This window comes from Microbacterium sp. B19(2022), assembly GCF_012030385.1.
GTDB lineage: Bacteria > Actinomycetota > Actinomycetes > Actinomycetales > Microbacteriaceae > Microbacterium > Microbacterium oxydans_B.
The window spans coordinates 170,122-226,250 of the sequence record NZ_JAAUVO010000004.1; the positions used below are offsets into that span (position 1 = coordinate 170,122).

Here is a 56,129-nt window from a genome sequence, read left to right on the forward strand (position 1 = left end):
TGGGCGAGCACGACCGCGGTGATCGTCGTCGCGTATCTGATACTGCTGGCGATGGGCGCGCTGCTCTGGCTCGCCGGAACGCAGTTCGCCCGGCTCATCGCAGACCTGGTGTCGCAGGGCGGTCTGGAGAACACCGCCGCCGAGTTGGTGGGATGGCTGAAGACGCTCGGCTTGGATGAGGAGGCCTCGGACGCCGCGGCCTCGATCCTCGATCCGGAGACGCTGCTCGGCGTTGCGCGCAGCATCGGAGGCACCGTCCTCAGCGTCGCGACGGCCCTGTTCTTCGTCTGCGCCTACATCATCTTCATGGCGATCGATGCGGCACGCTACGGTCGTGCACCGGCTCTGTTCGGCGCGACCAAGGGCGCCGTGCTCGCGCGGATCTCGCATCTCAACTCCGGCGTCCGGCGCTATTACATCGTCAATGCCACGTTCGGCGCGATCGTCGCGGTCATCGACGGCCTGGCTCTGTGGTGGATGGGCATCCCGGCTCCGGTGGTCTGGGCGATCCTCGCTTTCGTCACGAACTTCATCCCGAACGTCGGCTTCGTCGTCGGGCTCGTCCCCCCGGCGATCCTCGCCTTCGTGGTCGGCGGCTGGCCGCTTCTGCTCGGCGTCATCGTGGTCTACAGCGTCGTCAACGTGGTGCTCCAGGTGCTCGTGCAGCCGAAGTTCGTCAGCGACGCCGTCGACCTCAGCCTCACGCTGAGTTTCTTCTCGGTCATCTTCTGGACGTTCATCATCGGGCCGCTCGGCGCGATCCTCTCCATCCCCCTCACGCTGCTCGTGCGTGCGCTCGTCCTCGAGGGCGATCCCGAGGCGACGTGGGTGCGCTGGCTGTCGGGAGACCGCACAGCCGTACCTCCGGAACCTGAGCCCGAGCAGCTTCCCGTCGTGCGCACGCGACGCCGGCGCCGTGGGGGCCGCCGTGCCTGACAGGAGGGCAGCCGTGATCGCCGTAAATCACCCGGAGGAGGTTGCGCCCGAGACGTGGGCGCAGCGACCCACGCGGTGGGATCGTGAACGCGAACGCGCTCGTTCGGGGCGCTCCCGAAGGGAGACGATGTGCAACGTCCGCTCGCGGGTCTGACCAGGCGCAACTTCGTCACGGAGCTGACCGCCGGTGTCACGCTGCTCGCCATCGCCATCCCCCTGAACATCGGATATGCGCAGATCGCAGGACTCCCGCCGACCGCGGGACTCTATGCCCTGATCGTGCCGACGATCGTGTACGCCCTCGTCGTCTCCTCCCGGCAGCTGGTCGCCTCCCCCGACGCGGCGGCCGCCGCGCTGGTCGCCTCCTCGATCGGTGGACTCGCCGCTGCGGGTAGCGCCGACTACGCGACGCTCGCCCTCGCGCAGGCGATCATCTGCGGCGGCATGTTCGTGCTCCTCGCCGTTTTCAAGCTCGGATTCCTGGCGAACTTCCTGTCGAAGCCGATCCTGGTCGGATTCGTCGGCGGCCTCGCGCTGGACATCATGGTCAGCCAGGTCGCCAAGATGCTCGGCGTCAAGATCGACTCCGGCAAGGAGTTCACGGGCAAGGTCGCCGACCTCATCGGAGGCTTCACGACCCTCAACGGTTGGGCCGTCTTGATCTCGGTCTGCTCGGTGGCTGTCCTGCTGCTCGGGCGCAGGTACCTGCACGCCGTCCCCTGGGCGCTGATCGTCCTCGTGGCGACGACGCTCGTGGTCGTCCTCACGGGTCTCGATCAACGCGGTGTCGACGTGCTCGGCGAGGTGCCCGCAGGCCCGCCTGTGCTCACCTGGCCGACGATCGACTGGTCGCTCTGGCTCGCGCTCGTGCCGTCCGCGATCGCGCTGACGCTGGTCACCACCGCGGAAGGACTCCTCGTCTCTCGCTCGTACTCCGAGAAGCACGGCTACCCGTTCCATGCCAACCGGGACCTGTTCGCGTTCGGCATCGCCAACGTCGCCGCGGGGGCTCAGGGCAGCTTCGCCGTCGGATCATCGACCTCACGCACGGCGGCCATGGACCAGTCCGGATCACGCACGCAGTTCCCCGCACTGATCCTCGCCGTCGGAACGCTCCTGCTCCTCCTCTTCGGCACCGCTCTGTTGGCGGACATCCCGTCGCCCGCCATCGGCGCCATCGTCGGGGTCGCGATCATCCCACTCCTCGGGATCCGTGACTTCATCGATCTGTGGCGCAAGGACCGGTTCGAATTCCTGATCGGCGCGACCTGCTTCCTCGTCACCCTGTTCATCGGATCGATCCCGGGCATCCTGGTCGCATTCGTGCTCGCTCTCATCAACATCGCGCGACGCGCCTCGAATCCCGCCATCGACGTTCTCGAATCCAGCGGCGATCCGGGCGAGTCTCTGCTCGAGGACGCCCCCGCCGGCACCGTGACCGCTCCGGGGGTGATCGTCGTCCGCCTGGCCGCCCCGCTCTTCTTCGCGAACGGAGCAGTCTTCTCCACCGCGGTGAAGGACGCGATCCGTTCGGCGGGCGAAGGGGCCGTCCAGCACCTCGTCGTCGACATGGAGGCCGTGACCGATGTCGACGTCACGGGCGCCGAATCGTTCGCATCGCTCAAGGAGTGGCTCGCCGCACGCTCGGTCTCGCTCGCGTTCAGCCGGGTCCGTCCCAATACGCTGCACCGGCTCACCGGCCTCGGTCTCCTCGTGTCGGAGCAGGTCTACGCGACCAACCGTGCAGCAATCAGCGATCTCACCCGAACCACGCCGGGATCGCCGCAATCAGAGAGAGAAGGCCAGTGATGGGCACCGTCATCGGAGACATGCTTCCGCTTGCACTCGGCGTCGCGATCAGCCCGATACCGATCATCGCCGCGATACTCATGCTGCTCTCGCCGAGGGCACGCGTCACGAGCGTCGGTTTCCTCCTGGGCTGGCTCGTCGGCATCGTGGTCGCGGTCACCGTGTTCACGCTGCTGTCGTCGATCCTCCCCGAGGACGACCCCGACATCTCTCACCCGATCCGCGGTGTGGTGCAGCTCGTACTCGGCCTGCTTCTCTTCCTCCTCGCATTCGGACAATGGCGCAAGCGGCCGAAGGCCGGCGAAGAGGCCGCGCTGCCGAAGTGGATGAAGGCCATCGACACGATCACCTTCCCGGTCGCCCTGGGGCTCGGCTTCCTGCTGTCGGCGGTGAACCCGAAGAACCTGATCATGGCGGCCGGCGCCGGCACCGATATCGGCGCGGCGGCGCTTCCGGCCGGATCCGTCGTGCTCGTGATCGTCATCTACACGCTCATCGCCGCATCGACCGTCCTGGTCCCCGTGGTCGGCTATCTCTTCGCCGCCGATCGCCTCCGCGGACCGCTCGACGCCCTGCGCGGCTGGCTCGCCAAGGAGAACACCGTCATCATGGCCGTGCTGCTGCTCGTGATCGGAGTATCGATGATCGGCAAAGGCATCGGGAGCTTCTAGAACCGTCACCGCACGGGACGGGAAGACGGAAGAGAGGCACGGAGATGGGCGAACTGATCCTGGATCTCATTCCGGTCGCGCTCGGCGTCGTGCTGAGCCCGCTCGCGATCATGGCTCTCGTCGCGGTGCTGCTGTCGCAGAACGCCAGGGCCAACGGGATCGCGTATCTGCTCGGGTGGTTCCTCGGCCTCGCCGGACTCATGGCGCTCTTCCTGTGGCTGTTCCCGGTGCTCCAGGTTCATCAACGCGGCGAACCGCCCCTGTGGGTGCCGCTCGTCCGCCTTCTCGTCGGTCTCTTCCTCGTCGCCTCCGCCGTCTGGGTGTACCGGAAGGGCCGGGTGCACATCCAGCGGATGGCGGCGGCGTCGACGCCCCGCGACGTCGTGGCCGCGTCACCCCAACTCCCCGGCTGGCTGCATTCGGTGGAGTCGTTCCGCCCCGGGCGCACGCTCCTCCTCGGCATCGGGCTCTTCGTCCTGAACCCGGTCGACGCGTCCTGCGCCATCCTCGCCGCGCTCGACATCACCCTGTCCGACGTGGATCCGGCCGCGGGACTCTGGGTCGCAGCCGCCTTCGTCGTGGTGGGCACCCTCCCGATCGCTCTTCCCGTCGTGTACGTCGTCGTGCGCGGCCGCGACGCGCAGCCGCTGCTCGACCGCGTCCGCACGTGGATCGCCGGCAACACACACGTGCTCAACGCGGCTCTACTCCTCGTGATCGGCGCTCTCCAGCTGCAGAAGGCGCTCGCGGCGCTGATCTGAGTGACGGGGAGCGTCTCCCGACGGGTCCCTCGCTGCGAGGTGACGGGGATCACCCGGATGAGCGTCGCGTTCCACCGGTGACAACAACCATCACGCCGCAGTACTGTGCGGATACGGCATCGTTCCGACAGGCGAAGGGAACCAGCAAATGGCTCGCGACTTCCAGGGCAAGATCGAACTCGACGTGCGCGACTCCGTCGCGGATTGGGACGCCTATCGGGCGTCGACGCCACCGACAGGTGCACCGAACGTCCTGGTCGTGCTCTACGACGACACCGGCATGGCGGCGTGGTCGCCGTATGGTGGGCGGATCAACATGCCCACCATGGATCGGCTCGCGCAGAACGGCCTCACCTACTCGCAGTGGCACACGACCGCGCTCTGCTCGCCGACGCGATCGACGTTCCTGACCGGACGCAACCACCACCTCAACGGCTTCGCCACGATCTCGGAGTCGTCGACGGGTTTCCCGGGTTACAACTCCCACATCCCCGAGTCGAACGTCACCATGGCGCACGTGCTCCGCGACGCGGGGTGGTCAACTTTCTGGGTCGGCAAGAACCACAACGTGCCGATCGACGAGTGGACCGCCGGCGCCTCGAAGAAGCACTGGCCGCTGGCACAGGGCTACGACCGGTTCTACGGCTTCATCGGCGGCGAGACCAACAACTGGTATCCGTCGCTGGCCGAGGACAACCACTACATCGATCAGCCGTACCTCCCCGAGCAGGGCTACCACCTGTCGAAGGATCTGGCCGATCAGGCGCTCACGATGATCCGCGACGTCAAGCAGACCGAGCCGGACAAGCCCTGGTACCTCTGGTTCTGCCCCGGGGCCAACCACGCTCCCCATCACGCCCCGCAGGAGTACATCGACAAGTACAAGGGTCAGTTCGACGACGGCTACGAGGCCTACCGCGACTGGGTTCTCGCCAGGATGGTCGAGAAGGGCATCGTTCCGGCCGACACCGACCTGACCGCGCTGAACCCCATGGCCGACGGCACTTTCAACCCGACCGATGAGGTGCGCCCCTGGGACTCGCTGAATGCCGAGGAGAAGGCGATGTTCTCCCGGATGGCGGAGGTCTACGCGGGCTTCAGCGAGTACACGGATTCGCAGGTCGGCCGCATCGTCGACTACCTCGAAGAATCGGGTCAGCTCGACAACACGCTCATCCTGTACTGCGCCGACAACGGCGCGTCCGGCGAGGGCAGCCCGAACGGCTCGGTCAACGAGGGCAAGATCTTCGGTGGCTACCCCGACGACGAGGCGGAGAACCTTCGCCTCGTCGACAAGCTCGGCTCGCCCGACACCTACAACCACTACCCGACCGGGTGGGCCGCGGCGTTCTCCACGCCCTACAAGATGTTCAAGCGCTACACCTATCAGGGCGGCGTCTGCGATCCGCTCGTGATCCACTGGCCCGCCGGTATGAAGGCCCGCGGTGAGGTGCGCCATCAGTACCACCACTCGACGGACATCGTCCCGACGATCCTCGAGGCTTGCGGAGTGGAGTTCCCCGACGTCTACAACGGTGTCGAGCAAACGCCCCTGTCCGGCGTGTCGATGGCGTACTCGTTCGATGCCGAGCCGGAGGGTCCGACGCAGAAGCAGACGCAGTACTACGAGATGCTCGGCCAGCGCGGTATCTGGCACGAGGGCTGGAAGGCCGTCGCAGTCCACGGTCCGATGAGCGGCATCAGCAACTTCGACAAGGACGAGTGGGAGCTCTACCACACGGACGTCGACCGGGCCGAGGCGAAGAACCTCGCCAAGGAACATCCCGACAAGCTCGAAGAGCTCAAGGCGCTCTGGATGGACGAGGCGAAGACCAACAACGTGTTGCCGCTGAATGACCTGCAGATCATCGGCAACCCGAAGGACTTCGAGACGTTCATCGGGATGGAGTTCCACCAGCCGGCTCCGCCCTCGGGTCGGTTCGTCTACTACCCGAACACCAGCGAGGTCCCCGAGAGGTCTGCGGCGAACACGCACGGCGTCTCGTACAAGATCGCCGCCGAGGTCGAGTTCACGCCCGATGCGGAGGGGGTCATCTTCGCGCACGGCTCCCGCTTCGGCGGGCACGCTCTCGTCGTGAAGGACGGCCAGGTGCACTACGTGTACAACTTCCTCGGTATCCCTCCGGAGGATCGGGTCTCCGCGCCCGTGCCGACGTCGGGGAAGCACATCATCGGGGTCGAATTCACGAAGGAGGGCATGGGCGAGCACCGCGAAGGCGTCGGCCCGGTGAAGCTGTACATCGATGACCAGGTGGTCGGCGAGAAGCAGATCCGCACGGTCCTCGGACACTTCTCCCTGTGCGGCGAAGGGCTCACGATCGGCCGCGACAGCGCGGACCCGGTGTCGTCGCTGTACGGCTACGGGTTCGACTTCGCCGGCGGCGAGATCACGAAGGTCGTGTTCGACATCGCCGACGACGCCTACCTCGACCTCGAGGCACATCTGGCAGCGGCCATGGCACGCGACTGACGCGGTTCCCGCCCTGACGGCGGCCGCGTGCGCTACTCGATCCCGAGGGCGTGCGCGGCCGCCGTCACGCTGTCCCGATCCGAGACGCCGAGCTTGCGGTAGATGTTGCGCACGTGGGTCTTGACGGTGTTCGGGGAGATGAACTCCTCTTGCGCGATCTGACGCAGCGTCGCGTTGCGGCTCAGCGCCAGCAGCACGATGCGTTCTCGATGCGTGAGCTCCGCGTCCATGAGCAGCCCCGCCGTGACGAGCCGCTCCCGGACAGTGTCGGCGAAGCGTGTCCGGGTACCGGCGGTCGCGCGCGCGCCCAGTAGACGCAGCACGGCGGGATCGGCCGCGGCGATACGGCGGACGTGCTCCTCCGGCTCGGCCAGCGAGAGCGCCAGGGAGAGCGAGGCCTGGGCCCGCTCGGAGTCACCGGTGTGCACATCGAGCGCGGCAGCGACCAGCCAGGCGTCCACCATCGAGGCCGGCAGCGCGCACGTCATCGAACCGTCGAGGACGGGGGCGAGCGTCTCGCGTGCGACCGCGTGCCGATGGTCGTGCAGAGCCGCGATCGCGCGGAGGACCACCAGTTCACCACTCGTGCCGAACGCGCGCTCGGTCTCGGCGATGAACTGGTCCCGCAGATTCGGCTCGCCCAGGCGGTCGAACGCGTGCACGGCGAAGGCGCCCAGCATCGCATACCAGTGCGGAGGGAGCGGCATGTCATCCCGAGGGAGGAGGGTTTCGAGGAGCGTGCCGGCCGCCTCATGCGGATCGGGGGCGGCTTCGGCGCTCAGCAGCGCCATCAGCCCTTGCAGACCTCGCGAGATCGCCGGCTCGGAGCCCGAATGGATGATCGCCTCCGCCGCGCGGAAGGTCTGCTCTGCGTCGACCGCCTGCAGACGTTCGTACGGGACCCAGTACCGCCACACCCGGGTCACCTCGTAGAAGGGATCGTCCGGCATTCCGAGTTCGCGCCATCGGGCGTCCAGTCGCGCGCCCGAGGCGAGAACGTCGCGCATCCTGCCTCGGAAGAGGGCGCTGGTGTTGAGGACGGCGGATGCCTGGAGCTCCGCCGTGATCGCGTCGACCGCTCGCGCCTGATCGGCAGCGGAGCGCGCATAGCGCTCGGCGCGGTCCAGGTGACCGACATACAACTCCCCCATCGCCGCCTGCAGGAACGCATACGTGTCGAGCTGGGTCTCTCCCGTGACGGTGTCGAACGCACGCCCGAGCCGCGCGAGGGCTTCCGTGATCCCTCCGCGGCGCACGGCCGTGTGCAGATCGAGTCCCGTCAGCCACTGACGGGTCGCCGGCGACGTGTCCTGGTCGCGTACCGTCGCGAGGACGGCTGCCGCCGCCGAGGCATCGCCGCGGGCGAGTTCCGCGGCGGCGACCAGCATCTGCACCGCGGCGTCCGACCGCAGCGGAGCGGGCATCGTCCCGATCGCCTCGATCACGGCGCAGGCGTGCCCCGTCAGGATCAGTTGCATCCCGCACCGGCGCAGAACCACGGAGATACACGCCGGATCCGAGCTCTGCGTGGCGTGTCGCAGCGCCGGAAGATGCTCCTGCTGCTCGGCGAACCATTCGGCGGTGTCCTTCTCGAGGTGGTCGATGACGGCCCGCCCCCGATCCCGCAGGCGTGCGGCGAGGAACTCCCGCAGCAGCGGGTGATAGTGGTACCAGACGGGATCGCTACCGTGCCGGCCCATCAGCACACTGAGCTGGATGAGCCTCTCCACGAGGGCGGCGGCGGGAGCACCGGGAGACAGCCGGTACGCGAGATCAAGCGAGAACGCCTCCGGGACGGACGTGACGAGGAGGAACTCGCGAAGCTCCTCATCCAGGTCGGCGAAGACTTCCTCGAGGAAGTAGTCGACCAGCGCAGGCGCATCCCCGCGGAGAGGTCTGTCGGTGATGTCGGCGTGCTGCAGCCCGGCGAGCACCATGAGGCGGAGTCCCGCGGCCCAGCCCTCGGTCCGCTGGAGAATCGTCGTGATCTCCCCCTGCGAGACCGTGATCCCGTTGGCCCGGAAGAAGGACCGCACCTCGGCGGGGGTGAACGCCAGATCGGCGTTGTCGAGCTCGAGCGCGATTCCGGCGATACGACGCCGCGCCACGCGGATCAGCCGCGTGCCGCGCCCGGAGAGGACGACGTGCGCGTTGCCGGGGACAGCCTGGACGAACGCCGACAGCATGTCGGCCAGTTCCGGTGTCCCGATCAGGTGGACGTCGTCGAAGACGACCACGATCCGTCGCGGCGTTGCCCGCAGAACCCGCGCGAGCGAGCGCGCCGAGTCGTCCGACGCCGCTCGCGGAACCGTGGCCAGGCTCTCGCGAAGCCTCCCATCCGGGATCCGTTCGAGCGCTGCGCGAAGGAGAGAGAGCTCACGGTCGCCGCGCTGGAAGGAGACCCACACCACCTCGGTGTCCGGTTCCGCGTCGATCATCTCCGCCCAGCTGGCGAGGAGCCTGGTCTTGCCGGCTCCGGCCGGGGCGGTGACGAGCGTCAAGGTCCAGGGCTCGTCCATCGCGGCCGTGAGCCGGTCGAGCAGTCGTGGACGCGCGACGTCATCCTCGCCCGCCTCGGGGACGAACGTCCTCGGTGCATCGTCGTCGCCGATGCTCTCCGTCATGGGAACCCCCCGGTCCATCGTTCGACGCCAGGCCAGCAGATATCCGCAGTATGACACCGCGCAGATAAGGGCTCAAGCGCTTCCGAGAGGACGAATGTCTAGACCGAGGTCGACCTCCGTCGAAGAGCGAGCAACGACAGGAGAGACGGCACGGCTGCCCCGAAGAAGAGCGCCAGCCCGACGCCGAGAAGCGTCTCCAGTGCCCGCTCGAGGAAGCGTGCTCCGGGCTGCTCCGTGGAGTTCACCAGGATGAAGGTCAGGGCGATGAACGTCGTGAAGCCCGGGGCCACATACCAGCGGCTCCCCTGGGTAGCACACAGGGCACCGACCACGACGCCGGCCACGACGCCGATGAGGAGATCTCCCGGCGCGAGGACTGCGAAAGCGGCGGCGGCGAAAGCACCGACGAGCACCGAGATCGCCCGGCCGATGCTGCGCGATATGAGCTGCCCGCGCACGGGACGCATCACGAGCAGCACCGCCGCCGTCGCCCAGCCGACGTGCTGCAGATCGAGGAGGAAGCCCACAGCGGCGGCGATCGCAGCTGCGGCACCGAGAAGGAGCCCGTAGACCAGCATCGCCCGACCTCGCGGCACAGGGGCTGCGGGCGGCGGCGGGCCATCTCGCTCCGGCCAGAGCAGGGAGACGAGCCACGCGTACAGCGATCCCGCCACCATGCTTCCCGCGAGCCCGACGGCTGCCGATGACCAGGGGAAGCTCAGACCGATGCCGATCATCGGCAGGACGAGGATCAGCACGAGCTGCGCCAGGCGCCCATGCACCGCATTGATGCACGCGAGCACGGCCGCGCCGAAAACCGCGACGACGGCGACGGCGGGCACGGTGGCGAGCAGCGACCCCACGAGCAGCCCGATCGCACTGAGACCTCCGACGAGGAGGATGACCGCGCGACCGCGTCGCCGAGGCGGAAGCCGGAACGCCGCCGCGGGAAGAACACCGACGGCGAGAGCGAGACCGAGCGTCGGGCTGAAGGGAGTGACGACCATGGCGGGCAGGGCGAAAGCGATACCGAGACCGAACCTCGCCCACTGCCAGGTCAGGCCGGCCTGGTCATCCACCCCGACCGCCTCCCGCCGCCTCTGGGCGATGGGCGGTGACGGCCGCCTCCATCCCCTCCCGCACGGTGTCGTGCACGCGACCGGCCGCGCGCAGCGCCGTGAACCACGGAGTGCGTCCGGCGACAGCGGCGGCCGGTTCAGGGAGCGCGGCCAGGTGAAGCTCCGTGTCGCGCTGCGCGAGCTCCCGGTCGAGGTTCTCGAGCGCCTCGAGCACGGTGATGGTCATGACCTCCTGCTGCCTCATCCCGAGCACGAGAGCCGCGACCTCCTCTTCCTCGCCGTCGACGATCTCGAGAAGCCTGCGCTCGTTGACCAGCGCATTCGCGGTGTACAGCCCGCGCTCCAGGTGGATGCCGAGCACGCCGGCGATCCTTCCCACCACGCGGATCTTCGGGACGTTCACTTCGCGCAGCACGAGGATCAGCGTCACCACGACGCCGACGGCGACGGCCGACAACAATCCCGCGGTGAGCCCGATGATCGCGACCGACAGCGCGATCCAGAAGTCGACTCGGCTGATCCGAGCCCATCGCACCAGCTCCGGGACGTTGATGAGTCCCGCGACCGCGACGAAGACCATGGCGGCCAGGGTGGCCTCGGGCATGAGACTGAGGACAGGGCCGAGGAACAGGGCGACCAGGATGGCGAGCACGACCGTGACGACCGTCGCCAGCTGGGATCGCGCCCCGGCACTCTGGTTCACCGCGCTCTGCGAGAAACCACCCGCCGCGGGCATGGTGCCGAAGAACGAGCCGACCGTGTTCGCCGCACCGGTCGCGAAGAGTTCCTGGTTGCTGTCGATCTGCGGTTCGTCCGCGGTGCGCAGGCTTCGGGCGACGGCTGCGGACTCGAGAAAGGCCATGACGGCGATCGCGAGGGCACCGGGAACGAGCGCGGTGACCTGCGCCAGGTCGGGCAATCCGGGAACGGGCAGTCCGCTCGGCACGGCGGCGATGAGACCCACTCCGAGTCGGTCGATCCCGCCGAGCCAGACCAGGAGGATGCCGCCGACCACGACGACGAGTGTCCCCGGGACCTTCGGCGCCCAGCGCTTCAGCACCACCAGCAGCACCACTGAGCCTGCCGACAGCGCGACCGTCGGCCAGTTGACGCTGCCGAACGCCTCTCCGACGGCGGCCAGCGATCGGAAGAACCCGTGCCCCGAGAAGTTGTAGGTCTCCCCCAGCAGCTTCGGCAGCTGGCCGACGGCCACCGTGGCGCCGACGCCGATCTTGAGTCCGAGCACCGTGGCGCCGCTGATGTTCTCGACGAGGGAGCCGAGTCGGCCGAGCCGGGCGAGAAGCAGTATCACCCCGACCAGCAGCGTGAGCATCATCAGGGAGCCGATCGCGTCCTCCGCACCGGCCGCCACCCCCGCGGAGACGAGCGTCGTCGCAGTCAGCGTCGCGATCGTCGAAGTCGTCGAGACGCTCATCGCCCGGCTGCCTCCGAGGGCCGCATAGACCACCATCGGCACGATGCACGTGTACAGACCCACCTGGACGGGAAGGTTCGCGATCGTCGCGTACGCCATCGCCTGCGGGATCACCACGGCACCGGCGGAGAGTCCGGCGACCACGTCTCGGACGACCCATCTGGTCTGGTAACCCGCGAGCGTGCTGAACAGCCAGGACGGTCTGGTCACTGCATCCTCCTGCCTCCGTGTGATCGTCTGGCCGAGCGTACTGCGGCGGAGACTCGCCATGAACCGCATCTCACCCTGCCCGGGTGGCCCTCCAAGCTATCGAACCGTTCACTTAAGTTGTGCACAATTCAATCGCGTGCAATACTCAGTACATGGCCATGACCGACGAGATGGTGTGCTTCTCGCTGTACTCCGCATCACGCGCGACCACGCAGGCGTACCGCACACTTCTGGCGCCCTGGGGGCTCACCTACCCGCAGTACCTCGTGCTCGCCGCGCTGTGGATCGAGGGCGAGCAGACCATCGGCTCGCTGGGTGCGGTGATGCGCCTCGACTCCGGCACACTCTCGCCCCTCGTACGCCGCCTGGAACAGGCAGGGCTCGTCACTCGGGTCCGCGGCGCGGCGGACGAGCGGGTCGTCACGGTACAGCTCACCGCGCGCGGTCAGGCGCTTCGCTCCGAGGTCGCCCCGATCCACAGCGCGGTCGCCGAAGCCGCCGGCCTGAGCGACGACGACCGTCGCCGCGAGCTCATCAGTGAATTGCACGACATCACCGAACGGCTCCAGCGCCTCACCGCAGGTCTCGCCGAGTCCGCACCCGCGGACGACACCCTCTGAACCCCGCCACCCGAAAAGGAAATCCCATGCGCGCACTCATCCACCCGACGTTCGGCGATCCCGAGCAGGTCCTCCGGATCGAAGACCGCCCCCTGCCCGAGCCCGGCGCCGGCCAGGTTCGTCTTCGGACGCTCCTCTCCCCCATCCACAACCACGATCTGTGGACCGTCCGCGGTACGTACGGCTTCAAGCCCGAGCTCCCGGCCGCGTCGGGCACCGAGGCGCTCGGCGTCGTCGATGCTCTCGGCTCGGGCGTCGAACACCTCGCCGTCGGTCAGCGCGTCGCGACGGGCGGCACGTTCGGCGCGTGGTCGGAGTACTTCCTCGCGAACGCCGCCGGCCTGATCCCCGTTCCCGATGCACTCTCGGACGAGGACGCGGCGCAGCTGGTCTCGATGCCGTTCAGCACGATCACCCTGCTGCGTTTCCTCGACGTGAAGCCGGGCGACTGGATCGTGCAGAACGCGGCGAACGGCGCGGTCGGCCGTATGCTCGCGCAGCTCGGTGCCGCACGCGGCATCAACGTCCTCGGACTCGTCCGCCGCACGGCGGGCATCGAAGAACTCCGGACCCAGGGCATCGAGGGCGTCGTCGCCACGGATCAGGACGACTGGCGGGAGCAGGCGGCACGTATCACCGGCGGCGCACCGATCGTCGCGGGAGTCGACTCCGTCGGCGGGTCGTCGTCGGGCGACGTGCTGTCGCTCCTCGCCGAGGGCGGCACCCTCGTGGCCTTCGGGGCCATGAACTCCTCCACGATGGAGATCGCCTCCTCCGACGTCATCTTCAAGCAGGCAACAGTGAAGGGCTTCTGGGGCAGCAAGGTCATGCCCAGCCTCGACCCCGCAACCCGGGGCGAACTGTTCGGCGAGCTGGTCCAGCGCGTCACCGATGGCACCCTGACCCTTCCGGTCGCCGGCATCTTCGACGCCGCCGACATCGGCGCAGCCGTGCAGGCGAGCAACACCGCCGGACGCATCGGAAAGGTGCTGCTGCGCTTCTGATCCACGCCTCGACATCGGGGTTCCGCACGTCGGAGCCCCGGTGCAGAGTATGGGCATGGAGATCACACTCGCCAGCCCCGCGGGGCTCGTCGTCAGTCCTGCTTTCAGCCACGTCGCCGTCGTCCCACCCGGCGCGACCACGATCTACGTCGGCGGCCAGAACGGCGTCGATTCCACGGGGGCGATCGTCTCCGCCGATGCCGCCGAGCAATCGCTGCGCGCCGTCGAGAATGCCCGCATCGCGCTGGAGTCCGCCGGCGCAGGTCTCGACGACGTGATCAGCTGGACGGTCCTGATCCATCAAGACGCCGACCTCCGCGCGGCCTACGGGGCGGTCGCCTCCAGGCTCGCGCGAGAAGGCGCACCGCCTCTGGTCACGGCGGCTCTCGTCGCCGGACTCGGTGTTCCGGGTGCGCTCATCGAGGTGAGCGCGGTGGCTGCCGTCATTCGGGGCTGATCCCTCGGGCCCGGCGCCACGTCCCGGCCGCCGACTCAGATCCTCCCTCGGACCGGCGTCCGCTCCGCCGCGTCTCCCTCGTCCGGCATCGTCATCTCCGCTCGCACGCCCAGGAGACGGACCTCCCGCTCAGTGTCGAGGGTCTCGGCGAGCGCGAGGGCGGTCGCCACGAATTCCTCCGGATCGGTCGTCGGTGCAGAGAGCTTGCGCCCGAGCGTCTTCGTCTCGAACGGCGCGTACCGCACCTTGAGATGCGCGCGGACGACGGGTCTTCCTTCGGCGGCGCAGTCATCGAAGGCCTGAATGGCGAGTTCCCGGACAGCGGTGGTGACCTGCTCGGTCGTCGTGAGGTTCTGCTGGTAGGTCGTCTCGCGGCTGTGGCTGCGTGCCACCCACGGGGTGTCGTCGACGACACTCGGCCCCCGGCCCGAGCCGAGCCCGTGATACCAGACCCCCATCCGCGGACCGAACTCCGCGACGAGCGCCTGCTCGTCGGCGTCCGCGAGTTCTCGTACCGTCGTGATCCCGTGCGCGGCCAGTCGCTTCTGCACCTTGGAGCCGACGCCCCACAGGTCACGGGTGGGCTTGTCGCCCATCACCTCGAACCAGTTATCCGCCGTCAGCCGGAAGATCCCCCGCGGCTTTCCGAACTCGGTCGCGATCTTGGCACGCACCTTGTTGTCCCCGATGCCGACGGAGCAGTGCAGCTCCGTCGCGGCCAGCACGGCCGCCTGTGCAGCGGTGGCGATCCGCTCCGGGTCCTCCGTCGTCACGCCGAGGAAGCACTCATCCCATCCGATGACCTCGAGCACCACGTCGGGCAGCGACCGGAGCGCGGCCATCACCTCGCCGGAGGCGACCGCGTACGCTTCCTGGTCCACGGGCAGGAAGACGGCGTCCTCCGGAGCCTTGCGTGCCGCGATCTTGAGAGGCATCCCCGAGCCGATGCCGTAGGCGCGCGCCTCGTAGGATGCGGTCGACACGACGGCGCGCTCCGTGGGGTCACCGCGTCCGCCCACGATCACCGGGAGCCCGGCGAGCTCCGGTCTGCGCAGCACCTCGACCGCGGCGATGAACTGATCCATGTCCACGTGCAGTACCCAGTCGGCCATGCAACGAGTGTGGCGGCTGGAAGCGCGCGTGTCACCCCGCTCCGGGCTCCGGTCGGTCGGCGATCAGCCGATCGCGACGCCGATCGCGGTGACGACCACGGCGAGCAGGGGAAGCGTCCCCTGCATCAGTGCGGCACGCGCCTTCGCGCGGTCCGAGAGGATGAGCACCAATGCGGCGGCGAGCATCATCGCAGTGCCGGCGAACACCAGGGTCAGTCCGACGGTGGCCGAACCGACGATCACGAGGCCGATACCGAGCAGGGTCGTGAGTGCGAGGAAGAGGTTGTAGAAGCCCTGGTTGAAGGCCAGCTGCTTCATCGTGACGGCATCCGCCTCGCTGGCGACGCCGAAGATCTTCCTCGTCTCCGGCTCGGTCCACCGCAGCGACTCGAGCGCGAAGATGAAGACGTGGAACGCAGCGGCGGCTGCGGCGAGGACGAGACCGACGATGAGCATGTGCTGATTCTGTCAGACCAGGAAGATCGGCAGCAGCCCGGGGTTGTGCGCGTGCACGAGCACCGCGAACACCACGGCGTCGAACAGCAGGTGCACGGTGACGACGTAGGCGAGCGAATGGGTGCGCAGGAAGATGTAGCCCTGCAGGAGCGCGAACGGGATCGTCAACAACGGGCCCCACTCGCGGTATCCCAGCTCCCAGAGGAACGAGACGAACACGATCGCCTGCAGCAGGTTCGCGACCAGGTTCGGAAAGTGACGACGCAGCAGCGCGAACACCGTGCAGATGAAGAACAGCTCGTCCCAGATGCCCACAGCGCCGACGCCGACGAACAGCCGTGCGATGAGCTCGGGCGTGTCGACGACCGGCCAGTTCTGGTAGACGCCGCTGGTGATGAAGTAGAAGGGCAGGATCAGCCATCCCAGGATCAGCACCGCCACCAGCCATCCCCACTGCAGACGACCCCATCGACGGTGCGTGCGCCACGGGAAGCTGATGGCGCGGTCGCGGTAGACGAACCGGGAGATGACGTAGGGCACAGCGACCGCACCACCCAGCGCGAGCGTGAAACGCAGCATCGCGAGGTTGTCGAGTTCTGCGGCGAGCGGGATGATGCTGACGATCAGCAGGCCGACGGCGATCAGGGAGAGGTCCCTGGTGAGCGAGGGCGGCCGATGCACGCCGATCACCCTCGCGGTCTCCCGCCGTGCGCCCATGCTCACGACCTGGTCCTCAGCCGGCCGCCCGCGTTCGAGCAGCCAGGCGATCACGATCCCCAGGGCGAGCAGCGCCCAGCCCAGCCACGGGATCTCCAGCACGAAGAACGCCGGGGCAGCGGCACAGACGAGTAACGCCGGCACGAAGGCGAGGCGCAGCGTCGTCTCGCGCCGCACCTCGGTCACGCGCGCGCCCTGCGCCGGTAGACCAGATCGCGGATGTCGCGCCCCTTCGCGATGCCCTTGCGCTCGAACGCGGTCATCACCCGGCCATCGAAGCGCTCAGCCCACTCCCCGTCGAACGCGCGCTCGAACAGCGGCTCGGCGTCGAGCACCTCGCGCATCTGCAGCGCGTAGTCCTCCCAGTCGGTCGCGAGACGCAGCAGGCCGCCGTCGTTCAGCGCCCTCGCGGCGGTGTCACCGAAACCCGGCCGCACCAGGCGCCGCTTGGTGTGCTTCTTCTTGTGCCACGGATCGGGGAAGAAGATCCAGACCTCGCGGGCCGCAGCCTCGGGAAGGTATGACGACAGCACCTCCGGCGCGTTCGCCTCGACGACCCGGACGTTGCGGGCGCCCTCCCTGTCCGCATCGAGCATCGTCCGCGCGAGGCCGGCGCGGAAGACTTCGACGGCGAGGAAGTCATCATCGGGGCGGGACGAGGCCGCCGCGACGATCGCGTGTCCCTGCCCGGAGCCGATCTCCACGTAGAGGTCGGCGGCACGGCCGTACTCGGTCGCGGGATCGAGGCGGGCCTCCGGGTGCACCGAGGTCCAGGCGACGTCGCGCGGGACGTCGAGCAGGTAGTGCGGGCCGAGCTCGGTGAAGGCGCGCTCCTGCGCCTCGGACATCCGGCCGCTGCGGCGTACGAACGACACCGGCTCGTCTCGGAAGGTACGGGGTTCGGGCATGATTCCAGGGTAGTCGTCGGCGCCCCGCGCTCCCTGCGTCCGCGGTGGCGGCGTTCAACCCGCCGGGGCCGTGACGAAGTCGATGAGCTCCTCCACACGGCCGAGCAGTGCGGGTTCCAGGTCCCGGTAGGTGGTCACCTTCGAGAGGATGTGCTGCCAGGCGCGAGCGATGTCGGCCTGTGTCTCATGGGGCCACCCGAAGGCCCGGCAGATCCCGACCTTCCACTCGATACCGCGCGGGATCTCCGGCCACTTCGCGATGCCGAGGGCACGCGGGGTGACGCACTGCCAGACGTCGATGAAGGGGTGCCCGACGATGCGGAGGTGTCGGCCGTGCGGGCCGCGCGCGATAGCCTGCGCGATCCTGGTCTCCTTGGAACCCGGCACGAGGTGGTCCACCAGCACGCCGTACCTGCGGGTGGCGCTGGGCGGCTCGGCAGTCAGCAGGTCGTCGAGCAGGTCGACTCCCTGCAGGAACTCGACGACCACACCCTCGACACGCAGATCGGCGCCCCAGACCTTCTCCACCAGCTCGGCATCGTGCCTGCCCTCGACGAGGATGCGGCTGGGCAGGGCGACGCGTGCGCGCTGATCCGCGACGACGAACGATCCGGATGCGGTGCGCCGCGGACCCTGGTCCTTCGCCGCCGGCACGACGAGGCGCACCGGTGCGCCGTCTATGAGGAACCCGCCGCCGAGCGGGAACAGCCGTCGACGGCCGACGCGGTCCTCCAGCTCGACGTTGCCGCCCTGCACGCGGGTGACCGCGCCGCAGAAGCCGTCATCGGCGACCTCGACGACGAGATCCGCCTCCGCCGCGACCTGCGGCACCTTCTTCGCGCCGCGGTCGCGCCAGCCTGTCGCCAGCACATCCGAACCGTACATGTCGTCCATGCCTTCCAGGGTATGTGCCTCCGCTGAGGGCGAACGGCGAACCCGCCGCTGGTGCTGTCGCGTGTCGGGCTCTGTGCATAGACTCATGGCATGGGGCTCGGCTGCCGGTCGGAGGGAACACGATGACGAAACGGTGGCTCACGCTGGCCGCACTCGCGCTGGCCGCCGTGGCAGGAGCGTTCACCGCGTCCGCCGCCTCCGCCACCGATCCGCTCACCCTCGATTCCGGATACGTCACCGACCAGGCCGACGTTCTCAGCGCCGATGAAGAGGCCACGGTCGAGACCAGGCTCGAGGAGCTGACCGCCAACTCGAACGCCGACCTGTTCGTGGTGCTCGTCGACGACTTCACCAATCCGAGCGACAACGTCAAATGGGCTGACACCGTCGCCGACAGCAACAACCTCGGCAGCGAGCAGTATCTCCTCGCGATCGCGGTGGACGGCCGCAGCTACTACATCTCGGCGGCGCCCGACGGGCCGGTGAGCTTCGACCAGCTCGACGCCATCGAAGACAAGATGGTCCCGCTCGCCGCCGACGGCGACTGGGTCGGGGCGATCACTCTCGCCGCCGACGAGATCCAGGGCGACGGGGGTGCCGGAGCGCTCCGTGTCACGCTGATCGTGGTGGCCGTCATCGCCGCCGCTCTGCTCATCTGGCTCATCGTCGCGCTCGTCCGACGCGCGCGGCGCAAGGCCGAGATCCGCCGACGCGGCGCGATGCCGGAGACACCCGACCCCGCTGATCCGTTCTCCACCCTCACCGACGAGCAGGTCGAGACGCAGGCCGGGCTCGCACTCGTGCAGGCCGATGACGCCATCACCTCCAGCAAGGAGGAGCTCGGCTTCGCGGTCGCACAGTTCGGCGAGGGCGCGACCGAGGAGTTCACCCGCGTCGTCGACGCGGCGAAGGCCAAGATCGCTGAGGCCTTCGACCTCAAGCAGAAGCTCGACGACGAGATCGAGGACACGATCCACGACCGTCGGGCCTGGCACATCCGCATCATCCGGATCGCCGAAGAGATCGACGATGTGCTCGACGACAACACCGAGGCCTTCGACGCCCTTCGCAAACTCGAGCAGAATGCGCCGCAGGAACTCGAGAGGGTCCGCGGCGAACGCGCGGCACTGACCCCGATCCTCGCCGCCGCCGCACCGGCTCTGTCCGCGCTGTCGGCGACGTACGACCCGGCGGCCCTGAGCACGGTCGCCGACAACCCCGCGCAGGCACAGGAGCGCGCCGACCTGGCCGACCGCTCGATCGAGGCGGCCGCCCAGGCGATCGCGGCCGGCCGATCCGGCGAAGCCGCCTTCGCGATCCGCACCGCCGAACAGTCGGTCGCACAGGCCGCCCAGCTCGCCCAGGCGGTCTCGACCTTGGGCGCCGAGCTGGCCGCCATCGAGACACAGTCGCAGGCGCTGGTCACGGAACTGCAGGCCGACCTCGCCGCGGCACAGCAGCTGCCCGACACGACCGGTGCGATCGCGGCGGCCTCCTCCGCGACCGCGCAGCAGCTCCAGCTGGCGCAGGCCGACCTCGCCAGCACGAAGCGCAATCCGCAGCGGGTGCTCGAGGCGCTCAGCGCCGCGAACGCCCAGATCGATGCGGCAATCGCCCAGGGCCGAGAAGGCGTCGAGCGCTCGCGCCGCGTGCAGCAGATGCTCGAGCCGACCCTCGCACAGGCGAATTCCGAGATCCGTGCGGCACGCGAGTTCATCGAGACCCGCCGCGGCACCGTCGGTTCGACCGCACGAACCCGGCTCGCCAACGCCGAGGCCAGTCTCACCCAGGCGTTGAACCTGCGCGCCACCGACCCCGAGGCGTCTCTGGCCGAGGCCAACCGCGCACTCGCCCTCGCCGGCCAGGCCACTTCTGCCGCGCAATCCGACGTCCAGGCGTACAACCCGCCCGGGTACGACAGCGGCTGGGGCAGCCCGTTCGGCGGATCCAACTCCTCGTCCGGCGGTTCCGGAATCGGCGGGGACATCCTCGGCGGCATCATCGGCGGCCTCCTCGCCGGCGGTGGCGGCGGGTCGTCCCGTCGAAGCAGCAGCAGCGGCTGGCGCTCCTCCGGGGGCGGCGGCTTCCGCAGCTCCGGTTTCGGCGGCGGGGGATCCCGCGGCGGTGGAGGCCGCAGCGGTCGATCCGGAGGTAGACGCTTCTGATCCGCCACACAGACATTTACGCCAAGCTCTCGAAGACGCCCTCTGAAAGGAACCACGCATGACCAAGCAGTCCATCTTCGGACGTATCTCGACCCTCGTCCGCGCGAACATCAACTCCCTCCTGGACTCCGCGGAAGACCCGCAGAAGATGATCGACCAGCTCGTTCGCGACTACACGAACAGCATCGCCGACGCCGAGTCCGCGATCGCCGAGACCATCGGCAACCTGCGACTCCTCGAGCGTGACCACGAGGAAGACGTCCAGGCTGCGACCGAGTGGGGCAACAAGGCCCTCGCCGCCAGCCGCAAGGCCGACGAGATGCGCAACAGCGGCGATGCCACGGACGCCGACAAGTTCGACAACCTCGCCAAGATCGCCCTGCAGCGCCAGATCAGTGCCGAGCGCGAGGCCACCGGCGCCGAGCCTCAGATCGCCGCCCAGACCGAGATCGTCGACAAGCTCAAGAGCGGCCTCAACGGCATGAAGGACAAGCTCGTCGAGCTCAAGAACAAGCGCAGCGAGCTTCTCGCGCGCGCCAAGGTCGCGGAGGCGCAGACCAAGGTGCAGGACGCTGTCGGCTCGATCAACGTGCTCGACCCCACCAGCGAGCTGGGCCGGTTCGAAGACAAGGTCCGCCGCCAGGAGGCCATCGCTCAGGGCAAGATCGAGCTCGCGGCGTCGAGCCTCGACGCACAGTTCGAGAGCCTGGAAGACCTCGGCGAACTGACCGAGGTCGAGGCTCGTCTCGCCGAGCTCAAGGCCGGCGGCAGCGCTCCCCGTCAGGCCATCGAAGGCAACTGACACCACCAGCGGATGTCCCGGGCCACGCGTCCGGGACATCCGCGCTCTTCTTCTCGGAGGCACCCATGGTGCGATTCCTCGTCATCCCGCAGTGGCAGGGCTCGCCCGCACCGCGCGCGATGCTCCTCGTCGACGGTGCTGCCGCCATCGCGGGAGACCTTCCCCGGGCTGCGACGACCGTGCTGGAAGTGCCGGTCGAGGCGGGGGAATCCCTCGGCACCGGGGTCCGCCGCCTGAGCGCGCTGCTGCGCACACGCGAACTCACCCACGGGCACATCGACGCGGACACTGTCGTGATCGGCGGCGACTGCAGCATCACCGTCGCCGCGATAGATGCGCTCCCGGGCGGTACCGACGATCTCGCCGTCGTGTGGTGCGACGCCCACGCCGACCTCCACACGCCCGAGACCTCTCCTTCCGGAGCCTTCTCCGGAATGGCGTTGCGCGCCCTGCTCGGCGAGGGCGAGGAGCAGCTCGTCCTCTCCCCCGCGATCCGCGCCGACCGGGTGGTCACCGTGGGCGTGCGCAATCTCGACGACGCAGAGGCCGCCCCTCTTGGGGCCCTGACGAACCTCTCCGTCGATGACCTCGAACGACCCGATGCGCTGCTCGACGCGGTCCGAGCGACCGGGGCGTCGCGAGTCTGGGTCCACATCGACGTGGATGTGCTCGATCCCTCCGACTTCGCCGGCGTCTCCTCCTCCGTGCCGTTCGGGCTCTCCCCCGCGGCTCTGAGCACCGCCATCCGCGCGCTGCGCACCGAGATCCCGCTGGCCGGCGCGACGATCGCCGGCTTCGCGCCCCGAACGCCGGCCGATGCGGTCGACGACCTCGGAGCGCTGCTCCGGTTGGTCGGAGCCGTGGCATGAGCACGGCGGCGGACTGGCGTCCTGCGGCCGAAGCCGCGCTCGCCCGGGGTCGACGCTTCGACCGCCGGATCCCCACGTTCCTGCTGCGATCGCCGATCAGTCGCCTCGGCTATGTCTGGGGCACGGCTGTCGGGTGGCTCTGGGGATCGCTCTGGAGCACCGGCCCCGTCGAGCGACGGGCCGGGCTGTGGATCTTCCGGGGCATGCCGAGCTGGACCTTCAACCGTGGTGGCGTATGCATCGGCGGGTGCTTCCTCACCGGTGACGCCCGTCCGAGCGATGCCGTCCTGCGCCACGAGGCCGTGCACAAGGCGCAGTGGCTCCGCTACGGCTTCCTGATGCCGGTGCTCTATCTGTTCGCCGGCCGGGATCCGGTGCGCAACCGCTTCGAGATCGAGGCGGGGCTGGAAGACGGCAACTACGTGCGCCGGTCGCGCTGACGCCCCGCTCGCGTGGTCAGCGGTCGGAGGGCAGCAGGCCGAAGCGCTCGGGGGTGTGGATGAGTGCGGGCGAGACCTGCAGCGCGCTCGTCAGGTGCTCGACGATGTCGGCGGTGCCCAGGTAGCCACCGAGCAGCGTGACGCGCGTCTCGATCTCGTCGTCGCACATCATCTCGTCGGCCCACGCGCAGGTCGCGCGTGCCAGGGCCTGACCGGGGGCGCAGGCGCGGCCACTGCCGGGAGCACCGGAACGCTGCTCACGCGCGAGCCACGTGACGGTCATCCGCCCCGGAGCTTCGATCACGCCGATGTCGGCGACCGAGGGCACCTCGATGAAGATCCGGCCGGACGCGCACAGCGGCAGCGTCGTCAGGAAGACCTCGAGCTCGGTGAGGGACTGTTCGTCGGCCGTCACCAGGTGGTGCGCGCGCTGACGTGCTGCGCGGCGTGCTGCGCGCGTGCTGCGAGTCTCGAGCGAGGTGTTCATGATGCCTTCATCGTACACCAAGTGAAGGCTTGCCTAACCTTGCCTCCGCCGGGAAGAGCGCGGTCCCGTTGTGCGCTACTCGGCCGGCTCGACAAGCGCAGCGGTCAACGCGGCGAGCTCCGCCTCGGTCATCCCGTTTGCCCGCAGGTAGCCCGCGGCGGAACCCCAGCGCTCATCGACCTGCTCCAGCAGACTCCGCATCACCGTAGCGGGCGACTGCGTCGCGAGGGCCACCGCATGCACCGCTTCGGGGTGCTCGGCGCGGAGGTACGCGGCGATGCGCTGCGAGCGCTCCGCCGGCAGCTGCGACTCCGTGAGCGCGTAGTCGGCGATCACGGCCTCACGATCAGCGCCGACGGCGGACAGCGCGAGGGCCACCGTCACGCCTGTGCGGTCCTTGCCGACAGTGCAGTGCACCAGGGTGGGCGCCCCTGCTGCGATGATGCGGATGGCCTCGACCAGGCGCTCCCCACTCTCCTCCAGGAGATGCAGGTAGAGGTCGTCGAGACTCGTGTCGGCTTCGAAGAACGACCGGACCGACCCAAGGAACAGTGGAAGGTGCGTGGTGTCCGGCCCCTCGATCTCGGTGGGCTCCGCCGCCACCTCCTCGCCGTCGCGGAGGTCGACGATGTGCTGCACCTTCGCACGAAGCGCGGCGGCCCCGCTCGTCGTGGCGCCGGAGAGCTGACCCGACCGCAGCAGCACTCCGGAGCGGATACGGCCGCCAGACGCCGGGATACCGCCGACATCGCGGACGTTGGTGACGCCGTCGACGTCGAGGATCGTCATGCCTGCGCCTGCGGAGTCCGGGCGGGAACTGGATAGCGTCCGGCGATCACGACGCGGTTGAACGCGTTGATGGAGACGCATGCCCAGCTGAGCGCCGCGTACTCCTTCTCGGTGAAGACACTGCCGACCAGGTCGTACACCTCGTCGGACACGCCGTCTTCGGAGATGAAAGTGAACGCCTCAGCGAGTTCGAGGGCCGCGCGCTCGCGCTCGCTGAACACGCCACTCTCGCGCCAGGTCGGGATCTGGGTGAGCGTGTCGGTGTCGATGCCGGCGGCGACGGCGCGGTCGACGTGGATGCGGGCGCAGTATGCGCACCCGTTGAGCTGCGAGCAGTGGATCATGACGATCTCTTTGAGGCGATCGTCGATGCCGTTCGCCGCGCAGATCTGCCCGACGGTCTTCGAGAACGCATCGAGCGCCTGATAAGCGGTCGGCTCGGTCTTGGACAGGTGCACTCGCGTCTCACTCATGACTCCATGATATTCGGCGACCACCCTCCCGGCCTCTGTCCACCCCGACGCAAGGAAATGCACTGTGACATGCTGATGCATTGATTGATAAACATGTTCACAATCAACTACGGGGGCATGGTTGCCAGAATGCTCCGCCATTTCTTCTGTGTCGCTGGGGTGGAGCAGAATATGCACGTGGCGATCGACATCAGCGAGTTCAGCTATCTTCCCGCACAGGCCGAAGCGCTCGGCGTTCCGCTCCCGGAAGTGGAGCGCCTCACCCTCCCCCTCGCCGACGGACGCTCCGTGAGCGCCCTACGGTTCGGCGGAGACGCGCCGCAGGTCACGCTGCTGCACGGCGCGGGCCTGAACGCGCACACGTGGGACACGACCTCGCTCGCGCTCCAGCTGCCGCTGCTCGCGATCGACCTGGCCGGCCACGGCGACTCCTCCTGGCGCGACGACGTCGACTACACCCCGCGCACCCTCGCACGCGATGTCGCCGCGGCACTCGATGCCTGGGCGACGCAGCCGCAGGTCGTCGTCGGACAGTCGCTCGGCGGACTCACCGGCGCCGCCCTCGCCGCTTCCCGACCCGATCTGGTCTCCGAGCTCGTGATCGTCGACATCACGCCAGGGATCGACGTCACCGCCGGGCCGGCCGCGCTGCGCGAGTTCTACGCCGGCCCCACGGACTTCGCCTCTCGGGACGAACTCGTCGACAAGGCGATGTCGCTCGGCTTCGGCGGCAGCCGCCCCGAGACCGAGCGCGGTGTCTTCCTCAACACCCGCGTGCGGCCCGATGGGCGGGTGGAGTGGAAGCACCACTTCGCACACCTCGCCGCACAGGCCCTCGCCGCGCACGATCCCGGTTCGCCCACCGCCCCCTCGGTCCTTCACGAGACCGGGTGGGACGACCTGTCCGGGGTCAGCGCCCCGATCACCCTGGTCCGCGCCGCCCGCGGTTTCGTCAGCGGGGCCGATGCCGAAGACCTCCAGCGTCGTGTGCCCGCCGCCCGCGTGGTGACCCTGGACGCGACGCACAACGTGCAGGAGACCGCACCTGTCGAGCTGGCCGCCCTCATCGCCACAGCATCCGCCGTTCGCGGATTGTGACGTTCCGTTCCACACCCGACCCGCACCCCGCCACGCAACTCTAGGCTCGACACAACGGCACACAGCAACTGCCGCACCGAGAGGAAACGCCCATGTTCCGACGCACCCGACGCCTCGCGCTGATCTCCGCGCTCGCGGCCACCGCCGTCATACTCAGCGCCTGCGCGGGCTCCCCCGATCCCGGGCCCTCCGCGAGCACCGGTGAGCCCGACCCCGACGCGACCCTGCACGTGGGACTGGTACTCGAACCCACCAACCTCGACATCCGCCACACCAGCGGTGCGGCTCTCGAACAGATCCTCATCGACAACATCTACGAGGGCCTCGTCACGCGCACGCAGGACAACGAGATCGAAGGGCGACTCGCCACGGACTACGAAGTCTCCGACGACGGGCTGACCTACACCTTCACCCTCGGCGAGGGCATCCTCTTCCACGACGGCACCGCGCTCACCTCCGCCGATGTCGTCTCCTCGTACGAGACCGTGCGCACCGACGCCACTGTGCAGGGGAACGCCGACTTCGCAGCGGTCGCGTCGATCACGGCGCCGGATGCCACCACGGTGCAGATCGTGCTCACCGAGCCGAACCAGAACTTCCTGTTCGCCCTGACGGGTCCGGCGGGGCTGGTCTTCAAGACCGGTGACACCACCGACCTGAAGTCGGCCGAGAACGGCACCGGGCCGTTCACGCTGACGCGCTGGAACAAGGGCAGCACCATCACCTTCGCCCGCAACGACGACTACTGGGGCGACCCGGCCGGCGTCGCGCAGGTCGAGTTCCAGTACATCCCGGACTTCACGGCGGGCGTGAATGCAGCCCTCGCCGGCGACGTCGAGGTGCTCACCGCCGTCGATCCCAACCTCGCGCCGCAGCTCGAGGACTCCGGCGAGTTCGCCCTGACGAAGGGCCGCACCACAGACAAGGCCACGCTGGCGTTCAACAACAAGAAGGCGCCCCTCGACGACGTCCGCGTGCGCGAGGCGCTACGCCTGGCCATCGACCACGACGCCCTCATCGAGGCGGTCGGCGCCGGTACCACGCTGTTCGGCCCGATCCCCGAACTCGACCCCGGCTACGAAGATCTGTCGGACGTGATCTCGTACGACCCGGAGAAGGCGAAGGAGCTGCTCGCCGAAGCGGGACAGGAAGACCTGGAGCTCACGCTGACGATTCCCGCGTTCTACGGCACGACGGTGCCCAAGGTGCTGATCTCCGACTTCAAGAAGGTCGGCGTCTCCCTCGAGGTCAACTCGGTCGAGTTCCCGACCTGGCTCGAAGACGTTTATACGAACAAGGACTACGACCTCAGCTTCGTGCTGCACGTCGAGCCGCGCGACTTCGGCAACTTCGCCAACCCCGACTACTACTTCGGCTACGACAACGCCGAGGTGCAGGACCTGTACTCGAAGGCGCTGGCCGAGGTGGATCCCGACAAGTCCGCCGAGCTGCTCGCGCAGGCCGCGCGCATCGTGTCGGAGGACCACGCGGCGGATTGGCTGTACAACGGCGAGACCATCACGGCCGTGGCGCCGATCGTCGCCGGCTTCCCCGAGGACTCCATCAACTCCCGGATCAACCTCGCCGGCGTGACCGTCTCCGCTGAGAAGTAGCGAGCGGTCACCCCTTCGTGATCCGCTATGCGCTCGTACGAGGAGCCCTGCTCATCGCAGGGCTCCTCGTATCGAGCGTGCTGATCTTCCTGACCCTGCGGGTCTTCCCGGGAGACGTGGCCCAGCTGATCGCCGGCACCCAGGCCTCCCCCACCGAGGTCGAGGCGCTCCGTGAATCGCTCGGCCTGAACCAGCCGCTGCTCGCGCAGTACACGGACTGGATCGGCGGCATCTTCCGGGGCGACCTCGGCACCTCGCTGCTCTCGGGTGCCTCGGTCGGAGAAGAACTGCTGCTCAAGGCCCAGGTCACCGTGCCTCTCGGCATCATGTCGCTGCTCATCGCCGTGCTCATCGCCGTGCCGTTCGGAATCCTCGCCGCCCTCCTGCGCGGCCGACGCGCCGGCACCGCCCTCAGCGTCGGCGCTCAGACGCTGGCCGCCGTGCCCGTCGTTTGGGCCGGCATGATGCTCATCGTCGTCTTCTCGGTCTGGCTCGGCTGGCTGCCGCCGCAGGGATTCCCCCGCACCGGCTGGTCCACGCCCGGGCGCGCGATCGAGTCGCTGCTGCTCCCCGCGCTGACGATCGGCGTGGTCGAGGGAGCCATGCTCATGCGCTTCGTGCGCAGCGCGACCCTGCAGGCCGCCGGACAGGACTTCGTCCGGACAGCCGCGGCGAAAGGGCTGACCCGCACGCGCGCGCTCATCCAGCACGGGATCCCGGCCGTGGGGCTCTCGATCATCACGGTGCTCGGCCTCCAGGTCGCCGGGATCATCGTCGGATCCGTCATCATCGAGCAGCTGTTCACCCTCCCCGGCATCGGACGGATGCTGGTGGCCGATGTCGGCACCCGCGACCTCATCAAGGTGCAGAGCGAACTGCTCGTCCTCACCGGCTTCGTGCTGATCGTGGGCTTCGTCGTCGACCTCCTGCACCGCGTCATCGATCCTCGACAGCGGGAGGCCGCATGACGCCGCGCTGGCTCGGCCGACTCTGGGGTACGCCGACGGGGTGCTTCGGCATCATCGTCGTCGCCGTGATCGCTCTCACGGCGATCGTGGCGCTCTTCTGGACCCCGTTCGACCCGCAGGCGTCGGACATCGGCGATCGATGGCTGCCCCCGAGCTGGCCGCACCTGCTCGGCACCGACGACACCGGCCGCGACATCCTGAGCCTGCTGATGGCGGGCGCGCGCACGACGGTCTTCGTCAGCGTCGGCGCGGGAATCGTGGCCACGCTCGTCGGCATCGCCCTGGCCGCCCTCGGCGCCCTCACCGCTCGCTGGATGCGTGAGACCGTCGCGGTGCTCGTCGACATCCTGATCGCCTTCCCCGTGCTGCTGATCGCCATGATGATCTCGTCGGTCTGGGGCGGGTCGCTCTGGGTCGTGATCTGGTCCGTGGGGATCGGCTTCGGCGTGAACATCGCCCGCGTCACCCGACCCGAGCTGCGCCGGGTGCAGCAGAGCGACTTCGTGCTCGCCGCCCGCGCCGCAGGTCTCACGCCGACGCAGAGCCTCGTGCGGCACCTGCTTCCGAACGTCGCCCCGGTCTTCATCGTGCAGCTCTCCTGGTCCATGGCCGTCGCCGTGCTCGCCGAGGCCGGCCTGTCGTACCTCGGATTCGGCGCGTCGGTGGTCGAGCCGAGCTGGGGGCTCCTGCTCGCCGATCTCCAGCGCTACATCGGCGTGCATCCGCTGTCGGTGATCTGGCCGGGGCTCGCGATCACGATCACCGTGCTCGCACTCAACCTCCTCGGCGACGGACTGCGCGAGGCGACGGATCCGACCCTGCGGCATCGCGCCGCCGAGGTCCACACACCGGGAGTTGTCGCATGAGCCTGTCCGTGCAGGATCTGGTGATCGAGATCGACGGGCGTCGCGTCGTCGACGGGATCGCGTTCGAGGTCCCCGACGGCGCACGACTCGGACTGATCGGCGAATCGGGGTCGGGCAAGTCGCTCACCGCCCTCGCTGTCCTCGGGTTGCTCCCCGACGGCGCGACGGCGAGCGGCAGCATCCGCTGGAACGGCACCGAGCTGATCGGGATGCCGGACCGGGAACTGGCAAAGCTTCGCGGTGACGACATCGGCATCGTGTTCCAGGAGCCCCGCACGGCGCTCAACCCCATCCGGACGGTGGGCCGACAGATCGCGGAGTCCATCCGCATCCACGAGGGACTCGGTCGTCGGGAAGCCCGGGAACGCGCGATCGCGGAAGCGGCACGCGTACGGCTCCCCGATCCCGAGACGATCGTGGACCGGTACCCGCACCAGCTCTCGGGCGGGCAGCGGCAGCGCGTCGCGATCGCCATGGCACTCGCCTGTCGGCCCCGACTGCTCATCGCCGACGAGCCGACAACAGCGCTCGACGTCACGATCCAGGCCGAGATCCTCTCCCTGCTGCTCGCTCTCGTCGCCGATGAGGGGATGTCGCTCGTGTTCATCACGCACGACCTCGCCGTGCTCGCGCAGGTCGCAACCGAGGGCGTGGTGCTCGAGCACGGACGCGTCGTCGAAGCGGCCCCGGTCTCGACCCTGCTGTCGACTCCTGCCTCACCGGTCACCCAGGGCCTGCTGCGCGATGCCACGGCGACTCTCTGGCGCCCGAACGGTGGTGCCGCATGAGCCTGATCGAAGCACGGGGGCTCCGCCGCGACTTCGTCGTCCCGAAGCGAACCGCATTCGAGCGCACGCGCACGCAGACGGCGCTGGCAGAGACCGACCTCGATGTCGTCGAGGGTTCATCCGTGGGGATCATCGGCGAGTCAGGGTCGGGAAAGTCCACGCTGGTCCGACTGATCCTCGGTCTCGACCGCCCCACGTCCGGGACCGTGTCGATGGACGGACGCCCCGTCGACGCCACGGCATCCGCGAAGTCGCTGCACTGGCTGCGGCGCGAGACCGGACTCGTCTTCCAGGATCCGTATGCGTCGCTCGACCCGCGCATGACGGCCGGCCAGATCGTGCGAGAGCCGCTGTGGGCCCTCGGCATCGAGGGGGATCACCGGGCGCGAGTACGCGAGGTGCTCGCCCAGGTCGGGCTCGAGCCCGAGATGGGCGACCGCTATCCGCACGAGTTCTCGGGCGGCCAGCGACAGCGGATCGCGCTCGCGCGGGCGATCGTGCATCGCCCCCGAATCCTCGTCGGCGACGAGCCGCTCTCCGCCCTCGACGTGACGGTGCGCACACAGATCCTCGAGCTACTGATCGAGCTCCGCCGCACGACCGATCTCACCCTGCTGCTGGTGTCGCACGACATCGGCGTGGTGCAGAACCTGTGCGACGCGGTCGTCGTGATGAAGGACGGCCACATCGTCGAGCGGGGTTCCACGCAAGATGTGCTGCTGCACCCCACGGAGGACTACACGAAGACGCTGCTCGCGGCGATCCCGGTGATCCCGGGCGCTCCTCCTCGCCCCTCCCGCGACTGAGCTGCCGCGGATTCGTCGGGTCGTCAGCGCGAACCGAAGAGCCTCCGCCGGCGTCCGGTGGGCTTGAGCACGCGCCGCATGTAGACGGTGCCGAGGTCGCGGCCGAACTTGTAGCCGACCCGCCCCATGCGACCGGCTTCGACGAACCCCAGCTTCTCGTGCAGCCGGATCGATGCCTCCGCCCCGCTGTCGCTGATCACCGCGACCATCTCGCGCAGACCGATCTGCTCGCAGGCATCGATGAGCGCCTGGAGCAGGGCCGCGCCGAGTCCCTTCCCGCCCGCGCCCGGACCGAGGTAGATCGAGTCCTCGACGGTGTACTTGTAGGCGTTCTTGCCGGCCCAGGGCTGCGCGAGCGCGTAGCCGATCACTACGCCGGCCGGCGAGACCGCGACGAGGAACGGCAGCTCCAGCCGCGTGAGCAGCGCGTACTTGTCGCGCCAGTACGGGATGCTGCTGCGCCGCTCGTCGAGCGTCACCGCCGAGTTGCTCACGAAATGGTTGTAGATCTCGCGGACGTGAGGCAGGTCCGCCGGACGCACCGCACGGATCGTGTACGAGAAGACCTGGGGGGCGACCTCGGGGCGGAGGTGGCGCGGGAGGACGCGGCGACGGTCCCCCGGTTCGAACTGCATGCGCCCAGCTTATTCGCGTCATCATCTCGTCCGGTAGGCGCGGTGCCCGGTGTCGGGGATGAGCCTGGAGGCGCGGTCGCCGCCCGGAACCTATCGGAGAGTGTCACCATCCTGGCCGTCGCGACGGGCTCTGGATGATCTCCGCGGGCCGGTACCCGCCCCCGACTCAGCCCCGATCCACCGATTCAGTGCTTCCGACGTACGTCGCGCTGTGCGCCGATTGCAGACGCTTCCGTGCAACCGAACGGTGTCGCCATTCCGCAGTTCGGCAGCCACGCGACCACTCTCCAGCTGTCCCCCGGAAACAGTCCAGCCCGCGATGAACAAGTATCCCGTATACGACTCCTCGCGAAAACGAACGATCTCACCCTTGACGTAGGTGCGCGTCCGCCACCAAGAGGTTGCGACGAGGAGATCTCCATCTATGCGAATTCCCGTGAATGGCAGCCGAACCCAACACCAACAGCAGACCAGCACCAAGCAGGCCAGGGCAACGATGCCGACGGGCGGAATCGAAGCGCTGGCATTGATCAGCAGTAGCAGCGGAACGACCCCGAAGAAGAACGTGGCCGGCCCGAGTCTCCTCGCTCTTTCGGCGAGACCCTGGTTGCGTAACGACCTAGAAGACCGCGGATACAACGAATCTCCCCGCTCGAAAGGATGGAGCCATCGGCTTGCTGACAGGTCTGGGCTTCAGCGTCCTGTCCAGTGCATTTCCCGCAACATTCTCTGCACCATAACTCATAAAGCGCGTCCTGCGATCGTACGGCCGGAGGTTGACACGTGTGTGATTGCCAGGCGTGCTCCTCATGACCTTCTTGACCTTCACCATCGCTCTCACCGCAACCACCGCTTTACCTGCCGGGCCACCTGTTGCGGCTGATGCCGCCTGGATTCCCGCGTCGAGCCATTTCCCCTGAGCGGCGTATGCGCCGGCCATGACTACTCCGCAGATCGCGCCGGTGACAGCAAACGAGAACATACACAGTGTCGACACTGGCCCATCCGTGAGCCACTTTGCCGCATCCTGCCACCACGAATTTCCACTCGTGTCACTCTTGCCGATGGGATCTGTCGGCCAGACGTAGTCGTTGTCGACGCCGCCCTCGACTGGGTCGACCTGAAGGAATCGACCGAGGGCCGGCACATAGAGCCTCGCCCCCATCTCGATCATCAGGACAGTTGATTCCGCTTCAACCGGCTTCCGGGCGCCCTGATGCCATCCGCTCGCGCCATCGTTCTGCCCGGCGGCATTGGCGGCGATCGTGCCGATCGCGAACGTGGTCATATCCAACGGCTGACCGAACGGTTCGTAAAGCTGCAGTGCCCCGTGGCCAGCCCCGTCACCGGTCACCAGGGTGTGCCCGAGAGGACTCGGATACTGCCACGACGCTGACACACCGTTCGTCCCTGACGCGCTCAGCGCGACCGACACTCCCCCAGGAAGGGAGCGCCTAGATCAAACGGTCGTGCTCCGCAGGCTCGCCCCCCACCCGCCAGTCGATCGCGTCGGCACTCTGCTCCACGAGGAGGTCGTTCACACGGGAGAACGGGCGGGAACCGAAGAAGCCGCGGCTGGCGGACAGCGGAGACGGGTGAGCGGAGGCGATGATCGGCGTCGAACCCAGCATCGGCTGCAGGTTCGCGGCGTCCTTGCCCCACAGCACGGCGACGAGCGGCTGATCGCGGGCGACGAGCGTCCGGATCGCGAGCTCGGTGACCTTCTCCCACCCCCAGCCGCGGTGCGAGGCGGCGGCACCGGGCCGCACGGTGAGCACGCGGTTGAGCAGGAGCACGCCCTGATCGCTCCACGCAGTGAGATCGCCGTGGGGCGCCGGCGGGATGCCGAGATCGCTCTCCCGCTCCCTGTAGATGTTGGAGAGGCTGCGCGGCAGCGGGCGCACATCGCGGTCCACCGCGAAAGACAGACCGATCGGGTGGCCGGGCGTCGGATAGGGGTCCTGTCCGGTGATCAGCACCCGCACGTCGGCCAACGGCCGCTGGAACGCGCGGAGCACGTTCTCCCCCGACGGAAGGTACCCGTGCCCCGCCTCCTGCTCGGCGCGGAGTCGCTCGCCAAGCTCGGTGATGGTGTCCTGAACGGGAGCGAGTGCCTCCGCCCACCCCGCGTCGATCTGCCCGTCCGCGGCGAGCTCGGCGAGAGACTGCGCCATCGTCAGTCGATGGAGCGCACGCGCAAAGGACCGCGCGCGAGCAGGTGCTGCGCCGACTGCGCGACCGGGCGCATCGTGATCAGGTCGAGGTTGACGTGTCCCGGCGACTCCAGCGCATACGCGATCACGTCGGCGACGTCTTCGGCGAGAAGAGGCGCTTCGACGCCCGAGTACACGGCTTCGGCGGCCACGGCGTCACCCCCGAGACGGTTCAGCGTGAACTCCTCGGTGTGGACCATGCCGGGCGCGACCTCGACGACGCGGATCGGCTCGCCGTTGAGCTCCTGGCGGAGGACCTTCACGAGCATGCCCTCAGCGGCCTTTGCGGCGTTGTACCCGGCGCCTCCCGCATACGCCGACTGCGCGGCGGTCGAGGTCACGAAGAGCGTGTCGGCGTAGCCGTCTGCCGCAGCGGCCCGACGCAGCAGCGGGAGCAGTCCCGCCACGAGTCGCTGCGTCGCCAGCACGTTGGCGTCGAACATCCACTGCCAGTCCGCGACCGAGGCATCCTCGATGCGGTCGGTCCCCCGGGCACCACCGGCCACCTGCACGAGCGCGTGCACCGGTCCCGACGCTTCGAGTTCCGAGACCAGCGCGTCGACGGCTGCCGGGTCCGTCAGGTCGCACGCGATGGCCGAAGCCCCGGTCTCCGCGGCGAGCGCGGACAGACGGTCCTCGCGTCGGGCGACACCGACGACATCCCATCCTCGTGCCCGGAGTGCGCGCACCGTCGCCGCGCCGATTCCCGAACTCGCACCTGTCACCACTGCACGTCTGTTCACCATGCCTCCACCGTACGATGTTCCGCTGAGATTGCGGAGTCCCGCACGGGGCTGTCGCGGAACCCTCAGAACAGAGTCACGGTGCGGCTGCTCACGAAGCCGTCGGTCGGGCTGCCGGTGGAGGTCACGGTGACGCTGATGCCTGAGTTGAGCGGCGTCGGCCCGAGGATGCCGAAGCTGACGTTCGTGACGCCCTGTCCGGCGAGGCTGCCGGCGTAGACGAGCGTGTACGTGACCGTGCCGTCGCCGTTCGCCGTGGCGCCACCGGCGGTCCACGTGGGGTCCGTGACAGGGAGGCCGCCGACGGTCGGGCTCGTCCCGCCCGCATTGGCGATGACGGCCGGCACGACGTCACCGACATCCGCCCGAGCGAACGTGACCGTGACTGTGCCGCTCGTGACGTCCTCCACAGGCAGCGTCGTCGCCTGGGTGTCGTCATTGCGGAGCTGGATCGACGCCCCGTAGTACTGCGTATCCACCCAGGTGCCGCCCAGCATGGACTCGATGACGAAGCGTCCGAGCGCACCGCCCGATGCGGCAGCAGCCGGGGTCGCCACGGCGACCGCGACGATCGGGAGCGACCACGCGGCACCCGTCAGGACCGTCCGTCGCCCGACCCCCGGCGTCGATCCGTCACGGGCGCTCTCGCCACCTGCCGTGTTCGGTCCCTCATGACTGACCATCGGGACGACTCCCTCCGCGTTGCGGCGCACATCACCGCGCTTGTGTGTGCCACACGGTACTGACGCCGAACGCAGATCGGAACCCGTCTCTCACCCGCTGCCTCACCCGTCTACTCACCCGGCGATGCCTCCTCTCCCGCGTGATTCCGGGCCTCCGCCGTGTTACGTCACATTTCCCGGTTGTTGTTGACACGGGCCGATGTTCCGTACTCTCGCTGCAACGGCATCCGCCATCCGACCTTCCGACCACTCCTGGGGGAAATCATGTCCGCACCCGAGTCCTGGCGCTTCGAGACCAAGCAGATCCACTCCGGCGCCGCCCCCGACCCGGTCACGAAGGCCCGCGCCACGCCGATCTACCAGACCACGTCGTACGTGTTCGACAGCGCGGACCATGCGGCCAACCTCTTCGCCCTGGCGGAGTTCGGCAACATCTACACCCGCATCCAGAACCCGACGCAGGACGTGCTCGAGCAGCGTCTCGCCGCGCTCGAAGGCGGCACCGGCGCACTCGTGCTCGCCAGCGGCCAGGCAGCCTCGACCTTCGCGATCCTCAACATCGCTCAGGCCGGCGACCACTTCGTCGCCTCGAGCTCGATCTACGGCGGCACCTACAACCTCTTCAAGTACACCCTCGCCAAGCTCGGCATCGAGGTCACCTTCGTCGAGAACCAGGATGACGCCGAGGAATGGCGCCGCGCGGTGCGCCCGAACACGAAGCTGTTCTTCGCGGAGACCATCGGCAACCCGCAGATCAACATCCTCGACATCCGCGCCGTCGCCGACATCGCACACGAGTCCGGCGTCCCGCTGATCGTCGACAACACGATCGCCACCCCGTACCTGATCCGTCCGTTCGAGTTCGGCGCCGACATCGTCGTGCACTCGGTCACCAAGTTCCTCGGCGGACACGGCACCACCATCGGCGGCGCCATCGTCGACGGCGGAACGTTCGAGTGGTCGAAGAACGTCGACAAGTTCCCGGGCCTCACGGTTCCGGACCCCTCGTACCACGGCGCCAGCTACACCGCTGCCGTCGGCGACCCGCTCGCCTACATCATCAAGGCCCGCGTGCAGCTGCTGCGCGACCTCGGCTCGGCCATCGCGCCGCAGAGCGCGTGGAACCTCATCCAGGGTATCGAGACCCTGTCGCTGCGCATCGAGCGTCACGTGCAGAACGCGCAGGAGATCGCCGAGTGGCTCGACAGCCGTGACGACGTCGCGACCGTCAACTACTCGGGCCTTCCCTCCTCGCCGTGGTATGCCAAGGCGAACGAGTACGCTCCCAAGGGCGTCGGCGCGGTGCTGTCGTTCGAGCTCAAGGGCGGTGTCGAGGCCGGCCGCGAGTTCGTGAACAGCCTGTCGCTGTTCAGCCACCTCGCCAACATCGGCGACGTGCGCTCGCTCGTCATCCACCCCGCGTCGACCACGCACGCGCAGCTCACCCCCGAGCAGCAGCTCACCGCGGGTGTCACCCCGGGCCTCGTCCGCCTCTCCGTGGGCATCGAGAACATCGACGACCTGAAGGCCGACCTCGACCAGGCTCTCGCCGCAGCACGCGCCGTGTCGGAGGCCGCTCGCGCCTGACGTTCCTCACGCACCACGAGGATGCCTCGGACCACGCGGTCCGGGGCATCCTCGCGTTCGCGGGCGCGGGCACCACCCGGCCGACCCACAGGCGGCTCCGTCGAGAATGGGATCCCCGCTGTGAGGAGAGCATGATCGACGTCGAACACCGACCACCGCTCGCCCGACGCACCACGACGCGCCATGCCCGCTGTCTCGCGATCGCCGGCATCACCGTGCTGATCCTGCTCGTGTGCGGATGGGTTCCTGGCGTGATCGGCACCGCCGTCGCCGCCGTCCTCCCCTGGCTCGGACTCGTCCTCCTCGCACTCGTCGTCATCGCGCTCTTCCTCGCGCGGCGCGTGATCGTCCTCCTCCTGGTGCCCACGCTCCTCTGGTTCCTCGCGATGGCCCCGGCGTTCCCCGGCCTCCCGGCATCGGCCAGTGCGGAGAGTGAACTCACGATCGCCAGCCAGAACGTGCGCGCGCACTCCGGCAGCGCTGCCGCCTCCGCCACAGAGCTCGCGCAGAGCGAAGCGGATGTGATCGCCCTCACCGAACTCGACGGCGACAGCCTCTCCGCCGCGAGCGAGGTGCTCGCCGACGCGTACCCGCACTCCTACACGGTCGGCACGGTGGCACTGTGGAGTCGATACCCGCTGGCGAGCGCCGAACCGCTCACGCTCGGGCTCAGCTGGAAGCGCGCGCTCCGCGTCGAGGTGCAGAGCCCCGCGGGACCGGTCGCCGTCTACGTGCTGCACGCCGCCTCCGTGCGCCCCGGACAGCAACAGGACCGCGACACGATGCTCAACGGCATCGCCGAGCAGGTCGCCTCCGACGCAGCCACCGCACTTGTCGTCGTCGGGGACTTCAACGCACCCTCGACGGACCCGAGCCTGGCCGCGCTGCGAGCGGAAGCCGAGTGGGCACGGCCGACCGACGGAACGCTCGGGTTCACCTGGCCCGCCGCATTCCCGCTCGTCCGGATCGACCAGGTGTTCGTCCGCGGACTCGATGTCGTCGCCTCGAGCACGCTGCGCACCGGGAACAGCGACCATCTCGCCACGATGACCCGCGTCCGCTGAGTCGACCGCCCCGTCGTCCGGGCCGTCGCACGCACGGCGACACGACACCGGGTCGTAACCTGCCGCCGCCGGGTGCTCGACCAGGCGACAATGGAGGGATGGACTGGCAGACGACCTCCGAGGACACGGTGCCGTCGGCGCCCGTGACGGAGGCCGACGTGCGGCTGCTCCGTGCCCGCCCACCGGCGACGGGCGCGTGGCGCGACGGCGACCCGGTCGGCGGTAGGCGGTTCGCGGCGTTCGGCGCCTTCTCGACCGAGAGCGGCCGCGAGCTGCCGGGCATCCGCATCGCCTACGAGTCGTGGGGCGAACTGAATGCCGCTCGCGACAACGCGATCCTCGTGCTGCATGCGCTCACGGGCGACAGCCATGTGCGGGGTCCTGCAGGCTCCGGCCATCCGACCGTGGGGTGGTGGGAAGACATCACCGGCCCCGGTGCGCCGCTCGACACCGACCGCTGGTTCGTGATCGCTCCGAACATGTTGGGCGGCTGCCAGGGATCGACCGGACCGGCAAGCGTCGCCCCCGACGGCTACGAATGGGCGTCGCGCTTCCCCTACCTGACGATCCGCGACCAGGTGGCGGCGCAGGTGCGGCTCGCCGATGCGCTGGGCATCGACAGCTTTGCCGCGGTCATCGGCGGATCCATGGGCGGCATGCATGCCCTGGAGTGGGCGGTGACGCATCCCGAGCGCGTACAACGGCTGGCTGTGCTCTCCTCTCCCCCGGTGACGACGGCCGACCAGATCGCGCTGAACACCGTGCAGCTGGAGACTATCCGGATGGACCCGCGGTTCCAGGGCGGCGAGTACTACGACCTCGGAGACGGTGACGGCCCGCACCGCGGACTCGCGCTGGCACGGCGGATGGCTCTGCTGAACTACCGCAGCCCGATCGAGCTGAACCAGCGCTTCCAGCGGTCGTGGCAGTCGGATGTCTCACCTCTCGGTCACGGCGGACGTTTCGCCGTGGAGTCGTACCTCGATTTCCACGGCAACAAGTTCACCCGTCGCTTCGACGCGAACAGCTACATCACGCTCGTCGAGGCCATGAACTCGCACGATGTCGGGCGCGGGCGCGGCGGTGTCGAAGAGGCGCTGCACGCCGTCACAGCCACCACGCTCGTCCTCGGCATCGACAGCGACCGACTGTTCCCCGTCGACGGACAGCAGCGCATCGCCCGCAGCATCCGGAACGTGATCGACGGGGAGGCCGTGGTGGTCTCCAGCGACTTCGGGCACGACGGCTTCCTCATCGAGACCGAGATCGTCGGCGCGAACCTGCGGCGGCTGCTCGAGAGCTGATCCGCGTCGCTCAGCCCGGGAAGAACCGCCACGGCAGTTCGCCCGCCTCGAGACGCCCCTGCTCCCACGCGAACGCCTGCGCGGCGCCCGAACCCAGAACACGGGTCTGGAACAGTTGCACGGCGCCGCCGGACGCCAACGCGGATGGAACGTCGGTGAAGGCCGACAGCTGATGCAGCGTGATCCAGGTCGGCGGGTACAGCATCCACTCCCCGGCACCGTGCCGCGCCAGAGCCTCGGCCGGCCGGACCCAGGCGATCTCGGCCACCTCGTCTTCGGACGGTGAGGGATCGGTGGACGGCGCCTCAGCGAGGAAGAACCAGGTGCGGATGCGCGTGGGCGCCTCGACCGGCGGATGCCACTGGGAGAACGCCACCAGCTCCTCGACGACGACCCCGACCTCTTCGAAGGTCTCTCGGATCGCGGCACGACGCGCGTCCTCGACCTCTTCGTCACCGTCACGCCGATCGGCCGGCTCGACCTTGCCGCCGGGGAAGACCCACGCGCCCGCGAATGATCCACGATCGGGACGCCGCATCAGCAGCACTTCGAAGCCGGGGTCGGCTGCGCGCAGCAGCACGACCGTGCCGGCGACGGGCAAGGACGAATCGGGCGTGATCACCCCGTCACTCTACGATGCGACGCGTTCCCTGGCCGCGGGCCGACGCGCGTCCACGCGGTAGGACAGCAGGGCGATCAGCAATCCCGCCACGGCGAGCGCGGCACCGGTCCATGCGGGCGCCGTGAAGCCCCAGCCTGCCGCGATCACGAGCCCACCGAGGAAAGCGCCCAGGCTGTTCCCGATGTTGAGGGCGGAGTGGTTCATCGCCGCGGCGATCGACTGGTTGTCTTCGGCCACATCCATCAGACCCGTCTGGATCGTCGGGCTCAGCACCGACGACACGAACCCGACCACGAAGACCAGCAGCCCCAGCGTCACGATCCAGAAGGCCAGCACCGCGAGGAGGCCGAGGACGACGACGAGCGCCGCGAGTCCGTAGAGCAGGGTGCGGCGCAGGTCGATGTCTGCCAGGTGGCCGCCGACGAGGTTTCCCGCGGTCATGCCGAGGCCCATGAGTACCAGGACGATGGGCACCGCCCAGTCCGGCGACCCGGCGACCTCGGTCACGAGAGGCGCGATGTAGCTGTAGACGGCGAAGAAGCCACCGAAACCGATCGCACCGACGCCGAGTGTGAACCACACCTGCGGGATGCGGAAGACCCGGAGTTCCTGGCGCATCGTGCGTCCGGGATCACCGGGGTGCTGCGGCACGAACACCGCGATGAAGACCGTCGCCAACGCGAACACGATCGCGACGACGGCGAACGCCGCGCGCCATCCCCACACCTGTCCGAGGAACGTGCCGAGCGGCACGCCGACCACGTTGGCGACCGTCAGTCCCGTGAGGATGAATGCCACGCCCTTGGCACGGTTCCCCGGACCCATGACGTCGGCCGCGACCAGGGCGCCGATGCCGAAGTACGCGCCATGCGGGAGCCCTGCCAGGAACCGGGAGGCGGCGACCAGTTCGAACGTGGGCAAGATGACTGTGAGCGCGTTGAAGACCGTCAGCGCGAGGGCCAGCACGATCATGACCCGGTGCCGCGGGAAGCGCGCGACGAATCCGGCGATGGTCGGCGCACCGACCACCACGCCCAGCGCGTACAGCGAGATCAGCCAACCGGCCTGGCTCAGCGCGTCTTCCTGGCTGGTGGCCCAGAGCGAGGGCAGCAGGTCGGCGGCGATGTTGGGCAGCAGACCCATGACCACGAACTCGGTCATGCCGATGCCGAAGCTGCCGATGGCGAGAGAGAGGAGCGCCCACTTCGCCGCACCCCTCGATTCAGTCGAGGGATTCACCGGTACAGCCTAGCGGCCGTCCGACGCCACGCCGTCCGTGCTCGTCCGCTCACGCAACATGAAGACGTCGACCTCGTCCTGCCGCTCGAGAACGAACCCGTGGCGTTCATAGAGCGCCCGGGCAGGGCTGCCCTGGAGCACGTTGAGCCGATGGAGCACGTCGTCGTCCAGCAGCATCGTCAGGATGCGTCCTCCGACGCCGCGCCCCTGGTGCGAAGGAGCGATGTAGAAGTGCTCCAGCCAGCGCGACCCGCCTTCGTCACGGAGCGCGACGGAGCCGACGTCCTGTCCGTCCACGACAATGATGTGCGTCTCCGTCGGCGCGAACGCGTCCCGGAATCGCTGCCGCACCCGCGCATCGTCATAGCGACCGAGCCGCGTCAGATCAGACCGGAGCACGATCGCCCGCAGCTCGGCGATCCACTCGGCGTCATCGTCGACAGCCGGACGTGTCCGGACCTCGGCAGGAGCGCGCCGATCAGTCATCCGACTCCTCGATCGCTGCCTCGAGGCGCTCGATCTTCGCGTCGAGCTCGCCCGAGTACCCGGGGCGGATGTCGGCCTTGAGCACGAGCGACACCCGCGACCCGAACGGCATGACCGCCTCGGTGGCACGCTTGACGACGTCCATCACCGTGTCCCAGTCGGGACCCTCGATCTCGGTGAACATGCTCGTCGTGCGATGCGGCAGCCCCGACTCGCGCACCACGCGCACAGCCGCGGCCACCGCGTCGTGCACGGAGGCATCGGTTCGCTCGGTTCCTTCGGCGGGTGTGCCGCTCGGGGCGACGGAGAAGGCGATCAGCATGGGTTCACTCCTGGAGTTTCGGATGACGGACGGGCACGCGCAGGAGAGCGCGGATGCCGAGGACGAGCAGGACGATGAGAAGGAGGTTCCGCACGGTGAGCACCGCGACGGGAAGCGCCTCGGCGCGCAGCAGGGCGTCGTAGCCGAGCGGATACACGAGACAGGTGAGCAGGCAGAGCGCGAGCACGATGACCGCGGGTGTGCGCGATCTGGCGCGATCGAGCACGATCCACAGGATCACCGGCGCGATGAGCCAGGTCTGGAATTGGGGCGAGCCGACCTTGTTGGTGACGATGAGCAGCGTCACGAGCGTGAGGGCGAGCGGAGGAAACAGCCGGGGGAAGGCGGCACCGCGCATCGCCTTCACCGCGCCGATCGCCGCGACCACCAGCACGCAGATCATCATCAGCGGAGTGAGGGCCGCGGCGATGGCATCCACTCCCGGCGCCGTCACCTGAAAGGTGAGGATCTCGAAGCTGTACTCGACGCGTGCCGCACCCGCGACAGCGAGCCAGAGGAACGGCGTCGCCGCCACCGCCTCGATCTGCAGCCCGCGCCCGGTCTGCTCGGTCAGGAACCCGAGGATCTCCGTGTCGGCGCCGAACAGCACCAGCAGCAACACGACGCCGCCCGTGACGATGATCGCGGCGAGCAGCACGCGCCACCGCGCGCGGACCGCGACGACCGCAGCCACGACGAGGGCGCCGGGCCAGATCTTGATCCAGGCGCCAGCCGTCAACAGGGCGGCGGCGATCATCGGTCGCGCGACGAGCCAGAGTCCGCCCATCACGGCGAGGGGCACGGTGATCGCGTCGATCCGGTACAGCGCGATCGGACCGAGTAGCAAGACGGCTCCACACCAGAACCAGGCAGCGACCCGCCTCGCGTGCGAGGGCGATCGCCCGATGAGTACACCGAAGGCGATCGCATCGAGGACGATGACCAGCACGGCCCAGCCGACGAGGTAGGCGCTCGAGACGCCGAGCACGGGAACCAGAGGCGCGGCGAGTCCGGCGGCGAGCAGCATGGGCACCAACGCGAGCTGGGGGTAGACCCACGTCTCGGTGATGCCGACGATCGGTCCACCGCCGAGAGCCGCCGACGCCCACGGCTCGTACACGAGAACGACATCACCCATGGGCTGGCTCGGATACACCCACCCGAGCAGAGCGGTGAGCAGGTGGACGAGGAGGAACGCGCCCCACAGGACGAGCGCCCTCGTCGTCGAGTCGCGGCTCACCCCAGGACGTCCTGGATCGCCTGCGGCAGCGCCTCCGCCACGTCCATCGCCACGATCGGGTGCCCCGGGCCGCCGGCGAGCGTCCCGGCCGCGATCCGCGCGGCATGACCATGCAGCCAGGCCCCGGCGGCGGCGACCTCGGCGAGCGTCGCTCCGGGGTTCGCGGCCGACACCGCTCCGAGCACGCCGGCGAGCACGTCTCCGGTGCCGGCCGTCGCCAGCCACCCCGTTCCCGCTTCGACGGCGATGACGGCTCCGTCGGGGTCGGCGACCAACGTCCGCGCTCCCTTGAGCAGCACGGTGCCACCGATCTTCGCGGCCACCTGCCGCGCCGCATCCGCCCGCTCGTCGTCTTCGTCGTCGTGGGGCTGCACGCGGAGGCGCTCCTGCAACCGGGTGAACTCCCGTGCGTGCGGGGTGACGAGGAACGGCGCCCGCGCTCCCGGCGCGAGGTCCAGGGCACCCGCATCGATGACCACGGGGACCGCACCGGCGAGGATCTCACGGAGCGCGACGCTCTCCGCGTCCGTGCGGTGCATCGGATCCGTGCCGGAGCCGATCACCCAGGCTCCGACGCGCGAACTGCCGATGTCCGCTCCTACGACGGTCTCGGGTCGCCGAGCCAGGACGGCGTCCGCCACCCGTTCCGCGCCCACGTACCGCACGAACCCCGCTCCGGACCGCCACGCCGCCTCGACTCCGAGCACCGCGGCGCCGGGGTATGCGGGAGATCCGGTACGCAGCGCCACGACCCCGCGGGCGTACTTGTCGTCCTCCGCCGTGGGCGCACGGAACAGGCGCGCCGTATCGCTGCGTGACCACTCCCGCACCTCGATCATGACTCCACGTTAGTGCGACGGCCCGAGACGCACGCCCGCGGGGGTAGCGTCGAACGGTGAGTCTTCTCTTCTCCCCACTGAGCATCCGATCCGTCACGTTCCGCAATCGCCTCTGGGTCTCGCCCATGTGCATGTACAGCGCCGTCGACGGCGTCGCTCAGGAGTGGCACCACGCCCACCTCGCCCAGTTCGCCTCGGGCGGCGCCGGGCTGATCGTCGCCGAGGCCACCTCGGTCGTCCCCGAGGGGCGGATCTCCCCTCGTGACCTCGGCCTCTGGAACGACGACCAGCGCGACGCGCTCGCGCCGATCGTCCAGGCCATCCACGACCGCGGAGCGCACGCCGGCATCCAGCTCGCGCACGCGGGTCGGAAGGCCTCGACCTGGTGGCCCTGGGCTCCTCTGCGCGGCTCCGTCCCGCAGGAGGACGGCGGCTGGACGACCACCGCGCCCTCGGCCGTCGCGTTCGACGGCTTCGAGGAACCGGTGTCACTCGACCCGGCGGGCATAGACCGTGTGGTCGAGGCCTTCGCGTCCGCCACGCGCCGCGCGCTCGACGCCGGCTTCGACGTCATCGAGATCCACGGGGCGCACGGCTACCTCCTGCACCAGTTCCTTTCGCCGCTGTCGAACCTGCGCGAGGACGAGTACGGGGGCTCGCTCGAGAATCGCGCCCGGCTGCTGCTCCGCGTGGTCGACGCCGTTCGTGCCACCGCCGGCACCGAGGTGCCGCTGCTCGTACGCATCTCGGCCACCGACCATGCGGACGGGGGCTTCACCCCGGAAGAGGCGACGATCGTCGGCGACTGGGCGTCGCAGCACGGGGCCGACCTGATCGACGTCTCCAGCGGCGGCCTCGTGGCGCATCAGAGCATCGAAGTGTTCCCCGGGTATCAGGTGCCGCTCGCTGAGACGGTGCGCCAGGGCGGGCGCATCCCGGTGTCCGCGGTCGGGCTCATCACCGCGTCGGCCCAGGCGGAGCAGGTGCTCGCCGACGGCGCGGCGGATGTGATCTTCGCGGGCCGGGAGTGGTTGCGTGACCCGCACTTCGCCCTCCGCGCCGCCCACGAGCTCGGTGCGGAGGTCGCCTGGCCCCCGCAGTACGAACGCGCACGCTGGCGCTGAGCAGGCGCACACGCGACGAAGGCCGCCGATCCTCCCGGGTCGGCGGCCTTCGTGCGTCAGTCCGGATCAGCGTCCGCGGAAGCGACGCGTCGCGTCCTGCACCTCGCCGACCAGCTCCTCCAGGATGTCCTCCAGGAACAGCACGGCGGTGGTGTGCCCCTGCGCGTCGCGCACCTTCGCGAGGTGGCGGCCCGCGCGGCGCATCACCGCGAGGGCATCCTCCAGATCCGTGTCCTCCTGCACCGGCACCATGTGGTGGATGCGCTTGGCAGGGACCGGCTGGATCATCTTCGTCTCGGCGTCCGGCCCTTCGGATGCACGCAGGATGTCCTTCAGGTGGACATACCCGATCGGTACGGCTTCGTCGTCGACGATCACGTAGCGGGAGAACCCGTAGCGTGAGACGGCCTTCTCGATGTCGTCCGGCGTGGTCGACTGCGGCAGGGTCACCAGATCGCCCAGAGGCACGGCGACGTCCCGTGCCTTCTTGTCGGTGAACTCGACCGCGGCGGCGACCGTTCCCGCGGTGTCCATCAGCAGGCCCTCACGTCGCGACTGGCTCACGATGGTCGCGACCTCGTCGAGCGTGAACGTGGAGGCCGCCTCGTTCTTCGGCTCCACCCGGAAGAGGCGCAGCACACCGTTGGCGGCGGCGTTGAGCACCCAGATCACCGGCATGAAGACCTTCGACACCCACACCAGCGGCGGAGCCAGGATCAGCACGGCACGATCCGGCACCGAGAACGCGAGGTTCTTCGGCACCATCTCGCCGAACACGACGTGCAGGAACGAGACGATCAGCAGCGCGATCGCGAACGAGACCGCGTCGACGGCACCGTCCGGCCAGCCGAGCGCATGCAGCGGCACGGCGAGCAGGTGGTGGATCGCGGGTTCCGAGACGTTCAGGATCAGGAGCGAGCAGATCGTGATGCCGAGCTGCGAGGTCGCGAGCATCAGAGTCGCGTGCTCCATCGCGTACAGGGCCGTCTTCGCCGCACGCGAGCCCTGGTCTGCGCGTGGCTCGATCTGCGACCGCCGAGCCGAGATCACCGCGAACTCCCCGCCGACGAAGAAGGCGTTGGCGATCAGAAGCACGACGAGCCAGGCGAGTCCTCCCCAATCGTTCATCGGGTGGTCTCCTCTCCCCCGTCGAGCGGACTCGGAACGTAGCGGACGCGATCGACGCGCCGGCCGTCCATGCGGACGACCTGGAGGATGCCGCTGTCGAGCGGCACCTCGTCGCCGACCGAGGGCACACGCTCGAGCACGCTCATGACGTAGCCGCCGACCGTGTCGTAGACGTCGCCCTCCGGCACCTCCACGCCGGCACGACGGCGCAGCTCATCGGGCCGCAGCTCGCCGGGGAAGGTCACGCCCTCCCGGTTGCGGATGACTCCGGCCCTGGTGCGGTCGTGCTCGTCGGCGACCTCGCCGACCAGCTCCTCGACGAGGTCTTCGAGCGTGACGAGCCCCGCCGTCCCGCCGTACTCGTCGACGACGACGGCGAGCTGGTACCCGCGAGCACGGAGCTCGGAGATCAGGGCGTCCACGTGCACGGTCTCGGGCACGCGCAGCGGCTCGGTCGCCAGAGCACCGACCGGGACCTCGGTCCGGCGATCACGCGGCACCGAGATGGCTGCCTTGAGGTGCACGACGCCGGTGATGTCGTCGAGATCGTCGTCGTAGACCGGGAAGCGGCTGTGCCCGGTGCGCCGCGCGAGTTGGATGACGTCGTCCACCGAGTCACCGGCGGCGATCGCGTGCATGCTCGGCCGTGCGGTCATCACGTCGGCGGCGGTCAGCCGGGAGAACATCAGGGTGCGGTCGAGCAGCGTCGCGGTGTCGGCCTCCAGCAGTCCCGCACTGGCGGAGCGTCGCACGAGCGAGGAGAGCTCCTCCGCGCTGCGGGCGCCGGAGAGCTCTTCCTTCGGCTCGATCCCCATGCTCCGCAACACGCCGTTGGCGCTGCCGTTGAGCACGACCACGGCCGGTTTGAAGACGGTCGTGAAGGCGACCTGGAAGGGGATGACGAGCTTCGCCGTCGCCAGCGGCAGGGCGAGCGCGAAGTTCTTCGGCACGAGTTCGCCGAGGATCATCGACAGCACGGTGGCCACGAGCATCGCCACGATCGTCGCGATGGGCGCGACCGCCGCCTCCGGGATGCTCCAGGCGACAAGCGTCGGACGCAGCAGGTTCGACAGCGCCGGCTCCATCGTGTAACCGGTGAGCAGCGTCGTCAGCGTGATTCCGAGCTGTGCTGCGGAGAGATGCGTGGACGTGTGCCGGAGGGCGCCGATCGTGAGCGAGAGCCGGGATTCACCTCTGGCCTGTCGCGCTTCGAGCTCGGCGCGGTCGAGGTTAACCAACGCGAACTCGCTGGCGACGAAGAGGCCGGTGCCGACCGTGAGAAGGAGCCCCACGCCCAACATGATGTAGTCCATCAGCGGTTCCTCTCCTGCGAGAGAGGCGGACAGTGGGGCGATGTTCTGCAACTGGGAGGGTCGTCCATTATGCGGACGATTGTACAGAAGACGACTGTGCTCGCGCTCGCGATCACCAACTGACGGGCAGCGCCTTGCCCTCTTCGTACCCGGCTGCCGACTGGAGTCCGACCAGCGCGCGATCGTGGAACTCCGGCACGGACGAGGCGCCGGCATAGGTGAACGACGAGCGCACGCCCGAGGTGATCATGTCCAGCAGATCCTCCACGCCGGGCCGCAGCGGGTCGAGATAGATCTTGGACGAGGAGATGCCCTCGGCGAAGAGCTCCTTGCGAGCCCGCTCGTAGGCGTCGAGTCTGCCGAAGCGCGCCTGCACCGCCTTGGTCGACGCCATGCCCCAGGATTCCTTGAACAAGCGACCGTCGCTGTCGCGCTGCAGCTCCCCCGGCGCCTCGATCGTGCCGGCGAACCACGAGCCGACCATGACGGATGCCGCGCCGGCCGCGAGCGCGAGTGCCACGTCGCGGGGGTACCGCACGCCGCCGTCGGCCCAGACATGGGCGCCGAGCTCCTTGGCGGCCCGGGCGGTCTCGAGCACGGCGGAGAACTGGGGGCGTCCGACCGCGGTCATCATTCGTGTGGTGCACATCGCCCCGGGTCCCACGCCCACCTTGAGGATCGTCGCGCCCGCGTCGACCAGATCGGCGACGCCGTCGGCGGTGACGATGTTGCCGGCGACGATGGGCAGTCCGAGGTCGAGCTCGGCGACCGCACGCAGAGCGCGCAGCATGCCCTCCTGATGGCCGTGCGCCGTGTCGACGACCAGCACGTCGACGCCTGCTCCGGCGAGCGCCTTGGCCTTCGCCGCGACATCGCCGTTGATGCCGACGGCCGCGGCCACAGCCAGTCTTCCGTCGGCATCGACCGCCGGACGGTACAGGGTGGAGCGCAGTGCACTGCGCGCGCTCAGGGTGCCCACGAGATGTCCGTGGTGGACCACCGTCACCATCTCGACGTCGGCGTCCGTGATGACGTCGAAGGCGTGCCGCTCCGAACCGATGTCGTCCGCGTCGATCGACGGTGTCCCGCGGTGAACGAGATCTCCGAGCTGGGCATCCGGCAGCGCGGTGGCGAGTCTTGTGGCCGGGAGCACGCCGAGGATCCGTCCGACCTCGATCGGCGCGGCGCCCTGCGCGACCACGATCCCGTGACCGACAGCGGCCGGGAGCAGGCGGAGCGCGTCCGAGACGGATGCCTCGGGCGGGAGCACGATCGGGGTGTCCCAGAGGACCGGCTGGGCTTTCACGTCACGGATCGCGGAATCGAGATCCTGCAGCGGCAGATCCTGGGGAAGCACGCCGAGCGCGCCTCGGCGGGCGAGCACCGCCGCGATTCTGGGGCCGGTCACGGAGTTCATGTTCGAGGCGACGATCGGAAGAGTCGCCGGGGTGCCGTCCAGCGGTGCCAGATCGACCTGGAGACGGCTGGTGACCCCGGATCTCCGCGGCACCAGGAAGACGTCCGAGTAGGTCAGGTCGACGGTCGGCTGCGCTCCAGAGAACTCCATGTCTCCACGGTACCCAGATCGCAGCCGTGTGGGCGCGTGGCTTCCGACGATTCCCCGAGCGAAACACGTTAGGCTTGTTGGTCGAGAGTGTGCGGATCCGAACGCATCCTGCGTCGACGTCCGCACCAGAGAGCTTCAGCGATGAAAGAGGGCGATCGAGAGTGTCGAACCAGGTGACCGGCGTCAACGGCGACGGGGGGTTCGGAGCCAATTCCTGGCTCGTCGAAGAGCTCTACGAGCAGTTCAAAGTGAACCGCGACTCCGTCGACAAGGAGTGGTGGCCGATCCTCGAGAAGTACCACTCGGATACCTCCTCATCGGCACCCGCCGCTGCGGACACGTCGGCACATCCGGTGACCGCCCCGATCCCCGTGATCGGCTCGCAGCCGGTCGCCCGCACGACCGCGAAGCCCGCGGCCGCCGCGCCGATCCCGGCACAGGCACCCAAGCCCGCGCCCAAGCCCGAGTCGAAGGAGGCCGTCGAGCCCGTCGAGGAGGACAAGGTCACTCCGCTGCGCGGCCTGCCGAAGACCCTCGCCGCGAACATGGACGAGTCGCTGACCGTCCCGACCGCGACCAGCGTGCGCACCGTGCCCGCGAAGCTGATGATCGACAACCGCATCGTCATCAACAACCACATGGCGCGCACCCGCGGCGGCAAGATCAGCTTCACCCACCTCATCGGGTGGGCGCTCATCCGCACGCTCGACGAGTTCCGCAGCCAGAACGTGTTCTACGCCGAGATCGACGGCAAGCCCTCGGTGGTCGCCCCTGCGCACGTCAACCTCGGCATCGCCATCGACCTGCCCAAGCCCGACGGCACGCGCGCTCTCATGGTGCCCAGCATCAAGCGCGCCGACACGCTGTCGTTCACCGAGTACCTCAGCGCGTACGAAGACCTGGTCACCCGCGCCCGCGGCAACAAGCTCACCGCCGCTGACTTCCAGGGCACCACCGTGTCCCTCACCAACCCCGGCGGCATCGGCACCGTGCACTCCGTGCCGCGGCTGATGAAGGGCCAGGGCTGCATCATCGGTGCCGGAGCCCTCGAGTACCCCGCCGAGTTCCAGGGCGCGAGCGACAAGACGCTCAACGAACTGGCGATCGGCAAGACGATCACGCTCACCAGCACCTACGACCACCGTGTCATCCAGGGTGCAGGCTCGGGCGAGTTCCTCAAGAAGGTGCATGAGCTGCTCATCGGCCAGCGCGGCTTCTACGACGACATCTTCGCGGCGCTCCGCATCCCGTACGCCCCCATCCGCTGGAACCCCGACATCGCGGTCGACCTCGCCGAGCGCGTCGACAAGCAGTCCCGAGTGCAGGAGCTCATCAACTCCTTCCGCGTGCGCGGCCACCTGATGGCCGACATCGACCCGCTCGAGTACCAGCAGCGCTCACACCCCGACCTCGAGATCGAGAGCCACGGGCTCACCTTCTGGGACCTGGACCGCGAGTTCGTCACCGGCGGGTTCGGCGGTCGGCGCATCGCCAAGCTCCGCGACATCCTCGGTGTGCTCCGCGACTCGTACTGCCGCACGCTCGGCATCGAGTACATGCACATCCAGGATCCGGAGCAACGCCGCTGGTTCCAGGAGAAGGTCGAGGTCAAGTACCAGAAGCCCGGCCACGACGAGCAGCTGCGGGTCCTCCGCAAGCTGAACGAGGCCGAGGCGTTCGAGACCTTCCTGCAGACGAAGTTCGTCGGCCAGAAGCGCTTCTCGCTCGAGGGCGGCGAGTCGCTGATCCCGCTGCTCGACGAGATCCTCCAGGGCGCAGCGACTTCCGGACTCGAGGGTGCGGCGATCGGCATGGCCCACCGCGGCCGCCTCAACGTGCTGACGAACATCGCCGGCAAGACGTACGGCCAGGTGTTCCGCGAGTTCGAGGGCACCCAGACCCCCGGCAACCAGCGTGGCTCGGGCGACGTGAAGTACCACCTCGGCACCGAGGGCACCTTCGTCGCCGACGACAAGTCCGAGCTGCCGGTCTACCTCGCGGCGAACCCGTCACACCTCGAGACGGTCGACGGCGTGCTGGAAGGCATCGTCCGCGCCAAGCAGGACCGCAAGCCGATCGGCACGTTCGCCTGGCTGCCGATCCTCGTCCACGGCGACGCGGCCTTCGCCGGCCAGGGCGTCGTCGTCGAGACGCTGCAGATGTCGCAGCTGCGCGGCTACCGCACCGGCGGCACGATCCACGTCGTGGTGAACAACCAGGTCGGCTTCACGACGACCCCGAACGACGGACGCACCTCGGTGTACTCCACCGACGTGGCGAAGACCATCCAGGCACCGGTGTTCCATGTGAACGGCGACGACCCCGAGGCCGTCATCCACGTCGCGCAGCTCGCGTTCGAGTACCGCGAGCGCTTCCACCGCGACGTCGTGATCGACCTCGTGTGCTACCGCCGACGCGGTCACAACGAGGGGGACGACCCCTCGATGACGCAGCCGCTGATGACCGACCTGATCCAGGCGAAGCGGTCTGTCCGCCGCCTGTACACCGAGTCGCTCGTCGGCCGTGGCGACATCACGGAGCAGGAGTACGACGAGGCCAAGGCGGACTTCCAGAACCGTCTCGAGATCGCCTTCGCCGAGACCCACGCGGCAGAGACCGGGGCGACGCCGATCGCGCCGGAGCTGCCTCCGGTGGAAGACCAGGTCGGAGCGCCCGAGGTCACGGGCGTGCCGGGTGAGGTCATCCAGCTCATCGGCGACGCGTTCGTGAACAAGCCCGAGGGCTTCACGGTGCACCCGAAGATCCAGCAGCTGCTGGAGAAGCGCCTCGACATGAGCCGCAGCGGCGGTATCGACTGGGGCTTCGGCGAGCTTCTCGCATTCGGCTCGCTTCTGGTCGAGGGCACCCCGGTGCGTCTCGCCGGACAGGATGCCCGTCGTGGCACGTTCGTCCAGCGACACGCCACTCTGCACGACCGTGCGAACGGCCAGGAATGGCTGCCGCTGTCGAATCTGTCCGATGCGCAGGGCCGCTTCTTCGTCTACGACTCGCTCCTCAGCGAGTACGCCGCCCTCGGGTTCGAATACGGCTACTCGGTCGAAGCTCCCGAGGCACTCGTGCTCTGGGAGGCGCAGTTCGGCGACTTCGTCAACGGCGCCCAGTCCGTCATCGACGAGTACATCTCGGCGGCCGAGCAGAAGTGGGGACAGCAGTCCAGCGTGACGCTGCTCCTCCCCCACGGCTACGAGGGCCAGGGACCTGACCACTCGTCGGCGCGCATCGAGCGCTTCCTGCAGATGTGCGCGCAGGAGAACATGATCGTCTCGCGTCCGTCGACCCCAGCGTCGTACTTCCACCTGCTGCGCCGCCAGGCCTATGCCCGTCCTCGCAAGCCGCTCATCGTCTTCACGCCTAAGGCGATGCTGCGTCTGCGCGGCGCGACGAGCCCGGTCGAGGCCTTCACCCAGGGCCGGTTCGAGCCGGTGATCGATGACGACCGCGGTCTCGACCGCTCCGCTGTGAAGCGCGTCCTCGTGCACTCGGGCAAGGTGCACTGGGATCTGCGCGCCGAACTCGACAAGAACCCGAACCCCGAGGTCGCCCTCGTCCGGCTCGAGCAGCTCTACCCGACGCCGATCGACGAGCTCAAGGCCATCACCGACTCCTACCCGAACGCCGAGCTGGTGTGGGTGCAGGAGGAGCCGGAGAACCAGGGCGCATGGCCGTTCCTCGCGCTCGCCTTCGCCGACGTCCCCGGAGACCGGTCCTTCCGCCCCGTCGCCCGCACGGCATCCGCGTCGCCTGCGACGGGATCGTCCAAGGTGCATGCCGCCGAGCAGGCCGCACTGATCCGTTCGGCCGTCACACTCGGCTGATCCATCGATGAGAAAGGGCGCCCCGACCGCGGTCGGGGCGCCTTTTCTCGTTCCGGTTCAGTACCAGATGTCGAGAGACGGCACCGGGAAGGCGATCAGCGCGCGATCGAGCGCCTCGACGGCCGCCGCGTCACCCGAGATGCGACCGGCGCCGTGCAGAGATGCCGCGCGGACTCCCCCGGCGTACAGCGAGGACAGCGCCGACACGTCGAGCACGATGTCGGCCGTGCTGCCCTCGGCGACCTCGACCGTCGCTTCACCGGACTCGTCGATGTGCAACCGCCAGTCGCCGTTCGTGAATCCGAGGGAGTCCTCGACGCGCAGCACCGTGTCGAGCGGAGCAGAGTAGCGTCGCGCGGTCAGCGCGGCCGGGAGATCGAGGATGCGCAGCCACCCGTGGTCATGCACCTCCTGCTTCACACCGCGGGGGTCGGCGACGAGCCACAGCAGCGGATCGTCGAGGGGACGGAGGTCGGCGACGACCTCGTCGACGAGGTCGTGCTGCAGCGCGAAACGCCACAGCGCGGCGCGCGCCTCGGCGGTCTCGGCGACGAGCAGCCGCACGTCCAGACGGAACCGCAACGTGCCGTTCGCCTCACTCACGGCGTATGCCATGACCCCTCGGAGCACACCGTGCTCGTCGAGGTAGCGCACGCCACGGGCCTGATCCCGATCGGCGGTCGGTGCGACGCCCGCATACCCCTCCCAGCGACCGCGCCAGCCGGGGATCTGTCCGGCTGTCCGCCGACGCGCGCGCTCGTGGACAGCCCCGAGGTCGGCGGCGAGCGTCTCGCGGTCCACGTACTCCAGGTGCCCGGGCGGAGTCTCGCCGCCCCACCCTGCTCGTCGCGTGTCCACGGTCAGTCGCGCGACCGGGACGGCCGAGCCGAACCCGTAGCGCCCATAGATCGTCGCCTCCGTCACCGTGAGCCCAGCGACGGCGACACCGGCGGATGCTGCGGCCCGCAGCTCGCCCTCGAGGAGGGCTCTCGCGATGCCCCGGCGCCGATGGGTCGCCGCGACGGTGACGATGCTGATCGCCCACATGCCGATCTCGCCGCCTCCGGGAAGCGTGAGTGGAGTCACCCACGCGTTGGTGGTCGCGACCGGCAGCGCAGCTTCCGGTGCCGTCTTCTCGAACACGCCGATGTTGCGTCGGGCCGCGAAGGTCTTCGTGACCTGCGCGAGCATCTCGCTGCTCGGTTCGGCACCGAGGAAACCGCGGTCCACCGCACGCTGGAATGCCACGGCGCTCGCGTCATCGGTCAGATCGACGACGCGGTACTCGAGTCCGGCGGCGGCCAGTCGTTCAGTCGAGGTGGTGTCTGCGGGCACGTCCCGCGCATCGATGGAGCTCATCCATCCACACTACCGACGGGCTCGGACGCGGGGTCAGTGCTGGGCAGCCTGAGCTTCGCGCAGCCGAGCGAAAACCTGGTCGCGCAACTGCTCGGGAGCAGTCTCCTTGCAGGCACGGGCGATGACCTCGGTGAGGGTCGTGGCCACGAGCGCCTCATCACGGCAGGACGGGCAATGCTCGAGGTGCTCACGGATCTCGGTGTGCTCGGTCTTGCACACCTCGTTGCGGAGGTACTCCTCCAGATCCTGACGCGCTTTGTCGCAGCCGCAGTCGCTCATTTCTTGCTCCTCGTCTCAGCCGCCGCGATGCCCCGCTCGGCGGCGTAATCTGCCAGCAGCTCCCGCAGCATCCGCCTGCCACGATGCAGACGGCTCATCACGGTGCCGATGGGGGTCTTCATGATGTCGGCGATCTCCTGGTACGCGAAGCCCTCGACATCGGCGAGGTACACCGCGAGCCGGAAGTCCTCCGGCACGGCCTGCAGCGCATCCTTGACCACCGAGGCCGGCATCCGGTCGATGGCCTCCGCCTCGGCGGAGCGGCTGTGCGAAGCGGTCGTGGATTCCGCACCGCCCAGCTGCCAGTCCTCGAGCTCGTCGATCGTGCCCTGGAACGGCTCGCGCTGGCGCTTGCGGTAGATGTTGATGTACGTGTTCGTGAGGATGCGGTACAGCCACGCCTTGAGGTTGGTCCCCTGCGAGAACGTCGACCAGGAGCCATAGGCTTTGACGAACGTCTCCTGCACGAGGTCGGCGGCGTCAGCGGGGTTGCGCGTCATGCGCATCGCGGCGGCGTAGAGCTGATCCATGAAAGGGATCGCCTGCTCCTCGAACTCGCGTCGAGGGTCGCCGACGATGTCTGCGGTTGCGGTGTCATCCATCACCGGCCAGTCTAGGCCGCTGAGGTCGATCACCTCGCGCTCCAACGTCGCCGTCATGCTCTCTCCTTCGCTTTCAGGAGCCTGTCTTTCGCGACGAAGCTTCCTGCGTTTACTAAGGTGAGAACCGATGAGCGCCAACAGGTATTCCCCCTCCCGGGTGCAGGGCACCTATCCTGCGCCCACCACCGACGTGCCCGTGCACGCCGAGCTCACGATCCCGGGCTCGAAATCGCTGACGAATCGCGAGCTGATGATCGCCGCGATCGCCGACGGCCCCGGCCGGCTGATCGCTCCCCTGCACTCCGACGACTCCGCGCGCATGGTGGACGCCCTGCGCGCCCTGGGCGTCGGCATCGAAGAGGTGGAAGCCGGGCACGAGTTCGGCCCCGACCTCGTGGTCACCCCGGCGAAGCTCAGCGGGGGCACGACGATCGACTGCGGCCAGGCGGGCACCGTGATGCGCTTCATCGCTCCGCTTGCGGGCCTCGCCCAGCACGACGTGCACCTCACGGCGCATGAGACCGCACTCCATCGCCCCATGGGTGGGCTGATCAGCGCCCTGCGGGACCTCGGAGTCGACATCGACGACGAGGGAACCTGGTCGCTCCCGTTCACCATCCGCGGCCACGGGCGCATCCGCGGCGGACGAGTCGAGATCGACGCATCGGCGTCGAGTCAGTTCGTCTCCGGGCTCCTGCTCGCCGCTCCTCGATTCGACGTCGGGCTCCATCTCGTCCACGTCGGCGAGCATCTGCCGAGCCTGCCGCACATCGACATGACCATCGAGGCTCTGAGCCGCCGCGGCATCCGCATCGAGCGTCCGGCCGTCGGAGAGTGGCTCGTCGAGGCCGGCGTGCCGCGCGCGAAGGAGATCGCGATCGAACCGGATCTCTCCAACGCCGCACCGTTCCTCGCCGCCGCTCTGGTGGCCGGCGGCGCCGTCTCCATCACGGGCTGGCCGGCGCACTCCACGCAGCCGGGTGCGCTGCTGCCGGACATCCTCCAGGCCACGGGAGCGCACGTGGGTCGCCACGGCGGCACCCTCACCGTGCGCGCAGGCTCCGGCATTCGCGGTCTCGACCTCGATCTCTCCGCCGCGAGCGAGCTGACTCCCACCCTCGTCGGCCTCGCCGCGTTCGCGGAGTCCCCGACGACCATCCGTGGCATCGGCCACATCCGCCTCCACGAGACCGACCGGATCGCGGCACTCATCGGCAACCTCCGCGCACTCGGCGGCGAGGCCGAGGAGCTCCCGGACGGGCTCCGCATCATCCCGCGCCCGCTGCACGGCGGCAGCTGGGCCGCACACCACGATCACCGGATGGCCACGACCGGCGCACTGATCGGCCTGCGCGTTCCGGGTGTCGAGATCGACGACATCGGAACCACCGCCAAGACCCTCCCGGAGTTCACGATGCTCTGGGAGCGGATGCTGCGAGGTTGATGGTGAGCTGGCTCGACGACAGCGACGACCTCGATGACGACTTCGAGGACTTCGACGAGAGCAGCATCAGGACGCGTCCGAACCCCAAGGCGAACCGCCCGCGCACCAAGCGCCGACCCGCGCACGAGGACGCCCAGGTGGGCAGGGTCCTC

The 56,129-nt window shown here is 68.8% G+C and carries 53 protein-coding genes (2 of these 53 only partly in view); 25 read left to right on the forward strand and 28 right to left on the reverse strand.

The window, feature by feature from the left end; genetic code table 11:
• The 5 genes from HCX50_RS05135 to HCX50_RS05155 all read left to right on the forward strand — a co-directional run.
• Positions 1 to 936, forward strand: the 3' portion of a protein-coding gene (locus tag HCX50_RS05135) for an AI-2E family transporter (protein ID WP_167633261.1). 204 nt of this gene lie to the left of the window's left edge; the window shows 936 of its 1,140 coding nt (coding positions 205-1,140); its start codon lies off the left edge, out of view; its stop codon occupies positions 934 to 936.
• Between the two features lie 129 nt (positions 937 to 1,065).
• Positions 1,066 to 2,745 carry a solute carrier family 23 protein gene (locus tag HCX50_RS05140; protein ID WP_167633220.1) on the forward strand — a complete coding sequence of 560 codons (1,680 nt, stop codon included), beginning with the start codon at positions 1,066 to 1,068 and terminating at the stop codon, positions 2,743 to 2,745.
• The gene (locus tag HCX50_RS05145) at positions 2,745 to 3,416 is read left to right on the forward strand and encodes a GAP family protein (protein WP_091033788.1); all 672 of its coding nucleotides are present in this window, start codon (positions 2,745 to 2,747) and stop codon (positions 3,414 to 3,416) included. The genes HCX50_RS05140 and HCX50_RS05145 overlap by 1 nt, the downstream gene beginning before the upstream one ends.
• A 44-nt stretch (positions 3,417 to 3,460) precedes the next feature.
• Positions 3,461 to 4,177, forward strand: coding sequence for a GAP family protein (locus HCX50_RS05150; RefSeq protein WP_167633221.1), 717 nt, complete (start codon positions 3,461 to 3,463; stop codon positions 4,175 to 4,177).
• Positions 4,178 to 4,325: 148 nt separating this feature from the next.
• Positions 4,326 to 6,668: an arylsulfatase gene (locus HCX50_RS05155; RefSeq protein ID WP_167633222.1), complete on the forward strand. Its 2,343-nt coding sequence runs from the start codon at positions 4,326 to 4,328 to the stop codon at positions 6,666 to 6,668.
• A gap of 32 nt (positions 6,669 to 6,700) precedes the next feature.
• Here the strand turns inward: HCX50_RS05155 and HCX50_RS05160 are convergent, their stop codons facing one another.
• The 3 genes from HCX50_RS05160 to HCX50_RS05170 form a co-directional block, all read right to left on the reverse strand.
• Positions 6,701 to 9,292 carry a LuxR C-terminal-related transcriptional regulator gene (locus tag HCX50_RS05160; RefSeq protein WP_167633223.1) on the reverse strand — a complete coding sequence of 864 codons (2,592 nt, stop codon included), beginning with the start codon at positions 9,290 to 9,292 and terminating at the stop codon, positions 6,701 to 6,703.
• Between the two features lie 98 nt (positions 9,293 to 9,390).
• Entirely contained in the window at positions 9,391 to 10,371 is a 981-nt protein-coding gene (locus tag HCX50_RS05165) for an FUSC family protein (protein ID WP_244175992.1), read from the reverse strand.
• Positions 10,364 to 12,016: a SulP family inorganic anion transporter gene (locus tag HCX50_RS05170; RefSeq protein WP_337748983.1), complete on the reverse strand. Its 1,653-nt coding sequence runs from the start codon at positions 12,014 to 12,016 to the stop codon at positions 10,364 to 10,366. Before HCX50_RS05170 ends, HCX50_RS05165 begins: the two co-directional genes overlap by 8 nt.
• Positions 12,017 to 12,168: 152 nt before the next feature.
• Here HCX50_RS05170 and HCX50_RS05175 point away from each other — a divergent pair, with 152 nt between their 5' ends.
• From HCX50_RS05175 to HCX50_RS05185, 3 genes are read left to right on the forward strand one after another with little or no spacing between them, the layout of a single operon-like run.
• Positions 12,169 to 12,636, forward strand: coding sequence for a MarR family winged helix-turn-helix transcriptional regulator (locus HCX50_RS05175; RefSeq protein WP_237682350.1), 468 nt, complete (start codon positions 12,169 to 12,171; stop codon positions 12,634 to 12,636).
• A gap of 26 nt (positions 12,637 to 12,662) precedes the next feature.
• Positions 12,663 to 13,640 carry a zinc-binding dehydrogenase gene (locus HCX50_RS05180; protein WP_167633224.1) on the forward strand — a complete coding sequence of 326 codons (978 nt, stop codon included), beginning with the start codon at positions 12,663 to 12,665 and terminating at the stop codon, positions 13,638 to 13,640.
• Between the two features lie 55 nt (positions 13,641 to 13,695).
• Positions 13,696 to 14,097 carry a RidA family protein gene (locus HCX50_RS05185; RefSeq protein ID WP_091033802.1) on the forward strand — a complete coding sequence of 134 codons (402 nt, stop codon included), beginning with the start codon at positions 13,696 to 13,698 and terminating at the stop codon, positions 14,095 to 14,097.
• A gap of 35 nt (positions 14,098 to 14,132) precedes the next feature.
• Here HCX50_RS05185 and HCX50_RS05190 read toward each other — a convergent pair whose 3' ends face one another.
• The 5 genes from HCX50_RS05190 to HCX50_RS05210 all read right to left on the reverse strand — a co-directional run bounded on the left by HCX50_RS05190 (position 14,133) and on the right by HCX50_RS05210 (position 18,184).
• Entirely contained in the window at positions 14,133 to 15,209 is a 1,077-nt protein-coding gene (locus HCX50_RS05190) for a DNA polymerase IV (RefSeq protein ID WP_167633225.1), read from the reverse strand.
• Between the two features lie 63 nt (positions 15,210 to 15,272).
• Positions 15,273 to 15,665, reverse strand: coding sequence for a DUF1304 domain-containing protein (locus tag HCX50_RS05195; protein WP_105709705.1), 393 nt, complete (start codon positions 15,663 to 15,665; stop codon positions 15,273 to 15,275).
• Positions 15,666 to 15,677: 12 nt separating this feature from the next.
• Positions 15,678 to 16,568 (reverse strand): CPBP family glutamic-type intramembrane protease, encoded by an 891-nt coding sequence (locus tag HCX50_RS05200; protein ID WP_167633226.1) that lies wholly within the window; start codon positions 16,566 to 16,568, stop codon positions 15,678 to 15,680.
• Entirely contained in the window at positions 16,565 to 17,290 is a 726-nt protein-coding gene (gene trmB, locus HCX50_RS05205) for a tRNA (guanosine(46)-N7)-methyltransferase TrmB (RefSeq protein ID WP_091033812.1), read from the reverse strand. The genes HCX50_RS05200 and trmB overlap by 4 nt, the downstream gene beginning before the upstream one ends.
• Positions 17,291 to 17,344: 54 nt before the next feature.
• Positions 17,345 to 18,184 (reverse strand): DUF3097 domain-containing protein, encoded by an 840-nt coding sequence (locus HCX50_RS05210; RefSeq protein ID WP_091033815.1) that lies wholly within the window; start codon positions 18,182 to 18,184, stop codon positions 17,345 to 17,347.
• Between the two features lie 122 nt (positions 18,185 to 18,306).
• Between HCX50_RS05210 and HCX50_RS05215 the strand changes: the two genes are divergently transcribed.
• The 4 genes from HCX50_RS05215 to HCX50_RS05230 all read left to right on the forward strand — a co-directional run bounded on the left by HCX50_RS05215 (position 18,307) and on the right by HCX50_RS05230 (position 22,460).
• Positions 18,307 to 20,349, forward strand: coding sequence for a TPM domain-containing protein (locus HCX50_RS05215; RefSeq protein WP_091033817.1), 2,043 nt, complete (start codon positions 18,307 to 18,309; stop codon positions 20,347 to 20,349).
• A 58-nt stretch (positions 20,350 to 20,407) separates the two neighbouring features.
• Positions 20,408 to 21,151, forward strand: coding sequence for a PspA/IM30 family protein (locus HCX50_RS05220; RefSeq protein ID WP_091033820.1), 744 nt, complete (start codon positions 20,408 to 20,410; stop codon positions 21,149 to 21,151).
• Between the two features lie 65 nt (positions 21,152 to 21,216).
• Positions 21,217 to 22,020, forward strand: coding sequence for an arginase family protein (locus HCX50_RS05225; protein ID WP_091033823.1), 804 nt, complete (start codon positions 21,217 to 21,219; stop codon positions 22,018 to 22,020).
• Entirely contained in the window at positions 22,017 to 22,460 is a 444-nt protein-coding gene (locus tag HCX50_RS05230; protein WP_167633227.1) for a Fe-S oxidoreductase, read from the forward strand. Before HCX50_RS05225 ends, HCX50_RS05230 begins: the two co-directional genes overlap by 4 nt.
• A 16-nt stretch (positions 22,461 to 22,476) precedes the next feature.
• Here the strand turns inward: HCX50_RS05230 and HCX50_RS05235 are convergent, their stop codons facing one another.
• The 3 genes from HCX50_RS05235 to HCX50_RS05245 all read right to left on the reverse strand — a co-directional run bounded on the left by HCX50_RS05235 (position 22,477) and on the right by HCX50_RS05245 (position 24,209).
• Positions 22,477 to 22,947 (reverse strand): SIP domain-containing protein, encoded by a 471-nt coding sequence (locus HCX50_RS05235; RefSeq protein ID WP_091034511.1) that lies wholly within the window; start codon positions 22,945 to 22,947, stop codon positions 22,477 to 22,479.
• A 75-nt stretch (positions 22,948 to 23,022) separates the two neighbouring features.
• Entirely contained in the window at positions 23,023 to 23,736 is a 714-nt protein-coding gene (locus HCX50_RS05240) for a tyrosine-protein phosphatase (RefSeq protein WP_167633228.1), read from the reverse strand.
• Complete coding sequence (locus HCX50_RS05245) at positions 23,733 to 24,209, reverse strand: carboxymuconolactone decarboxylase family protein (protein WP_029261916.1); 477 nt, start codon at positions 24,207 to 24,209, stop codon at positions 23,733 to 23,735. Before HCX50_RS05245 ends, HCX50_RS05240 begins: the two co-directional genes overlap by 4 nt.
• A gap of 171 nt (positions 24,210 to 24,380) precedes the next feature.
• Between HCX50_RS05245 and HCX50_RS05250 the strand changes: the two genes are divergently transcribed.
• From HCX50_RS05250 to HCX50_RS05275, 6 genes are all read left to right on the forward strand, one after another.
• On the forward strand, positions 24,381 to 25,307 hold the full coding sequence (locus HCX50_RS05250) for an alpha/beta fold hydrolase (RefSeq protein ID WP_167633229.1): 927 nt from the start codon (positions 24,381 to 24,383) through the stop codon (positions 25,305 to 25,307).
• 92 nt (positions 25,308 to 25,399) lie between these two features.
• Complete coding sequence (locus tag HCX50_RS05255; RefSeq protein ID WP_091033832.1) at positions 25,400 to 26,920, forward strand: ABC transporter substrate-binding protein; 1,521 nt, start codon at positions 25,400 to 25,402, stop codon at positions 26,918 to 26,920.
• A gap of 17 nt (positions 26,921 to 26,937) precedes the next feature.
• Positions 26,938 to 27,888 (forward strand): ABC transporter permease subunit, encoded by a 951-nt coding sequence (locus HCX50_RS05260; RefSeq protein WP_167633230.1) that lies wholly within the window; start codon positions 26,938 to 26,940, stop codon positions 27,886 to 27,888.
• Entirely contained in the window at positions 27,885 to 28,754 is an 870-nt protein-coding gene (locus HCX50_RS05265) for an ABC transporter permease (RefSeq protein ID WP_167633231.1), read from the forward strand. Before HCX50_RS05260 ends, HCX50_RS05265 begins: the two co-directional genes overlap by 4 nt.
• Entirely contained in the window at positions 28,751 to 29,542 is a 792-nt protein-coding gene (locus HCX50_RS05270; protein WP_167633232.1) for an ATP-binding cassette domain-containing protein, read from the forward strand. Before HCX50_RS05265 ends, HCX50_RS05270 begins: the two co-directional genes overlap by 4 nt.
• Positions 29,539 to 30,348: an ABC transporter ATP-binding protein gene (locus HCX50_RS05275; RefSeq protein ID WP_205828796.1), complete on the forward strand. Its 810-nt coding sequence runs from the start codon at positions 29,539 to 29,541 to the stop codon at positions 30,346 to 30,348. Before HCX50_RS05270 ends, HCX50_RS05275 begins: the two co-directional genes overlap by 4 nt.
• 23 nt (positions 30,349 to 30,371) lie before the next feature.
• On the opposite strand, the gene HCX50_RS05280 is transcribed toward HCX50_RS05275, so the two are convergent.
• The 5 genes from HCX50_RS05280 to HCX50_RS05300 form a co-directional block, all read right to left on the reverse strand.
• On the reverse strand, positions 30,372 to 30,983 hold the full coding sequence (locus tag HCX50_RS05280; RefSeq protein ID WP_167633233.1) for a GNAT family N-acetyltransferase: 612 nt from the start codon (positions 30,981 to 30,983) through the stop codon (positions 30,372 to 30,374).
• Positions 30,984 to 31,602: 619 nt separating this feature from the next.
• A complete protein-coding gene (locus HCX50_RS05285) occupies positions 31,603 to 32,271 on the reverse strand; it encodes a hypothetical protein (protein WP_167633234.1) in 669 nt (222 codons plus the stop codon).
• Positions 32,272 to 32,437: 166 nt separating this feature from the next.
• Positions 32,438 to 33,157 (reverse strand): uracil-DNA glycosylase, encoded by a 720-nt coding sequence (locus HCX50_RS05290; protein WP_167633235.1) that lies wholly within the window; start codon positions 33,155 to 33,157, stop codon positions 32,438 to 32,440.
• Positions 33,158 to 33,159: 2 nt separating this feature from the next.
• Positions 33,160 to 33,942: an SDR family oxidoreductase gene (locus HCX50_RS05295; protein ID WP_205828797.1), complete on the reverse strand. Its 783-nt coding sequence runs from the start codon at positions 33,940 to 33,942 to the stop codon at positions 33,160 to 33,162.
• 62 nt (positions 33,943 to 34,004) lie between these two features.
• A complete protein-coding gene (locus HCX50_RS05300) occupies positions 34,005 to 34,622 on the reverse strand; it encodes a hypothetical protein (RefSeq protein ID WP_167633236.1) in 618 nt (205 codons plus the stop codon).
• A gap of 264 nt (positions 34,623 to 34,886) precedes the next feature.
• On the opposite strand from HCX50_RS05300, the gene HCX50_RS05305 reads away from it, so the two are divergent.
• From HCX50_RS05305 to metX, 3 genes are all read left to right on the forward strand, one after another.
• On the forward strand, positions 34,887 to 36,209 hold the full coding sequence (locus tag HCX50_RS05305; protein WP_029261929.1) for a bifunctional o-acetylhomoserine/o-acetylserine sulfhydrylase: 1,323 nt from the start codon (positions 34,887 to 34,889) through the stop codon (positions 36,207 to 36,209).
• Positions 36,210 to 36,340: 131 nt separating this feature from the next.
• Positions 36,341 to 37,273 carry an endonuclease/exonuclease/phosphatase family protein gene (locus HCX50_RS05310; protein ID WP_091033854.1) on the forward strand — a complete coding sequence of 311 codons (933 nt, stop codon included), beginning with the start codon at positions 36,341 to 36,343 and terminating at the stop codon, positions 37,271 to 37,273.
• Between the two features lie 98 nt (positions 37,274 to 37,371).
• Complete coding sequence (gene metX / locus HCX50_RS05315) at positions 37,372 to 38,577, forward strand: homoserine O-acetyltransferase MetX (RefSeq protein WP_167633237.1); 1,206 nt, start codon at positions 37,372 to 37,374, stop codon at positions 38,575 to 38,577.
• A 10-nt stretch (positions 38,578 to 38,587) separates the two neighbouring features.
• Here metX and HCX50_RS05320 read toward each other — a convergent pair whose 3' ends face one another.
• The 6 genes from HCX50_RS05320 to HCX50_RS05345 are packed head-to-tail and all read right to left on the reverse strand — an operon-like array spanning position 38,588 to position 43,325.
• Positions 38,588 to 39,199, reverse strand: coding sequence for an NUDIX domain-containing protein (locus HCX50_RS05320; protein WP_167633238.1), 612 nt, complete (start codon positions 39,197 to 39,199; stop codon positions 38,588 to 38,590).
• A gap of 9 nt (positions 39,200 to 39,208) precedes the next feature.
• Complete coding sequence (locus HCX50_RS05325; RefSeq protein ID WP_167633239.1) at positions 39,209 to 40,438, reverse strand: MFS transporter; 1,230 nt, start codon at positions 40,436 to 40,438, stop codon at positions 39,209 to 39,211.
• A gap of 9 nt (positions 40,439 to 40,447) precedes the next feature.
• Positions 40,448 to 40,924 (reverse strand): GNAT family N-acetyltransferase, encoded by a 477-nt coding sequence (locus tag HCX50_RS05330; protein ID WP_167633240.1) that lies wholly within the window; start codon positions 40,922 to 40,924, stop codon positions 40,448 to 40,450.
• On the reverse strand, positions 40,917 to 41,246 hold the full coding sequence (locus HCX50_RS05335) for a thiamine-binding protein (protein ID WP_091033868.1): 330 nt from the start codon (positions 41,244 to 41,246) through the stop codon (positions 40,917 to 40,919). The genes HCX50_RS05330 and HCX50_RS05335 overlap by 8 nt, the downstream gene beginning before the upstream one ends.
• A gap of 4 nt (positions 41,247 to 41,250) precedes the next feature.
• Entirely contained in the window at positions 41,251 to 42,486 is a 1,236-nt protein-coding gene (locus HCX50_RS05340) for a hypothetical protein (protein ID WP_167633241.1), read from the reverse strand.
• Entirely contained in the window at positions 42,483 to 43,325 is an 843-nt protein-coding gene (locus tag HCX50_RS05345; protein WP_091033873.1) for an ADP-dependent NAD(P)H-hydrate dehydratase, read from the reverse strand. Before HCX50_RS05345 ends, HCX50_RS05340 begins: the two co-directional genes overlap by 4 nt.
• Positions 43,326 to 43,381: 56 nt before the next feature.
• Between HCX50_RS05345 and HCX50_RS05350 the strand changes: the two genes are divergently transcribed.
• Positions 43,382 to 44,449 carry an oxidoreductase gene (locus HCX50_RS05350; protein ID WP_167633242.1) on the forward strand — a complete coding sequence of 356 codons (1,068 nt, stop codon included), beginning with the start codon at positions 43,382 to 43,384 and terminating at the stop codon, positions 44,447 to 44,449.
• Positions 44,450 to 44,515: 66 nt separating this feature from the next.
• Here the strand turns inward: HCX50_RS05350 and HCX50_RS05355 are convergent, their stop codons facing one another.
• The 3 genes from HCX50_RS05355 to HCX50_RS05365 all read right to left on the reverse strand — a co-directional run bounded on the left by HCX50_RS05355 (position 44,516) and on the right by HCX50_RS05365 (position 48,457).
• On the reverse strand, positions 44,516 to 45,577 hold the full coding sequence (locus HCX50_RS05355) for a hemolysin family protein (protein ID WP_167633243.1): 1,062 nt from the start codon (positions 45,575 to 45,577) through the stop codon (positions 44,516 to 44,518).
• Positions 45,574 to 46,890, reverse strand: coding sequence for a hemolysin family protein (locus HCX50_RS05360; protein ID WP_167633244.1), 1,317 nt, complete (start codon positions 46,888 to 46,890; stop codon positions 45,574 to 45,576). The genes HCX50_RS05355 and HCX50_RS05360 overlap by 4 nt, the downstream gene beginning before the upstream one ends.
• Before the next feature lie 112 nt (positions 46,891 to 47,002).
• The gene (locus HCX50_RS05365; protein WP_167633245.1) at positions 47,003 to 48,457 is read right to left on the reverse strand and encodes a GuaB1 family IMP dehydrogenase-related protein; all 1,455 of its coding nucleotides are present in this window, start codon (positions 48,455 to 48,457) and stop codon (positions 47,003 to 47,005) included.
• Between the two features lie 161 nt (positions 48,458 to 48,618).
• Between HCX50_RS05365 and HCX50_RS05370 the strand changes: the two genes are divergently transcribed.
• Entirely contained in the window at positions 48,619 to 52,293 is a 3,675-nt protein-coding gene (locus tag HCX50_RS05370) for a multifunctional oxoglutarate decarboxylase/oxoglutarate dehydrogenase thiamine pyrophosphate-binding subunit/dihydrolipoyllysine-residue succinyltransferase subunit (protein WP_167633246.1), read from the forward strand.
• Positions 52,294 to 52,350: 57 nt separating this feature from the next.
• Here the strand turns inward: HCX50_RS05370 and HCX50_RS05375 are convergent, their stop codons facing one another.
• From HCX50_RS05375 to HCX50_RS05385, 3 genes are read right to left on the reverse strand one after another with little or no spacing between them, the layout of a single operon-like run.
• On the reverse strand, positions 52,351 to 53,652 hold the full coding sequence (locus HCX50_RS05375; protein WP_167633247.1) for a GNAT family N-acetyltransferase: 1,302 nt from the start codon (positions 53,650 to 53,652) through the stop codon (positions 52,351 to 52,353).
• 33 nt (positions 53,653 to 53,685) lie between these two features.
• A complete protein-coding gene (locus tag HCX50_RS05380; RefSeq protein ID WP_029261944.1) occupies positions 53,686 to 53,931 on the reverse strand; it encodes a zf-HC2 domain-containing protein in 246 nt (81 codons plus the stop codon).
• A complete protein-coding gene (locus HCX50_RS05385; RefSeq protein WP_091033888.1) occupies positions 53,928 to 54,590 on the reverse strand; it encodes a sigma-70 family RNA polymerase sigma factor in 663 nt (220 codons plus the stop codon). The genes HCX50_RS05380 and HCX50_RS05385 overlap by 4 nt, the downstream gene beginning before the upstream one ends.
• A 70-nt stretch (positions 54,591 to 54,660) precedes the next feature.
• Here HCX50_RS05385 and aroA point away from each other — a divergent pair, with 70 nt between their 5' ends.
• Complete coding sequence (gene aroA / locus HCX50_RS05390) at positions 54,661 to 55,977, forward strand: 3-phosphoshikimate 1-carboxyvinyltransferase (protein WP_167633248.1); 1,317 nt, start codon at positions 54,661 to 54,663, stop codon at positions 55,975 to 55,977.
• Between the two features lie 2 nt (positions 55,978 to 55,979).
• A protein-coding gene (rsgA, locus tag HCX50_RS05395) for a ribosome small subunit-dependent GTPase A (RefSeq protein ID WP_091034520.1) crosses the window boundary here: on the forward strand, positions 55,980 to 56,129 show its start. The gene runs 921 nt beyond the window's last position; only the first 150 of its 1,071 coding nucleotides appear in the window; its start codon is at positions 55,980 to 55,982; its stop codon lies beyond the right edge, outside the window.

Excerpts from the sequence above, each read along its gene's own strand:
- HCX50_RS05310 (WP_091033854.1), top strand. The coding sequence starts at position 36,341 with ATGATCGACGTCGAACACCGACCACCGCTCGCCCGACGCACCACGACG.
- HCX50_RS05345 (WP_091033873.1), bottom strand. The coding sequence starts at position 43,325 with ATGATCGAGGTGCGGGAGTGGTCACGCAGCGATACGGCGCGCCTGTTC.
- HCX50_RS05230 (WP_167633227.1), top strand. The coding sequence starts at position 22,017 with ATGAGCACGGCGGCGGACTGGCGTCCTGCGGCCGAAGCCGCGCTCGCC.
- metX (WP_167633237.1), top strand. The coding sequence starts at position 37,372 with ATGGACTGGCAGACGACCTCCGAGGACACGGTGCCGTCGGCGCCCGTG.
- HCX50_RS05190 (WP_167633225.1), bottom strand. The coding sequence starts at position 15,209 with ATGGCCGACTGGGTACTGCACGTGGACATGGATCAGTTCATCGCCGCG.
- HCX50_RS05300 (WP_167633236.1), bottom strand. The coding sequence starts at position 34,622 with ATGGTCAGTCATGAGGGACCGAACACGGCAGGTGGCGAGAGCGCCCGT.
- HCX50_RS05385 (WP_091033888.1), bottom strand. The coding sequence starts at position 54,590 with ATGACGGCGACGTTGGAGCGCGAGGTGATCGACCTCAGCGGCCTAGAC.
- HCX50_RS05215 (WP_091033817.1), top strand. The coding sequence starts at position 18,307 with ATGACGAAACGGTGGCTCACGCTGGCCGCACTCGCGCTGGCCGCCGTG.
- HCX50_RS05270 (WP_167633232.1), top strand. The coding sequence starts at position 28,751 with ATGAGCCTGTCCGTGCAGGATCTGGTGATCGAGATCGACGGGCGTCGC.
- HCX50_RS05240 (WP_167633228.1), bottom strand. The coding sequence starts at position 23,736 with ATGACGATCCTCGACGTCGACGGCGTCACCAACGTCCGCGATGTCGGC.
- HCX50_RS05155 (WP_167633222.1), top strand. The coding sequence starts at position 4,326 with ATGGCTCGCGACTTCCAGGGCAAGATCGAACTCGACGTGCGCGACTCC.
- HCX50_RS05360 (WP_167633244.1), bottom strand. The coding sequence starts at position 46,890 with ATGGACTACATCATGTTGGGCGTGGGGCTCCTTCTCACGGTCGGCACC.
- HCX50_RS05265 (WP_167633231.1), top strand. The coding sequence starts at position 27,885 with ATGACGCCGCGCTGGCTCGGCCGACTCTGGGGTACGCCGACGGGGTGC.
- HCX50_RS05235 (WP_091034511.1), bottom strand. The coding sequence starts at position 22,947 with ATGAACACCTCGCTCGAGACTCGCAGCACGCGCGCAGCACGCCGCGCA.
- HCX50_RS05280 (WP_167633233.1), bottom strand. The coding sequence starts at position 30,983 with ATGCAGTTCGAACCGGGGGACCGTCGCCGCGTCCTCCCGCGCCACCTC.
- HCX50_RS05285 (WP_167633234.1), bottom strand. The coding sequence starts at position 32,271 with ATGACCACGTTCGCGATCGGCACGATCGCCGCCAATGCCGCCGGGCAG.
- HCX50_RS05220 (WP_091033820.1), top strand. The coding sequence starts at position 20,408 with ATGACCAAGCAGTCCATCTTCGGACGTATCTCGACCCTCGTCCGCGCG.
- HCX50_RS05245 (WP_029261916.1), bottom strand. The coding sequence starts at position 24,209 with ATGAGTGAGACGCGAGTGCACCTGTCCAAGACCGAGCCGACCGCTTAT.
- aroA (WP_167633248.1), top strand. The coding sequence starts at position 54,661 with ATGAGCGCCAACAGGTATTCCCCCTCCCGGGTGCAGGGCACCTATCCT.
- HCX50_RS05275 (WP_205828796.1), top strand. The coding sequence starts at position 29,539 with ATGAGCCTGATCGAAGCACGGGGGCTCCGCCGCGACTTCGTCGTCCCG.
- HCX50_RS05180 (WP_167633224.1), top strand. The coding sequence starts at position 12,663 with ATGCGCGCACTCATCCACCCGACGTTCGGCGATCCCGAGCAGGTCCTC.
- HCX50_RS05295 (WP_205828797.1), bottom strand. The coding sequence starts at position 33,942 with ATGGTGAACAGACGTGCAGTGGTGACAGGTGCGAGTTCGGGAATCGGC.
- HCX50_RS05210 (WP_091033815.1), bottom strand. The coding sequence starts at position 18,184 with ATGGACGACATGTACGGTTCGGATGTGCTGGCGACAGGCTGGCGCGAC.
- HCX50_RS05355 (WP_167633243.1), bottom strand. The coding sequence starts at position 45,577 with ATGAACGATTGGGGAGGACTCGCCTGGCTCGTCGTGCTTCTGATCGCC.
- HCX50_RS05290 (WP_167633235.1), bottom strand. The coding sequence starts at position 33,157 with ATGGCGCAGTCTCTCGCCGAGCTCGCCGCGGACGGGCAGATCGACGCG.
- HCX50_RS05195 (WP_105709705.1), bottom strand. The coding sequence starts at position 15,665 with ATGCTCATCGTCGGTCTCGTCCTCGCCGCAGCCGCCGCTGCGTTCCAC.
- HCX50_RS05185 (WP_091033802.1), top strand. The coding sequence starts at position 13,696 with ATGGAGATCACACTCGCCAGCCCCGCGGGGCTCGTCGTCAGTCCTGCT.
- HCX50_RS05365 (WP_167633245.1), bottom strand. The coding sequence starts at position 48,457 with ATGGAGTTCTCTGGAGCGCAGCCGACCGTCGACCTGACCTACTCGGAC.
- HCX50_RS05255 (WP_091033832.1), top strand. The coding sequence starts at position 25,400 with ATGTTCCGACGCACCCGACGCCTCGCGCTGATCTCCGCGCTCGCGGCC.
- HCX50_RS05305 (WP_029261929.1), top strand. The coding sequence starts at position 34,887 with ATGTCCGCACCCGAGTCCTGGCGCTTCGAGACCAAGCAGATCCACTCC.
- HCX50_RS05335 (WP_091033868.1), bottom strand. The coding sequence starts at position 41,246 with ATGCTGATCGCCTTCTCCGTCGCCCCGAGCGGCACACCCGCCGAAGGA.
- HCX50_RS05330 (WP_167633240.1), bottom strand. The coding sequence starts at position 40,924 with ATGACTGATCGGCGCGCTCCTGCCGAGGTCCGGACACGTCCGGCTGTC.
- trmB (WP_091033812.1), bottom strand. The coding sequence starts at position 17,290 with ATGCCCGAACCCCGTACCTTCCGAGACGAGCCGGTGTCGTTCGTACGC.
- HCX50_RS05380 (WP_029261944.1), bottom strand. The coding sequence starts at position 53,931 with ATGAGCGACTGCGGCTGCGACAAAGCGCGTCAGGATCTGGAGGAGTAC.
- HCX50_RS05225 (WP_091033823.1), top strand. The coding sequence starts at position 21,217 with ATGGTGCGATTCCTCGTCATCCCGCAGTGGCAGGGCTCGCCCGCACCG.
- HCX50_RS05145 (WP_091033788.1), top strand. The coding sequence starts at position 2,745 with ATGGGCACCGTCATCGGAGACATGCTTCCGCTTGCACTCGGCGTCGCG.
- HCX50_RS05250 (WP_167633229.1), top strand. The coding sequence starts at position 24,381 with ATGCACGTGGCGATCGACATCAGCGAGTTCAGCTATCTTCCCGCACAG.
- HCX50_RS05160 (WP_167633223.1), bottom strand. The coding sequence starts at position 9,292 with ATGACGGAGAGCATCGGCGACGACGATGCACCGAGGACGTTCGTCCCC.
- HCX50_RS05175 (WP_237682350.1), top strand. The coding sequence starts at position 12,169 with ATGGCCATGACCGACGAGATGGTGTGCTTCTCGCTGTACTCCGCATCA.
- HCX50_RS05150 (WP_167633221.1), top strand. The coding sequence starts at position 3,461 with ATGGGCGAACTGATCCTGGATCTCATTCCGGTCGCGCTCGGCGTCGTG.
- HCX50_RS05375 (WP_167633247.1), bottom strand. The coding sequence starts at position 53,652 with ATGAGCTCCATCGATGCGCGGGACGTGCCCGCAGACACCACCTCGACT.